Consider the following 57,671-nt stretch of genomic DNA (forward strand, 5'->3'; position numbering starts at 1 on the left):
CTTCAAATAGAACATAAAGCGCTTCGGGTCGAGCGTGCCGTCCCTCATCTCCGTCAGGAACGGGTGCTGGTGGCTCGACTCCCAGATCGGCCTCGCGGCCTCGTACAGGCGCTTGCTAAAGGGGAAGGGGTTACTCGGCATCGGCGCCGCACCTCCCCTCCGGCGATGGCCGCTTCGGCCGATTGCACCAGTCCGCGATAAATCCGATCATCACTTTCGCGTAATCGACCAGTTCGCGAAGCGCCACGCTTTCGTTTACCGCATGCGCGTGTTCCAGCCTTCCCGGACCGTAAATGACGGTCGGGATGCCCGCCCGGCCCAGCCAGCCCGCGTCGGTAACGCTCGGACTCATGCCGGTTTCGGGCGGCGCTCCGAGCGTCTTCGCGTGGCCGGCAACGAGCGCGCGGTAACCGGGATGCGCCGGGTCCGGCTCCAGCGACGGAAAAATTTCGCCGCGCTCCTCGAGCATCGATCTTCCGCCCCAGCGGAAGACCGGGGGGTGCCGGCGAAGCCAAGGGTCCGCCTCGGCCGCGCGGAGCAGAAATTGCTCGACCTCCGCCGCGACCGCCTCATGGTCCTCGCCGGGATAAAAATGGACCGTGATCCAGAGAGCGCACCGGTCCGCGATAAAGGCGGCGTTGCGTCCGCCTTCGATGACCGCCGGATTGATCGTGCTCGCGCCCGCCGGGAATCCGGGATAACGTTTCGTGACGGCCCAGTGGCGCTCCAGTTCCTGAAGCGCGCCGATCAGCTTCGCCATTTTCTCGATCGCGCTCGCTCCGAACTCGCCTCCCCCCGCATGAATAAGCCGTCTTCGCATGCCGTCGTGCCAGGTGACCGGACTTTCCACCGTCACCCAGCCGGTGATGACGCCGCCTTGGCCCTGAACGGCCATGCCGCTCGTATCGGCCACGACCGCAAAATCCGCCCGGCACCCGCGTTCCGCGCAAGCTCGCGTGCCCGCTTCCCCGGCTTCTTCGCCGATTACAGACTGAAACAGCAGGTCGCCCTTGAGCTCGACGCCGGCCTCCGCCAGCAGCCTGACCGCGAACAGCAGCGCGGCCAGCCCTCCCTTCATATCGGCGCATCCCCTGCCGTACGCTCGACCGTCCTCGAGAACGAGCCGGAACGGGTCGTGCCGCCATTCGCGATCGTCCCCGACCTCGGCCACGTCGACGTGGCCGTTCAGCAGCAGGCTCATGTACGCGCCGCTCTCCGTGCCCCGCCTTAGCGCCGTCACGTTCGGGTCGCCGGGATAGACGTCCCACAGCTCCGTTTCGAAGCCGCAAGCCTCGAGCTGCCCCGCGATAAACCGCTGGGCCTCCTCCGTATTGCGCGCCGGAGGGCTGACGGTCGGAAACGCGACCAGCCGCTCGAGCAGCCCGAACAACTCGTCCTGCCGTTTTTCCGCTTCTTGCTGCAGCTTTTCGATGATTTTTTCGAGAGAATTGCGGGCCGGATCCGGGATCGGATGCGGAGTGCTAGCCCGAATAGAATCTTGATTCCGGGTACGAGTCTGGATGGGACCCCGGGTGTTATTCCGGATGGGATTCCGGGCGAAACCCGGGTTCGAATTCCGGACGGAATTCGGAATGGAATGTCGGATGATCACGTTCGATTGCGCTCCCCTTTCGGAGCTGGCCGCAGAGCCGGACAACAAAAAAACCATTCGAGAAATACACGAATGGTTAAGATTCGATACATTCTCTACGCCAGCATTACCTGGTTCAGATTAAACGGTCAGGAACATAACGGTTCCAATCTCAGCCGGACTACATCCAGCCCCCGCAGTCATATGAAATTAAAAACAATATAGCTTAAACGGCGGAATTTGGCAAGCATCGAGAATCTTCCGGATCGCTGCCGAGTATTCCGCGGGCAAATCGGGTAAACTGAAAATGTCGAACAATAATGATTGTTCGACATTTTTCTGCGTCTTTATACCTATTGATCAGCATTATATCCTACTTTGAGCTTCAAGACAATGCTTGCCCTAACATATTCTGCATGCTTTCGGCTACAAAATCCGGGGCGGTTTTTTTCATTAGCTCTACCGTATGTAAATATCTTTGCGTTGTATTGATTTGCGCATGGCCGAGCGTATGCTGAACCTGCTGAAGAGAAGCGCCGTTCAGCAGCGCAAGCGTCGCGTTCGTATGGCGAAGCCAGTGCGGCGTCACCCTCTTCTGAATTCCGCATTCCCGGCACGCTTTCCTTATGATCCGTTCCACTTGCCGGCCGGAGATCGGGAACACGCGCCGACTGTCGGCGGCCGCGTTCCGACAGAATTTCATGCGCTTCCGAACGAACATATCGTTATGCAGCTTCCAAAGCGAATCCGGCACCTTCACCCGCCTGCTTTTCCCTCCTTTCCCGTTGACGACGGTCAACCAGACGTTCGTTTCCGCCGGATCCGTCATAAAATCTTCCCATCGGATCTGGATCAGCTCCGACACGCGCAGTCCCAGAATCACCATATACAGCGTCATGATCCATCCCCTGACGTCCTTTTCCCGCAAATGCTGCAGCAGGCTTGTCAGTTCCCGTCGCGTCAAAAAATGATGGCCGCTCGTCACCTGGACTTTGGGCAAACGGATTCCGGACGCCGGGTTGAAAGCGAACAACGCGATGTTGGGAGAGCTCCCCCATTTGTAGAAAGCGCGAATAGGGGCGAGCAAACTTGCGACGGTCGAAGGCGACAGTTGCTTGCGAACCGCCGTTTCGGGCAGCAGCGACGCTTTATAGCGCTCCAGATCGTACCAGGTGACTTCTCCCAGCCTCTTGTCGCCGATAAAGGACCGGAATCGGGAAAGCGCCCGTCCGTAATTTCGGACGGTATTCGGGCGGTCGTATCTGGCAAGAAAACTTTGAATCACTTGCTCTTCGCTAAGTCCGGGCACTTGTTCCGGAATCTCGTGTCCCTTTGCTTCCACACTCACCGTTAACGGCCTCCTTTCGCCTTCGAACAATCATTATTGTTCGACATCCCCCGCTCGAACTTCGCAAATGCCGATCTGAGAACAGGAAGTGATCGTCTTCGTGAGAAACATGCTTAACACGGGCCTCTTGACGTTGGGCCGACAATTTGATTCCGTCACCTTCTCGCACAGCTTGCGGGTAGGCATGCTGGCGCACGCGATGGCCGAGGAACTGGACATGCCGGCGCAAGACCGGCACCGGTTTACGCTCGCGTGCTGTTTTCACGACGTCGGCAAGCTGCTCGTTCCGCAAGCGATTTTGTCCAAGCCGTTTGCGCTGGACGAGGCAGAGCGCGCGATGCTCCAGGCCCATCCCGTGCTTGGAATCCGGCTCGTCCGCAAACTCGGCTGGCGCGACCGACGGATGATCGACACCGTTCGGTCCCACCACGAACGATGGGACGGCGGCGGTTACCCCGACGGGCTGGCCGGCGAGCGCATTCCCCAGTGGGCGCGAATGTGCGCGGTGGCCGACGCTTTCGACGCGATGGTTCAGCCCCGCTCCTACAACCGGGTCAGATCGATCCGGGAAGCCCGGGAGGAGCTGTATCGGCAGCAAAGCGTGCATTTTGACGGTACCTATGTAGATTTATTCCTGAAAATTCCGGAGCCCGCGATTCATCGCATTCAAAACCTGAACTAAATTCCAGCACAAGGCAGGGTCTCGTCCATGAAACAAACGGCGACACATACCGCTCTTCCCGGCCAAACGTTGGCCAAATCGGTCGTGAACAAAGACGGAATGGTGATCTTGAGCGCGGGAACGGAGCTTACCGAGCAGTACATCCGCCGGCTGAAAAAGCTCGGCATTTCGGACATTTTCGTCCGCCGGGAGGAGGCCGCTCCCCCGGCATCGGGCCGTTCGCCCGAGCCTTACCCGCAACCGTTTGCCCGCAGGCAAAGCATGGAGGCTTCCGGAATGGCCGTGAAAAAAACGATGAACGATCTGAAGGAAAATCAATCGGTTCAAAAGCGGTTGTCCGTCCCGTCGCTTGGTTATCGTTTTTCCGGTCTTTATCGGAAGCTGCTTGACGAGGCAGCAGGGCATCCCTATATCATGAGCCAGCTGGTTCGGCTTCACCAGAAGGATCCGTTCTTGTTCGAGCATACGATGCACGTGTCCGTCTTTGCGACGATCGTCGGATTCGCGAACCGTTATTCCGAGCAGCAACTTTACGATCTGTTCGTTTCTTCCCTGCTGTTCGACATCGGCATGCTGAACGTTCCCGACCGGCTGTACAGGAAAGCCGGACGACTGACTGCGGCGGAAAGGGAGCGAATCGAATACCATACGATCGACGGCCATCAGATGCTGGCCGCCCGTTCCGATCTTCCCCGCGCGGCCGCAGCGTGCGCCCTGCAGCATCACGAACGGTTCGACGGTTCCGGATACCCGTTCCGAATCCGGAAAAACGAACTTCACGAGTTCCCGCAAATTATCGGGATCGCCGATCTTTACGACGCGCTCGTCTCCAAGCGCCACTACCGGAATCCCTTTACCCCGGGCGACGCGATTGAATTTTTGTTGGGGTCGGGAGACCGGCTTTTCGATCTTTCGTTCGTGCAATTGTTTGTGCGCCACGTTTCCATCTATCCGCTCGGAAGCCGGGTGCTGCTCAACAGCGGGCAAATAGCGGTCATCGAAGCGGTCGACCCCTCCTTCGTTCAACGCCCCGTTGTCAAAGTCATTCAGGAGCCCGACGGCAAGCCGGCGAAATATCCATACGAAATCGATTTGAAAAGCCGACTGGAAGTCGTCATCGCCGATGTCCTCCCCTAGCTGTTTTGCATTTTCGTATGTTCCGTCAAATCCGGAAGCCAAAATGAAACTTAAAACATGTCTATATTACCTATATTCTTCCCATATAACAACAAAATTTGAGACTTTCGGCCCAATTGCAACCTCTAAATTCGGAGGGACTCCAGAAGCATGCTTAAGCGGCAGCGGGCTGCCTGAACAACTTCTCGAGCCGTCCCGTCCATGCAGGAGGCCTGCTGCATGGGCAGCCTGTGCTGCCATGCCGCTAACGTAAAAAAAGCCGTCCCACCCGGCAGTGTTGCCTGCCGGTGGAACAGCTCTTTTCCGCAAAGTAAATTCGGCGCCCCTGAAACACCTGAAACACCTGCACTAGCACTGTAACAGCACTATACTAACACCTGCAGCGCCAAAAGCAGCATCTACGCCAGCCCCCCGCAGCAGCGCCTGCAAGGAACACTACAAAAACGCCGCCAGAAGCCGGTCGAGCGCTCGGTCCGCGTCGACATCCACGCAGAAGCGGACATTCCGGCCGACGGACGGGGTCCCCCGGCGGTCGGCGACGACCATCCCCGCGGTGTGCTCCCCGCCGCATTCGATCGCCGCCTTCATCGTGCGCATCGTCACGAGGCTCGGATCGACCGCCACGAGCAGCGCGAGCGGATCGTGGACCGGACACGCGCCGATCCAGCGGTCGACCTGTTGATAGAACGCGAAATAATAGCTGAGCGCCGTTTGCAGGTAATCGATTAGCGCTTTGTTTTCCGGCCGCGCGTACCGGGCCAGCCGATCGAGATGGCCGACCGTCAGCTTCGTCTTCGTCGTGACGTCGAGCCCGACGGCCGTCAGGGCGAAATCCGCCGCGAAGACGCGCGCGGCCGCCTCCGGATCGCCGGCGAAATTCGCTTCGCACGCGGGCGTTACGTTGCCGGGCGCGAACACCGTCCCGCCCATCATGACGACCTCTTTGAATTTGCCGCAAATGGACGGATCCTTCTCCAGCGCCAGCGCCAGATTCGTCAGTCTCCCCAGCGTCACGAGCGTCAGCTCGCCCGGGCATTCATTGGCCTTGCGCACGATGAAATCCGCCGCCGATTCCGCCAGCTCCCGCTGCCCGGAAGCCGGAAGCTCGGCGTCGCCGATGCCGTTGCGCCCGTGCACCTCCACGACCGCTCCGTCCCATTTCCGGCTGAGCGGTCCGGCCGCCCCGGCGGCGACGGGCACTTCATAGCCCGGAGCCGCAAGCCGAATAAGCCGAAGCGTATTGTCCGTCGCCTGCTTCACGTCCGTGTTCCCGAAGCCGGTCGTAATCCCTTCGACGCGAATGTCCTTCGATTTGAGCGCATGCAAAATCGCGATCGAATCGTCGATGCCGGTATCGGCATCGATCAGCAAACGCGTTACATCCCTCATGGCGCAAACGCCTCCTTTTCGCAAATGGTCAACGACGGCGCCGCGAAGGTTTCAATCATAGCCCAAGTTCGGGCGTCCCCTCCGCGATGCGTGCCGTCTCTTCCTTTTCGAGCAGCGCCCCTTGCAGCTTCAGCTGCTCCAACCGGTAAAACGTCTCCAGCACGACCTTGATTTCCTTGTCCCACGCTTCGACGAGCTTGTCGTTCGTCGACTCGTAAATGACCTCGCCGGTCACGAGATTGCCGGATACGCCGCAGATGCACGCCGCGCGCAGCTTGCGCAAATGCGCGATCGTGAACAGCGCGGACGCCTCCATCTCGATGTTTTGCACGCCGAGCTTGCTCAGCTTCTCGATCCATTCCCGCGTTTCGCCGTAGAAGGCGTCGTCCGTCGCGCTGATGCCGACGTGCACCTTGTAGTCGAACTCCGCGCTCAGCTCGCGCGCCGTCCGGATGAGCAGATCGTTCAGCTCGTAATCGGGCACGGCCGGGAAGACGTCGGGCACGTAAAAACGCGACGTGCCTTCGTTTTTCATCGCGCCCGTCGTCACGAGCAGGTCCCCGATCGCGATTCCCGGCTGAACGGCCGCCGAGCTCCCGATGCGCACGAACGTTTTGCCCCCGATGTTGGCGAGCTCCTCCACGGCGATGGCGGTCGACGGACAGCCCATGCCGGTGGATGTTACCGAAATTTTAACCCCTTTATAAAAACCTGTAAACGTGCGGTGCTCGCGGTTATTCGCCACAAGCTCCGCGTCGTCCAAATATTTGGCGACCATGTCGCTGCGGGCCGGATCGCCCGGGAGCATGACGTATTCGCCGATATCGCCGGGCGACAGCTTGATGTGATACTGCTTCCGGCCGAGCGTCGTTTCCGCTTTGTCCAAAATGTTCGACACCTTCGATTCCTCGCTTTCAATGCAGTTTGGTAAAATGCTTCCCGACGGCGGCCGGGGCTTTTGCGTTTTTGTACGTGAAAATGAGGACGATCAGCGTAGCGACGTACGGAATCGATTCGATGACCTGCGACGGAACGCTGAAGCCCTGCATGCTGATTTGCAGCGCCATGACATAGCCGAAAAACAGCGAGGCGAGCAGCGAGCCGATCGGCGACCAGCGCCCGAAGACAAGCACCGCAAGCGCGATATAGCCGCGGCCGGCCGACATGTTTTTGGTAAACACGTTCAGCATGCCGATCGACAAATACGCTCCGGCCAGCCCCACCAGCGCGCAGCCGACGATAACCCCGAGGTATTTGTAACGCATGACCGGAACGCCCAGCGATTCGGCGGCGGCCGGATTTTCCCCGACGGAGCGGAACCGCAGCCCGATTTTCGTATGGCGCAAAAAGAAGTGAACCGCGGCCGCGATGCCGAAACCGATCAGCGTCAGGTAGCTCATATTGTGAAAAACCGGTCCTATAATCGGCACGCCGTCCAACCGATCGCCGAGCGTCCCGATCGACTCGACCGTCGGCGACTGGCCTTTGTTGCCGAAAATCATTTCGAGCAGAAACACGGTCAGGCTCGTGGCCAAAATGTTGATCGCGACGCCGCTGATGACATGGTCGGAACGAAACGCGATGCTGACGACGGCATGCAGCGCTCCGAGCAGCAGCCCCGTGGCGACGGAAGCGAGCACGCCGATCCACGGATTGTGCGTGTAATAGGTCGCCAGCACGGCGACGAACGCGCCGGACAGCATGATGCCCTCAAGCCCGACGTTGACGACGCCGACGCGCTCGTTCAGCAAGCCCCCGATCGCCGCGATAAACAGCGGCGTCGCAATGGACAGCGTGAGCACCAAAATATTCGCCGACAAAAAGCTATCCAAGCGCGCGACCCCCTTTCCTGCGCAGCGCGAGCTTTCCGAGGAATTGCGCCGAGGCGATGACGACGATGATGAGCGCCTGCAAAATCGGGCCGAATTCCCGCGGGACGTCGACCATCAGCGACATGGAGGAGGCCCCGTTTTCCAAAATGCCGAACAGCAGCGCGGCCGGAAGGACGCCGAGCGGATGATTGCGGCCGAGCAGCGCGACGGCGATGACGGTAAAGCCGTAGCCGTTCGAAAAGCTTTGCATGAAACGCTGGTAGACGCCGAGCGTCCGCTCCGCTCCCATCAGGCCCGCCAGCGCCCCGCTGGCCATGATCGAGATCAGCAGCACTTTATTGCTGTCGATGCCGGCAAATCGCGCGGCGATGCCGTTTATGCCGTTTACCCGGAGGCTGTACCCCCACGGCGTCCGGTACAGAAACACGTAGAGGAGCACGGCGCAGGCAACCGCGACGAAAAGGCCCGCGTTCAGCTTCGACGGCGGATTTAAAAAGGCGAGCGCCGCCGATTCGTCGATTTTCGGCGTTTGCGCGACCGCGCCCGGCTCCAGAAACCAGTGTACGGTCAAATAGCCGGTCAACGCATACGCGACGTAGTTCATCATGACCGTGGAAATGACTTCGTTGACGCCGACCCGGACTTTGAGTAGTCCCGGCGCGACCGTCCACAGCATTCCCCCCAGCATCCCCGCCAACACGCACAGCGTCACATGGACAAAAGCCGGCAGGCCGTGAAAGCTGAAGCCGACGATCGCCGCCGCAAGCGCCCCGACGTACATCTGGCCTTCGATGCCGATGTTGAACAGCCCCGCCTTGGAGGCCAGGGCGAAAGCCAGGCCTCCGATGATATAGGGGGTCGCGCGCTCCAGCGTATCCGACATGGCGGACGCGTCGCCGAGCGCCCCTTGGAACAAAGCTTTGTACGCTTCCCAGGGATTGACGCCGATCGCCGCGATGATCGCCGCCCCGAGCAGCAGGGCGATCGCCACGGCGACGACCGACGGAATCGTCTCCCGCAGCAGCTTGCCCGGCCAATGTTTACCCATGGGCGCGTCCCTCCTTTTCGTTGTCTGCGGATATGCCCGCCATCATCAAGCCGATCTGCTCCTTCGTGAAGTCGGAGGGCTTGCCGACGCCGATCAGCCGGCCGCCGCACAGCACGCCGATCCGATCGGACAGGGACAGCACTTCCTCGAGCTCCTGGGAGACGAGCAGCACGGCCGCGCCGCGCTTTCGCTGCCGCAGCAGGTTTTCGTAAATGTACTCGATCGAGCCGATATCGACGCCGCGCGTCGGCTGCACGGCGACGATCAGCTTCGGCTGCGTGACGAGCTCGCGCCCGATGATGAGCTTCTGCTGATTGCCGCCCGACAGGCTCGTCATTCGCGCCTCGTCCGAAGGCGTTTTGACCCGATAGCCCTCGACGATGCCGCGCGTCCATTCCCGAATGCGTCCGGCCGATAAAAACATCCCTTTGCGCAGCAGGCGGCTGCGATGATAGCCCAAATAGGCGTTGTCGCGAACCGAAAATTCGGTGATGAGTCCCTCCTTCAGCCGATCCGACGCGATGAAGCCGATCGACAAGCGCCGGAAATCGGTCGGCAGCCGGTTGGTCCGCTCTACCCCATCCAGCATCAACTGGCCGCCCGTCATTTTCCGAATCCCCAAAATGCCTTCGACCAGCGCTTCCTGCCCGTTGCCCGCAATGCCGATAATGCCGAAAATTTCGCCTTCCCGGATCGTAAGCGAAACCCCGTCGACACCTTGCTCGAACGCCTTCGTCCTTACCGTCATCTCCCGCAGTTCGAGGATCGGCTTGCCCGCATCCGCTTCCGGCTCTTTCGCCGCTTCAAGCAGCACGTCTCTTCCGACCATGCTGGAAGCGAGGCTTCGTTCGTCGACTTCGTCGATATTCCATGTCCCGACGGAGCGGCCGTCGCGGATGACGGTGACCCGGTCCGCGACTTCCAGCACCTCTTTCAGTTTGTGGGAGATAAAGACGACCGAGCAGCCGTCGCGCTTCAAATCGCGCATGATGGCGAATAAACTCTCGGTTTCCTGCGGGGTCAGAACGGCGGTAGGCTCGTCCAGCACGATGATGCGCGCCCGCTTGTACAAAATTTTGACGATTTCGATGCGCTGCTGCACGCCGACGGAAAGCTTCGACACCTCGGCATTCAAATCCAGATCGAGGCGATAGCTGCGGCAGATGTCCCGCACAGCCTCCCGGCCCTGTTTCTTTTTCAAGCGCAGCAAAGCCTGCGGCTCGGCGCCGAGCAAAATGTTTTCCAGCGCGGTAAACGCTTCGACAAGCATGAAATGCTGGTGCAAAATGCCGACGCCTTTGTCGATCGCTTCCTTGGCCGAACCGAATTCGACCTTTTTGCCGTACAGCCGGATTTCTCCCTCGTCGGGCCGGAGCAGCCCGCCGAGCTGCTTCACCAGCGTCGATTTGCCGGCGCCGTTCTCGCCGCAAATCGCATGAATTTCCCCCTGCCCGACGGTTATGTCGATGCCGTCGTTCGCTTTGACGCTGCCGAAATGCTTTTTCAACCCTTGAATCGCCAAGGCGTGGTTCATCGTTCCCCGACTCCTTCAGCTTATTGCGCCGTGATGTCGATGACTTCGATCTCTCCGGTCATGATGTTTTGCTGGATTTCGCTAAGCTTGCCGATGTTCTCGGAGCCGATGATGTTCTTCGTATACTTCATCTCGGTAAGGCCGATGCCGTTGTTGCTCAGACCGTATTCCTGCAGGCCGGCTTCGAAATGGCCGCCGACGAAACGGCTGATCGTGTCGTAAACGGCGGTATCCACGCGCTTGAGCATCGAGGTGAGGACAAGGCCTTGGGCCATGTCGTCCTGGTCGGAGTTGATGCCGAACGCGTATTTGTTCTGCTCTTTCGCCGCTTCGAACAGTCCGGTTCCGGAGCCGCCCGCGACCGGATAAATGATGTCGACGTTTTGCGAGTACATGCTGAGCGCGATGTTTTTCATTTTGCCGGGGTCGTTGAACGCGCTGTTGTCCGAGCCGATCGGCTGGTTCAGCACTTCGATGTCCGGATTGACGTATTTGGCGCCTTGCTCGTACGCGGCCGTAAACCGATTCAGGAACGGAACGTCCATCGCCGGAATCGTGCCGATCTTGTTCGTTTCCGTCATCATGGCGGCGAGCGCGCCGACGAGGAACGAGCCTTCATGCTCTTTGAACATCAGAGAGCGAACATTCGGCAGATCGACCGCCGCGTCGATAACGGCGAATTTTTTGTCCGGATATTCGTTTGCCACCGCCGTCAGCGGCTCGACCATATCGAAGCCGACGGCGAAAATCAGTTCGTTGCCGGCCTTCGCGAGATCGCGCAGCAGCCCTTCCGCCGCCGCCAGATCGCCCGGCTCGACGACCTTCAGGTCGATGCCGAAATCCGTGGCCGCGCTTTGTGCGCCTTCGTTCGCCAAATCGTTGAACGATTTGTCCCCGAGACCGGCCGTGCCCGTCAGCAATCCGACCTTGACGGGCTCGCCGCCGCTGCCCGGGCTCGACGGACTCGCCGAGGCGGACGGGCCGGCGCCGCCGCTCGCTTCGGAAGAAGCGCCCGAGCCGGCGTTGCCGTTCGAACCGCAAGCCGCAAGAGAAAAAGCCATCGCCAAAATCAACAGAGTATTCACAATTTTCAGTTTTAATTTCATGGGGAAAGTCCTCCTTCTGGTCTGCATGTTTTTTTTTAACGGATTAATTTTTGAACGGCTTGTAATAATTCACGCCGGAATGCCTGGCCGCAACCTCCACCATGCGGGCGGCGGCGCTTTGCGCGGCGGCGGCGAGCCGGCGTTCGTCGATGTTGACGAGCTTTCCGTCCTTGACGACGACTTTTCCTCCGACGACGGTCGTGTCGACGTTTTGCCCGATTCCGGTTACGACCGGCAAAGCGGTGTCGTCGAACAGCGCCCCCGCGAAGTCCAGCCGGCCGGAGTCGATCATGAACAAATCCGCGGCCTTGCCGACTTCGAGCGAGCCGATCGCGTCTTCCCAACCCAGCACCCTCGACGATCCCACCGTTCCGAGCCATAGGCTTTGTTCCGCGGTCGGACCGTTATTGCCGGAGTTCAGCTTGTGCAGCAGATAGGCTTGCCGGACCTCGCCCAGCAAATTCGAGGAATCGTTGGAGGCGGAGCCGTCCACTCCGAGCCCGACGTTCACGCCGGCTTTCAGCATGTCCATCAGCGGAAAAACGCCGGACGACAGCTTCATGTTGCTGCTCGGACAATGCGCGACGCCGCAGCCGCACAAGCCCATGCGGTGAATTTCGTCCCGATCGAAATGGATGCCGTGCGCATACCAGACGTCGCTTCCCGTCCAGCCGGTTTTCTCCATGTATTCCAGCGGACGGAGCCCTTTGCTTTGCAGGCAAAATTGTTCTTCGTCCTTCGTCTCGGCCAGATGGGTGTGCAGCCGGACGCCGTAGCTTCGGGCGAGCGCCGCCGATTCCCGCAGCAGATCCTCGGACACCGAAAACGGCGAGCACGGCGCGACCCCGACGCGCAGCATCGAAAACTTCGAGGCGTCGTGATACGTCTCGATCACGCGCTGCGTGTCTTTCAGAATGACGTCCATCTTCTGGGTCACTTCGTCGGGCGGCAGGCCTCCCTGCGATTTTCCCAAATCCATGGAGCCCCTTGTCGGGAAAAACCGGATGCCCAGCTCCCCCGCCGCGCGAATTTCCTCGTCGATCAGTTCGCCGGTTATCGCGTTCGGAAAGCAGTAAAAATGATCGGAAGCGGTCGTGCAACCGGTTTTCAGCAGCTCGCCGAGGCCGACCATGGCGCTCAGGTAGACATCCTCCGGACGCATGTGGCGCCAGATGTCGTACAGCGTGATCAGCCAGTCGAACAGCTCGACGTCCTGCGCCCGCGGGATATTGCGCGTAAACGTCTGGTAGAGGTGATGATGCGTGTTGACGAGGCCCGGGTATACGATTTTCCCCGTCGCGTCGATCACCGTATCCGCATCCTCGTAAGGAATGTCCCGGCCGATCGCCTTGATTTCCTGACCGTCCGCGAACAGGCTTCCTCCCGGGTGGGTGCTGCGTTCCGCATCCATCGTAATGATGTTGCGCGCGTTTTTGATGAGTAGAGTCGCCATTTCCATCTCCTTGTGGATTTCGGTTCCGTTCTGCAAAAAGCCCTTTTTCGCGATACGTTTCCTTACATAAGCACCCCGCTCCTTTGATTCCGTTGCCCGCGAGCGTCGGAGCGAAAACGCCCGAGTCGCCAAAAACGGACAACAAAAAAACCTAGCCGCGAGCGCAACGTCCACATTCCAGGACATTGCGTTCGTAGTTAGGTTTTTACGGATCCTAGTAGAGCCCCCGAACCGATTATCAGGGTTATACGAACTGCTTATTCAATTGTGTTGAATTTAGTTGTAGTATAAGCAACCCGAAAATCAATGTCAACAATGTTCACGCACAAAATGTCGAAGGGAAAGAATTTTCTGAGATTTCCCCTTATTATGTAAGGTTTATGATATGTGTTATTTGTGGTTTTTTTCTAATTTTTCAACCTCTCGATGAGCGCGATGCGGCGGAACCCGAGGGAGCTTGGTGTTGTCCGAAGGGACTTCGGTGTTGTCCGACAGGGCTTCGTTGGATTTTGTCCAATCAAAACCGGCAATTTCGCGAAACGCTCGGTCTTCGTTGGATTTTGTCCAACCGAGCAGGGCCATTTCGTCCGTTTCAGCCGATATGCCCGTTCCTCGTTGGATAAAATCCACTCTAGATCCGCTTTTCCTCGTTTTTCGTTCCGCCCGTTGGATAAAATCCAACATAAGACTCCTCGTGCACAGGCTTCCCTCTGCCCATCGGTCACTGTGCAGGATTTCCCGCCGCCCTTGGCTTCCCGCCGCGAATTTCCCGCCATAATCGCCTGCCCGACGCGAATTCCTCCCGGCGGGAAAAGTTTGCCCGGGCCCGGAAGGATTGACGGTCGGAGAGGCGTCCGCGGGACATGCCGGTTACTCGAACCTCCTCTTCAGCCACCGCATCGCCAGGTCGACCCACGGCTGAACGGCGGGATTGATATGGGCGCTTCCGCCCGCCGAGGTTTCGTCGGCGAGTGCGAGTCCATGCACGCCGCTTTCGAACACGTGCAGCTCGAACGGCACCTTGTGCCGGCTCATCGCCGCGGCGAAATTCAGCGCGTTCGAAACGTACACGAGCCCGTCGTCCGCCGTATGCCAAATGAAAGCGGGCGGCGTCCGCTCCGACACGTGCAGCGCCGGGCTCCAGCGATCCAGCAATCGTTCGTCCGGCACGGACGTTCCGAACGAGGCGAGGCCGGCGAGCTCCCACACGCTTTTCGTCGTCTCGTCCGCCTCGTTCATCCCGGAGAGCAGCGCCGGGTAATCCGTTAGCGGGTAGCCGAGAACGAGCACGTTCGGCCGCCAGCGCGAGGCGTCCCCGCCGAATTTTTCCCGCAAAAAGGACTCGTGCCAGTAGACGCCGAGGCTCGCCGCCAAATGGCCTCCCGCCGAAAATCCGCAGACGGCGATCCGGTCCGCGTCGACGAGCCATTCGTCGGCCCGTTCCTTGATCGTCAGGATGGCCTTGACGAGATCGAACAACGGCTGCGGCAGCGCCGAACGGGGATTGCCCTGCGGCAGCTCGGCGAAATCGCTTATCCTTTTGTTGAAATAAGTCGTATAGCGAAGGACGAACGCATGGTAGCCCTGGGCGGCGAACCGCAGCGCGACCGGCTCCGCTTCGCGGTCGGACGTGCGCAAGTAGGCGCCCCCGGGACAGATGACAACGGCCGGCCGCTTTCGGTCCGCCTGGAATTCCGGCGAGTTGTTCAGGACATAAGCATGCAATTGCACGTAGTCCGCGTCGTCCCATAGCGATATTTTTTCGATGATCATGCGGCGCACCTCCGGTTTGTTCCCGCCGTTTCGGCGTTTTTGCCCCTATCTATTGTAATCCTCTCGGACGGCTTGCGCCAACGGCGCGGACGGGCATCCGCGAACGATGCGAACGTCTCGGCCTTGAACGGAGGTGCGGTCCCGACCTTCCCGGATCGCGGTCGAAAGGCTGAAAACGGCGTTTCCGGGGGATCGGATTCTTATCCGCCGCGAAGGCTTCGAGCCTTGACGGCTTTTTGCTTCATCGCCCGGACGATGCGCTTCGATTCCGCGTCGACCCGGTTGGACTCGACGATTTTTTGCAGCGCCTTGTTGTAGGTGAAGTCGTCCAGCTCCCCGGCTTCCAGGCAGCTCATCGTCAACTCGGGAAACTTCGCATAGCATTCCGCCAGCGCCCAGGCCACCGCCATTCTCGCGTAGTAGCCCTCGTGGCGGATATGGGCGAGCCGCTGCAGCACGTCGCCGATATGGCGTTCGTCAACGAAGTAATCGAGCAGCATCACGACGCCGAAGCGGATTTCGAATTCCCGATCGGACCGCAAATACGGCTGCAAAAACTCCCATACGCGAGGCTTGTTCGCGCCCGCGAACTTTAACCCGACGCAAAAGCTGTCGCATATGGACCAGTTGTCGATTTTCGGAACAAAATCGGCCACCAGCCGAAGCCGCTCCTCGACGCCGGTTTTCGCATAGCCGATGACCATGCCTTGCAGCATCGTTTCCTCGAAATAGTCGTTGTCCGCGGAGGCGAGATACGACCGCCAATCCCCTTTGGCGATCGCCTTGGCCAGCTTGCGCAGCTCGGGCAGCCGCACGCCCAGCACGTTCCCGATATTCGGGATGAGCGACGCCGAAAAGGTTCGGTAGTTTTCGTCCGCCAGCTCCAGCAGCCGCTCCCGGATCGTCGTTTTCACAGCTTCAGCTCCTCGACCGGTCTTTTCGACTACTATACCTTATTTTTCCGAAAAAAATAAGGACATCCCGCTTTGCGGCGCAAGATGTCCCGGATTGCCTGCCTGCATCGTCCCCCGTTCCCGGCTTCCGCCCTCAAACGAGCGAATACACCCAATAATAAAACTCGTTCCAGGCCCGCGTCTCGCCGGCCTGAACATATTCCAGGCGAACGGCGATTTCGCTTTTCCCCTGCGTATAGGCGCCGGGAATTTCGAACTCGTCCTCCAGCCAGCGCTTGTACGGGTTGCGGTCGGCGTAATACCAGCTTCTCTCCTTGACGAGAACGCCGTCTATGTAAACGTTGGCTTTCTGCCTGCCCGTGATTTGGTCGGACCTTCGGCGCAGCCGGACCCCCTTGTTCTCCGGCGCGATCGAAGCGACGAATTCGCTCCAGCCTTCGACCTCGTGCCCCGTGTCCGAGACAAGCCGATCGTCGTCGTCCCCCTCGTAGCTCGATTCCAGCACGTAGTAGCCGCGGCTTCCCGCCGAGCGGTAGCCGTGGATTCCCTCGGACGCTTTGTTGCCGATGTCGACCTCGTCCGTGAGCGCCATGCCGGGCTCGTCGACCCCGTAATAAAACAGCGCGCCGGAATGCCGGATGTATTGATTGTTGAATTCCCCCGATTCGATTCCGAATCTCAGGCCGGTCCGGAACGGGTACCAGTCCCCGCTGCACAGCCTGACCATCGACCACGGATTGTCCGGAAGCCCGTCATACCCGCTCGACGGATTCATCTCCGGAGGCGTCGGAAACCCCCACCCGTAACAAATCCAGCTTTCCGAGCCGTCGCTCTCGACCTGCGGCGTCGCGATTCCGTCGATATGGACGCGCACGTCGCCCTCGCAGCTGATCTGGCCCGGCCGCCGGGCAAAGGCGGTAATTTGACCCGCGACAAGATGGCCCCTTCCGGCGATGTCGCCGATGATGCTGTCGGACCCGGAGGTCGCCCGCGAAGCATAATAAGGAGTCGAACGAAAATAACCGGCGCTGCCTTCGGGGTAGAGTCCGCCTTGTTCCGAAGCGACCGTCGTTTCCCAACCGGCGAACGAGGCGGAAGTCTCCCCTTTGTTGACCAGCTCGATGCGGGCGCTTCTCCAGTACGGCATCGGGAAAATGTTGTAATACCCGCCGTCCGGCTTCCGGCCGTGCGACAACAGACCGATCGCGTGCATCCCGAGCTCGTTCCCGAAAAAAACGCCGAGCGGACATTCGATATCGGGCGTCGGATGGCCGTCCCAGGTCGCCCGGATCCACACGTTTTGCGGGTCGAACGGCTGCCCCGCATCCGGCTCCGCAAGGACGGAAACGACGCTGCCCGCCCCCAGCTCGTCCAGTACGGTTGCGGATTGCCCGGGCGCAACAACCAGCTCCCGGCGGACGATCGCCTTCGACTCGACGGGCGGCTTCGGATCCGAGCCTACGCGGTTCCACATCCCGAGCAAGCGCTCGTAGCTTTCCCGGCCGGTAAACGTCGCGATTCCGTCGGGCGTGCTGTAACTATGATAGACGACATGCCCCCAGCCGCCGTCGCCTTTGGCCGCCCCTTTCAACCGTAAATCGGACGTAATCTTGCACGATTTCCGGAACGGCATCGGGACGAAGCTGCGCACGACGCGGATCGGTCCTCTGCCGTTGTCGTCCGGCCCGAGGTAAGCGTCGGCGAGGGGCCTGACGAACGGAAACTTTTCGCCGAATTCCGAATGCCGGATTTGAAACCGGGGGGTCTCCTCGTCGTCGAAGTAGAAGCGGAACGTCGGCTCCTCGCTTTCCGGATATCGATGCTGTACGAAATTGTAAATGCAGCCCGGCCCGTCGACGTCGAAAATGACCCATTCGTCGCGGTCCCGGTACAGCCACCAGTCCCAGTCCGCGTTAAATCCCTGCTTGTCGATGCTTCCTTCGTACCGGACCTGAACGCCGTCGCGCAGCAGCGGCAGCAAATCGAAGCGCTCCATGTTCGCCAGCCCTTTGGGCGGATACTCCGGATTGGAAATCGGATTGGATACGGACACCCGGCAACCCTCCAGCTTCACGTTTTATCGTAGATTTGTTTTTCTTTTTTATCGTTTATTATTATATATTATCGATTTGGAGGGGTGTCAATCCATTTATAAAAACAATTAATCAAGAAATGACTAAGCCTATTTGCCGTTCCGGCAAAATTCGAAGCATAAGAAACCTTTTTCGATCAAACAAATCGTGTTGCCGCCTTTGCCGTTCAGGAAATCGATCGCTTTCGTCACGCTGGGCACGGCAGGGTTCCCATAGTCATGCCAGCAGATGATGCCGCCTTTCCGGATTGCCTTGCGGGCCAGCTCCGTGTCCTGAAGGACGCCGGTTTTCGAATGGTCGCCGTCGATATAAATCAAATCGGCGACCGGCAGCTCCGCCGGCGTCACGTCCCGCGATCCGTTGGGCTTTACGATCAGGCGGACGCGAGGGTCGTTTTTGACCAGCTCGCCGGGCTGCTTCGGAACCTCGCTCTGCTGGACCGGCAGCGCGGTGCGGTGGCTCGGCGCGACGTCGATGCCGACATAGTTTTGGATCCACGGGCTGTTGTCGAGAAGGCATTTTGCCGTCTCTCCCCGCTGGATGCCGATCTCGATGACGGTTTTCGGAAAGAAGGTTCGCGAAAAAGCCAGCAGCGGCTCGACGTCCGTTCCCGTATACAGCGGGGGTTTTCCGGAAAAAGCGCCGCTCCCGAACATGCCGAAAAAGGTTTTTCTATGAATAACGTTCAATCGGACTCCTCCTCGATAGCTAGGATAGGACTTCCGATAGTTTATGCGCGCCGCCGCCTCAACGACTAAACTTGTCCCCGCATGGCCGTCCAAATAATTAAAAAAGGCCCGAAGCGCGAAGCGGCTGCAGACCCCGTTGCCCCGTCAATGCCGCCTTCGCGTTTCAAACCTATTTTTGCTGCAGCGCCCTGAATGCGGCGGGAGAAACGCCCTCGATTCGCCGAAACTGCCGGCTGAAATATTTCGGATCCGCATATCCGCAGGCGAACGCGATGTCCTGCACGCAGTCCCGGCTTTCTGCGAGCAGACGACGGGCTTTGTTCATGCACAAAAGCGTCAAATACATATTCGGCGTATACCCGTATTGCCTTTTGAACTGCCGCCGAATTTGCGGCTCGCTTAGCGGTATTTCCCGCATGGCTTCGAGCAGCACGTCTCTCCTGACGTCCGACTCTTCGACAGATTTCATCAGCAGATTCGCGAGCTCCGCCATTTCCCCGTTCTCCTCCGGAACGGCCTCCGCCCGCGCAAACCGGCCATCCGTCGCCTCGGCATAAGCGGTCCGGCCCTCCTCGACGTCCCGGATGAGGCGCAGCAGCAATTGGCAAAGCGCGACTTGGAGCTGCAATTGCCGGTATTTTTCCCGCGATTGAAAGAGCTTAACGATGTCGTCGACCAGCTCGGCGATTTCCTCGCTTACCGAACGAAAGACGACCGCACGCGGAAGCCAGATCGACCCCCGCCTGTAAAGCGCCGCGCTTCCGCTTTGCAGCTCGCCGGCCGGCCGATCGAGCGAAGCCGGCTCCAGCAGATCGTGCTCCCAATCGAAATGAATCGCCTTGTGGGCTTCGAACGGACCGGACAGCTTATGAACGGTGCCGGGAGGAATGAGCAGAAGGTCTCCCGCCCGGTAGGGAACCGAAGACGAACCGATCGCGAGCGAACCGGCGCCCTGCTCGATCCAGACGAATTCATGGTCGAATATGATGCGCGGTACCATGTTGACTGCCTGCACCATGTGATGGGCGTAACGGATATAGGGCCGGATCGTATTTCGCTGCAGAAGCTGCATAAACCGAAGCATGCCCTTTCCTCCGATGCGTTGGTTCCTTATCCATTATCCATTCGCGCAACCGATGCCGAACTCCTCCATCAGCCCGTAAGGGATGAAATCGTAGGCATCCGAATCGGGCTCGCGGCGCATCGGCGCTTTTTTCCAAAAGCCGGGCCATGCCGTGTTTCTCGGCCGGCTCGGATCCAGATGCGGACTGAGCAGGTTTTTAAAGCTGCCGCAGACGCGGATGGCGATTTCGTTCTCCCCGGGCAGGGTGTGCCCGGTAACGTCCGGATCGGCGTCATGGCCGGCTCCGAGCAGGCCGACCACGGAACCGTTCACCCATACGGACGCCGCCGTTCCCGCCCATTCGGGCACTTCGAGCAAAATCCGCTTCGATGGATCGTCGCGGACGAACGTTTTCGAATACCGGAACGCCCCCCCGTAGAACGGGTACCCTTGATCCGTCCACGCCCCGGGGAGAAGCTTCGCGGCCGGCCGGCCGATCGTCCAGACGCCGTTCCGCGGATAAACGCCGAACGTTCCACGCAAATAGACGGCTTCGACTTCAAGAAGAACGGAGAAAACGTCGGCCGTCAGCGTCACGCGGTTGTCGCCCTCCCGCACGAAAGACGAAATATCGGCTTCTCCGAGATGATGGTCGAGCCAGGAAGAGCCACCGCGCTTCCACGGGACGGGCCGGCCGTTGACAACCAACCGGTAGCGCTCGGCGCGCTCCGCGAACAGGGAAAGGCTTGCCGGGACGGCGCCTTCCTCGATCCGGAACGAGTAGCTCGCCTCGAATCCGCTGTCCGGACCGAAATCGTCTCTGTCCAACACTCTCCGCTTGTATTGAACCGCATTGTCCCAAGGGTTGCCGCCGAACCCACGATGCTCATAAACGCATCGTCCCGCCAAAAGCGTATGAATCCCCTTGTACTCGCGGGTGCCGACGGAAAGGTCGCAATAAAACAGCGGCAGCACGTTGTCCTCCTCGGGAACGACCTTGAGCCCGGAGGCTGCGAGGGCCGCGTTTGCCGCAACCGCGGAGGTTGCCGGTTGCGCGGAGTCCCGGCCAACCCGCGCGAAACCCGTTCCCGCGTCGCAGCCGGCGTTCGCGATCGCGCCGGAAGTGCCGATGCCGGCGGCGGCTCGGTCCGCCGCCGCGTTCCCGCTGCTCCTCTCCTCCGGTTTCCGTTCGAAAACCCGGTACAGAACCGAACCGAAAGCCGGCAGCTCGACTTCGATCCGGATCATGCCGTCTCGGACCGTACCCTCGACCGGGTGCACGCTGCCGTCCCAAACCTTCCAGAGCTCGACGCTTTCTCCGGCCAGCAGCAGGCCGGAAGCGACCCGCTCGTCACGGGGATTGGCGATGAAGTAAAGCGACGACCCGTCTTCAAGTATCCTTCGCAAATGAACGACGCCGGAAGGAACGCGGTCCGGATCGGTCCAGACGAACCGGAAGCCGATCCGCTTGCGGATTTCGGACGTCAGCTCCTCGCGGTTCACGCCGATCCAGTTCGGATGCCGCGAGAGGCGGAAAGCCTCCCGGTCCGGCAGTCCGTCCGCGCACGACGGACCTTGCGGACGAAGGGACAAGACGATGCCGCCGCTGTCCATATACCGGCGCACGAGGGAGACGGTCGAGCCCAGCATATGATCCATTTCTTCCGGTACGACGACAAGCGCGTAGTCTCTCTCGGCTACCGTCAGCTTGCCGTCCGCGGCGCTTCCGTGACGCTCCAGGATGAACTCGTCCCCGAAGTCGCAATCGATTCCCCTGTCGCACATCCATTCGACTAATCGTTGATAGCCTGCCGGATCCAGCGGCTGCGGTTCGTCGGGTTTTCCCTGTTTCCCCAAAAACGCGGTCGTCGTCGGATGCAGGAGAAGCACGCGATTGCGCGTTTCTCCTGCCGACAAGGCCAGGGACAAGCGCGCCTGGTAGTCCGCCATGGCCGCGTATTCGTCCCACCAAGGCTGCCGCCAGTCGAACGACAGGGGATGATCGCGTTTCCGGGCACCGACGATCGTCGAGCAGGTCATATGCGGGTTGATAAAATTGATGCCGTGCGCCATCAACCAATCGCCGATCCGCTTGAAGTCTCCGAAATCGGCCTCCCAGCCGCCGGCCCCGTAAGCCTCGCACAGCACGCGCGCCCTGCCGAACTGGTTGGCGGCGCTGTGCGCTTCCCGAATGGTCAACGTCAGCAGCCGTTCCTTGTCGGTTCGCTCGCCGGACGGCGAGGCCCCGTTTTTCAACAGCATCGTCGTCAGCATGTCGATCGCGGGCCAGTGCATGTATTCGTACATCGACATGACGGCGGGGGAAGCCATCGACCCCCACGGATACGGCCATTGATGCTCCATGTAATGGCCCGTAAAAGCGATGCCGCGCGCCTCGCACCATTCGGACAGGGGCTTTGCGAAATTTTCAGCCCAAAGCTCGCGCATCGTCCGGTAGTAGTCGAACCTCGCCTTGCAGGCCGGGCGCTCCAGCAGATCGCCTTCGATATCGTAAAAAAGCGCGGGCAAATAGGGACGCGGGTCGTAGCCGTTGCGCCGTTCGAATTGGCTGGAGAACCAGTACGAGAACGGGAGCGACAGCTCGCCCGCGCCATAAACGGCGCCCGTGCAAACGGCGGGTTCGTCGGTGAAAACAGCCGGGATCGTCGTGCCGAAACGGTCTCCGAAGCGGCGGAAGTAGGGCTCGTAGGTCGTCTCCAGAAACATTTGCGTCGTTTCGGGCCGCATGAGATCGGGATAAGCGTACCCTCCCATCCAGGAGGACGTTTCCGGCGATTTCAACTCGAAAAGAAGAAAACGCTCGCCAAATTGCTCCCATCGCTCCAGTTCGACATGCGTGACATCGTGCAGCAAACGCTTTTTCTCTCCTGCGTCCTCGTAGGCGTAAGCCTGGATCGGGCGTCCGGGACGGAGCATAAAAACCGAATCGGTTTCGAGCGCGTCCAGGACGTGATCAAGCCCGACGTCTTTGGCCGTCACGGCTTGGGCGAGGCAATCGGGCAATTCCTTCGATACGTGCCCCCCGCAAAACCGGAGGGATAGGAATTCTCGTCGTAAATGTAGAGCTTCATGCCGAGCTCTTCTGCGATGCCCATCGCTTCTCCCCAGAGCCGAAACCAGTCCTCCGACAAATATTCGGTGACGAGCCCCGGACGCGGGTGCACGAAAGCGCCGCCGAATCCGTGCGTTTTCAGCTCCGTCAAATGCTCGCGCATCCGCTCTGCGTCCATGTCGTCATTCCACGCCCATAAGGGCGCCGTTCGGTATTCGGAAGGCGGATTGCGAAACGTTTCTGCGGTCAGCTTCATTTCCTGGCCTCCATGCGACTGGGATTTAATTACCCTTCCAGTATAGATGCAGCCGCGCGCCGACCGGGAGAAGGAAACCGCCACCGAAGGTGGACATTTTGGACTTTTGAAATCGGGGGTGGACAGCTTTGCCTGCAGCAAGCCGATGTTGTTCGGAAGATCCTCGATCGTTCCTTCCCTCGGACCAGGCGGCCTGAAGACCGCCCGAACCGCATCTCGGCCGGAAAAATATGCAAACGCCCGGCGGCGGAACCGGTTTTCGCCGGGAACCCGCAGGCAAAACTAAACGGCCTCCGTCCCTTAAAAATCCGGGACGAAGGCCGCTCGTTGTTTGTATTCGTTTCGCGTCAGCGCTTCGGCTCGACGACCGGGAACCAGCCCGGACTGTTGACGATGGCTTGCCAGAGCGGATCCGGTACGACGAGCTCGGCCTGGTCGTCCTTCGTCAGCGTCGTCCGAATGTCGTCCTCCCGGCCTTCCTCGACTTTCGTCACCCAGTCGGGCTCCACGATCAGCTCCCGGCCGAGGGCGACGAATTCGACGCCCGACCGCAGCGCTTTTGCCGCTTCATCCGGCGTGCGGATCGAACCGACGCCGATGACGGGCACGCGCCCGGCCGCGCGTTCGACGATCCATTCGATGCGCGGCTTGCTTGCGTCCGCTCCGCGGCGCGGCGCGGACCAGAATTCCTGCAGCGAGACGTGGAGGTAATCGAGCGACTGTTCGGCCAGCGCGTCGATGAGCCGGAACGTCTCGGCCATCGTCAGTCCCGGCTCCTCGGGTTCTTCCGGGGAAAACCGGTAGCCGACGGCGAACGGCCGCTTCGCATGCTCCCGCACCGCAGCTTTCACCGCGTCGACGACGGCGAGCGGAAACGCCAGGCGCTTTTCCGCGTCTCCGCCCCACCGGTCGTTGCGGCGGTTCGTATGCGGCGAGTAGAACTGCTGGATCAAGTAGCCGTTCGCGCCGTGAATTTCGACGCCGTCGAAGCCGGCTTCGATCGCCCGTCGCGCGGCGGCGCCGAAATCCCGGACGATCGCTTCGGCTTCGTCTTCCGTCAGCTCGCGCGGCACCGCCCCGTTTTCGGCCGGCACGGTGCCGGCGCTGACGACGTCGCCGTTCGGGACGAGATTCGGCGGGCAAGCGCGGCCGCCGTGGAAAATCTGGAGCACCGCCTTGGCCCCCTGCTCCCGAATGGCGGACGCCAGCCGCCGCAAGCTCGGGATCATGTCGTCTCGGTCGGCCCCGAACTCGCCGGGAAAGCCTTTCCCGTTTGGCGTCACGTACGCGCAGGCGGTAACGACCATGCCGACCCCTTTCGAGCGGCGGGCGTAATAGGCGATTTCCGCATCCGTGACGGTCCCGTCCTCGTTTGAAGAAAAATTCGTCATCGGCGCCATGACGATCCGATTTTGGACGGCGATGCCGCTCCGAAGCGCGATGGGGCTCATCAAAGAACTAAATTTGGCATTCATGGCAGACGGTGTCCTCCCTGTGGTCTTTCTCAAGGTAATGTAAATATAGTTGTTTCAAACCGGCTTACTCATGCGCAAACGTGATGGAGGGAACGAACCTTTAGTTTGTCATGAGAAGGCGAAAACGACTCGGTCATCGCCATCCAATCGAGGGCAACAAACTGTTTCATTCATTCCTACAGTTTCCGTACTGTAATTATATGAGTAACAGATAGAGAATGTCAATCTGCCCGTCAATCGGACGAACCCCTCGCCTCGATCCGATGCCGGCAATCCCGCGCCGCTTACTTCCCTCTCGGCCATCGGAACGAAGGAACCTTGGCGACCATCGTTTGAAACAGTTTTGCCCATTGGGCTTCCCGCAATGCCATCGCCGGATCGCCGCGGTCCGCCGTCGCTTCCTTGTGCGCGATTTTGAGCTGCGGAGCGGTAAAGATGCCCTTCAGCGCCTCCGCCAACGGCAGCCGCGGATCCCGCAGCGCATAGGATGCGAACGCATGAAATGCCCGGTGCTGCCCGGGCCCGAGCAGCGGGCGCTCCTTGCGGACGATACGCAGGATCGCGCCGTCCACCTGCGGAGGCGGCGCGAAATGGGCGCGCGGCACCTCTTTGATCAGCTTCAGCTCGAAGTTCATCCGCCAGGCCAGCACCCGCGGGTCGGCCGTCCGTTCGGCCGTAAAACGCCGGGCGGCGCCGTATTCGATCAGGAGCGCGCCTCCCCGAAACGAAACGCCATCGGATCCCATCAACTTCTCCATTACCGCCGTCGTGATCGAAAACGGAATGTTGGATACGACGCAAAAGGGGCGATTCGGCAGCTTCATCTCCCGGAAGTCCTTTTCCGCCACCGCGATCTTGGCCGATAGCTCCGCCTTTTTCCGCAGCGCTCCGGCGAAAGCCGGATCGTTTTCCACGGCGATCACTCTTCCCGCTTTCCCGGCGAGCGGAAACGTCAAAGCCCCTTGCCGGCGCCAATATCCAGCACCAGGTCCTCCTGGCGGGGCGAAACGATCCCGATCATGTCTCCGATCGTTTTCGGGTTATGCAGCAGATGCTGGCCGGAGAAGTTCGGCCCGGACTTGCATTTTCTCGCCTTCCGGCGGCGTTTGTTTCCATGTTGCATCTCGTTTTCCTCCCGTTTTTCCTTTTTTTTGAAATGAAAAAAAACCGCAGGCTCGGGGCCTGCGGCGGAAAAACGGAAGGGACGCGCCCTTTTTCTAAATGCCCAAGTAAAAACGATTTCGTCATCCTGTAAACAGGGCTTATCGTTTTTGTCGGCAACGATTCGGAGGAGGGTTCCGCATGAAACCGATCCTTTCCGAATCGCAAACAAACCTTGCCCGAACGGCAAGATTCGCCCGGAAGGCGTGACGGGTCCGGGAACGTTCCCGTGCGAACGCCGCATATCCGGCGATTCGAAGGGGATGCCGCTCCTTCCATATACGGATGAATGAAAACGCAAAGAAGAGAGGGACGCACCGCCCCCTCTTGATCGCGCAAAATGGGTATCCTACAATGGGCAGACCGATTCCGTTTGCTCCGCGCGCAGGCAGAGCCTTTGAACGCTATTAAATTAATAGGTCAAAGCGTCGAAACGAAATCTTCCGTAATTAATAACACCCACTGTAGAACAACCCTCCGTTCCTAGAAGTTCTTTTTAGTATAGCATAAACGAGCGCATTGCGAAAGCGGCGTTGCCGCCCTTACCCTTTGACCGCCCCGGCCGCAAGGCCTTCGACGATCCGGTCGCTCAGGAACAGAAACGCGAGCAAAATCGGCAGCATGCTGATCACGAGCGTCGCGCCGATCGCCCCCCAGTCGGTCGTATATTGGCCGATAAAGTTCTGCACTCCGACCGTCAGCGTCTTGAAAGCGTCGGAGCTGATGAACGTATTGACGAAAATAAATTCGTTCCAGTTGTAAATCATGTTGATGATCCCGGTCGTCGCGACGACCGAGCCGGTCATCGGCAGCACGATGCGGAAAAACATCCGGTTCACGGAGCAGCCGTCGATGACCGCCGCTTCCTCCACTTCCTTCGGCAGCGCGTAGTAAAAACCGAGCAGGATCATGATCGTGATCGGCAGGTTGAACGCCACGTAGGCCAGAATAAGCGACAGCGGATGGTCGATCAGATGCGCCCGGTTGAACATGCCGAACAGCGGAATGAGCGTCGAGTGAACGGGAATCATCATCGCCGTCATGAACAGCCCCAGCGCGAACGAGCTGCCCTTCCACCTCATCCTCGCGATCGCATAGGTGACGAAGCTTCCGAGCAGAATCGTCGCCGCCGTCGAAACGAGCGTAATCCAGACGCTGTTGAAAAAATAAACGTCGAGGTTGCCCGCGCTCCATACTTTGGCGTAATTTTCCCATTTCGGATCGGCCGGAAGCGCAAGCGGAGGAAGGCCGAACGCTTCCTGGTTGTTTTTGAGCGAAAACAGCAGCAGCCAGACGAGCGGAAACAGCTGAAAAACGGCGACGGCGGTCAGCGCGGCATACAGGAAGGCATACCCGAGCTTGCCGGCCGTCCCCGCTCCGGCCCTCCGATGCAAGGGCTCCGTTTTCGCCGCGATTTCGGACATCGGAACCACCCTCCTACGAATATTCGATTTTATCTTTCGAGGCCGTCAGCTTGCGGATGCCCCAGGTGACGACAAGGCAGATGACGAGCAGGAAAAAGCCGATCGCGCTGCCGTAGCCGAAGTCGTACGATTTGAACGCCTGGCGGTACATGTAGGACGCCATCACTTCGCTCGCGCCGTTCGGTCCCCCGTCCGTCATCACGTAGATGAGGTCGAAATATTTCAGCGAGCCGACGACCGCGAGGACGACCGTCACTTTAACGACCTCCATGGCGAGCGGAAGCTTGATTTTGCGGGCGATCTGGAAGGCGTTCGCTCCGTCGATTTTCGCCGCTTCGACGAGGGATGACGGAATCTGGACAAGCGCCGCGTAGTAAATGAGAATATAAAAGCCCGCGTACTGCCACAAAATCGGAACGAACAAGGCGTACAGGACGAGCGAGGGCTCGGCCAGCCAGGCGGGAGGATTCGCGACGCCGACGGATTCAAGCAGCCGGTTCAGGATCCCGCTGCTCGGATGAAACACTTTCAGCCACAGCTGCGCGATCGCGACGGAGGACAGCAGCATCGGGATCAAATATATTTTGCGAAACAGGTTGACGCCCCGAAGCTTCGCCGACAGCAGCAGCGCGACGATAAAATAGAGGACGAGGCTCGCGGTCGAAAATACGGCGAGCAGCAGCGAGTGTCCGGCGCTGTCCCAGAACGTGCGGTCCTGAAGCAAAGCCCGGTAATGATCCAGGCCGATAAACGTCATCGCCCCGATCCCGTTCCATTCGTTCAGCCCGTAGTAGCCGGTCAGCGCGATCGGAACGTACACGACGGCGAGAATCAGCAGCAGCGACGGCAGCACATACAGCGCGATGACCCTCTTGTCCGATAAAACTTTGTCCAACGGGGCCGACTCCTTTCTTGACGGCGAGCGCTTGCGCGGCGATACGCCTTCCGCGGCAAGCGCCCGATCCCGCATTCGTCACTTCGCTTCGGATACGGCCGCGTCGTGCTCCTCGGAAAATTGCTCCGGCGTTACCGCTTTGCCGAACAGCGACTGAATCGCGTTCAGATGCGTTTCCGCGGCGGCGGCCGGCATTTGCACGTCGGCGAACAGCGTGATGCTGCTGGCCCGGTTCATCTCGTTGAACAGGTCGACGTAAAGCTGCGGCAGTTGCAGCGCGGACGTATCCACCTTCGTCGCCGGAATGACGCCGGCTCCGGTTACGGACAGCTCGCCCCATTTTTGCACGAAATATTCCACGAACGCTTTCGCTTCGTCCTTCACCTTCGAGTTCTCCGCCACGAACAGTCCGACGCCCGGCCCGCCGACCCAGCTGTCGATATTCCCCTTGCCTCCGTCCGCCGTCGGGAACTTGAAGAAGCCGACGCTGTCGCGGAATTCCTTCGGGATGTCTTCGTTCGTCGTAAAATTCGGAAGCTCCCACGTGCCCATCATGTACATCGCGGCGTTGCCGTTCAAAAACTCGGCTTTGCCTTCCTCGTTCGACAAGCCGTTGAAGCCCTTCACGAACGCCCCGGCGTCGACGAGCGCCTGCACCTCCGCGGCCGCCTTGACCAGGCTTTCGTCGCCGAACGAGCCGGAGCCGCCGATCGCGTTCGACAGCGCCTCTTGCCCCGCGAACCGGTCCGCCAAATACATGTACCAAAGCGAGCCGGTCCACCGGTCCTTGTTCCCGAGCGCGATCGGCGCGACGCCGTTGTCCGCGAGCGCGGCCACGACTTGTTTGAACTGCTCGTACGTTTCCGGTACTGCGAGGCTGTATTTTTCGAAAATCGCCTTGTTGTAGTAAACCGGCGTTATGTTGAATTCAAGCGGCAGGCCGTACGTTTTGCCATCGATGGCATACGCCTCGGTCGTGCCGTTGACGAACTTGCCGCTCAATTCTCCGCCCAGCAAATCGTCCAGCGGCGTAAACAGTCCGCCTTCCACGTAAGGCTGAAGGAAGCCCGCCGCCCAGGTAACGCCGACGTCCGGCAGCTGGTTGGAAGCCGAAAGCACTTTCAATTTGTTTTTGTACTGCTCGTTTTCCAGCACTTCCGGTTTGATCGTCACGTTCGGAAACTCGGTTTCGTATTGTTCGATGATCTGGTTGACGATTTTGTTTTGTCCGGCGGAGATGCCTTCCGGCCACAGGTGCATGAAGCTGATCTCCACTTTGTCGGAACCGCTTTCATTTCCGCCGCTTGCCGTCGCCTCGGCGCTTCCTCCGCTGCCGCTCCCGGAGGCGTTCCCGGCGGCATCGCCGGCCGTGCCGTTGCCGCCGCCGCAGCCGGCCAGGGCAAGGGCCAGGGACAAGGTCAGCAACAGGATGTTCCCGCTTTTTTTGAACACGTTTACAACCCCTTTTCCGCAAACGATAAATTTGGTTTCCACTTCCTCATTCTAGCAACGGCGGGGCTGCGGGATAAGGTCACGGCGGTTAGGAAAAATACTACTTTTATTGGATCGTTTTTTCGGACTCCGCGACGCTCCTCCGGTATTGGCCGGGGCTTGCGCCCTCCAGCGAGCGGAACACCTTGACGAAGTATTTGGCGGTTTGATAGCCCGTCCGCTCCGCGATTTCGTTCACGGAGAGGCGCGTGCCGGCCAGCAGCTCCTTCGCCCTCTGCATTCGCCGCCGCGTCAAATATTCGCTGAACGTAAGTCCCGTCTGCTCCTTGAACAGCACGCTGAAATAGCTCGCGTTTACGTGCAGCAGCTCGGCAAGGTCCCGCAGCGTAATCGGCTCGTGCATATGCTCGCGGATATACCGCACCGCCTCCTGCACTTGCGGCCCGTACGCCCGTTCCTCGCCGGAGACGACGAGCAGCTTCGGATCGACCAGCTTCTCCATCCATTCGATCCGGTGATGGTCTTCCTCCCGCTTCAGTGCCGTCTCGACCGCCTGGACGAGCCTCTTCTTGTCCAGCGGCTTCAGCAAGTAGTCGACGACCCCGTATTGCAGCGCGCGCCGGGCGTAATCGAATTCCGGATGGCCCGAAATGATCAGGACGACGGGCGGATGCGGAAGCCTGGCCACCCGTTCGACCAGCTCGAGGCCGCCGATTTGCGGCATCCGGACGTCGGTAATGAGCAAATTGGCCTCCTGACGTTCCAGCCATTCGAGCGCCTCCGCGCCGCTTGCCGCGGCGGCGACGCGGCAGCGTCCCGCTCCCCACGCCTCCAGCGCCTTGCGCACGCCTTCCCTCGTTCTCGGTTCGTCGTCGACAACCAGTATCGTTTTCATCCCGTTTTTTCCCTCCCGCGGTGGTCCGGTATTTCAAAAGAAACTTTCGTGCCGACGCCTGGCGCGCTTTCGACGATCAGGCCCTCTCCGGCCGACGCGTAATATAGGCGCAGCCTTTTTTCCACGTTGGCAAGACCGACGCCGCTGCCTTTGGACGAGCGGCCGCCCGCGCCTTGCGCAAGCGACTCCCGCAGCTCGCGGATTCGCTCCGCGTCGATGCCCGGACCGTTGTCCGCCACTTCGACGCGGATAAAGCCCGGCCGGTCCGACGGCTCGGCGCGAACGCCGACCTCTCCGCGGCCGAGCCGCTGCTCGACGCCGTGGAGAATCGCGTTCTCCACGAGCGGCTGAACGAGCAGCTTCGGAATCGGCGCGCGCCGGCTTTCCTCGTCCGCCTCGATGCGCCAGGCCAGCCGGTCCACCATCCGCATGTCCATAATTTTCAAATAGCGCTCCGCGTGGTCCAGCTCGTCTCCGACCGTCACCCATTCCTCCTCGTCCGCCCGCGAAATGACGTACCGGAACAACCCGGACATGGCGACGACGATCTCCGCGAGCTCCTCTTCTCCCTTTTCCTCCAGCGCCCAATAGAACGCTTCCAGCGTATTGAAAAGAAAATGCGGATTGATTTGCGCCTGCAGCGCCTTCAGCTCCGTCCGGCTTTGCACGATTTCCTTCTCGTAAACGACCTCGATCAGCTCGTTCAGCGAGCCGACCATCTGGTTGTACGTATTGTTCAGTTCGTTGATTTCCATCGCGGAAAACGTGACGGAAATCGGCCTGAGCGTCCCGAGCTTGGCGTTGCGCATCGCCTTGATCAGGTTCAGGATCGGACGGGTAATCATCGTGGACAAAATGAACGTCAGCACCAGAAACAAAACCCCGCCGATCACGACGGCGACGAGCACGACCGTGCGGAGGACGGAAATGCCCTCGGTCGCGTAATCGACGGGCGTCAAAATGACGATCCGCCAGCCCGCCGCTTCGGACCGCCTCTCAATCGCCATGTAGTCCTCGCCGCCCACCCGGACGCTTTCTTCCTCGCCGGACCGTAAAATCCGCTCCGCGTCGGCGCCTTCCGGAAAATCGGAGGCGACGACCTGCCCCGCCCCGTCGAACAGGCCCATCCGTTCCCGATCGGGGCTGTCAACGCTTTCATTTTCGTCCGTCAGCTCGAAATAGCTTTTCTCGACGCGCACCAGCAAATAGCCCGCATACGCGAACGACCGGTCGACCAGCCGCACGTTGCGGATCGCCACGACGGCGTCCGGGTCGCGGGGGTCGACGCCGAGCCAGGCGAGCCGTCCCTTGCCGGCATCCGCCGCTCGAATCCATGCCTCCGGCACGCGGCCGTTCAGGCTCCCTTCCGTAAGCGGAAAGAGCATCCGGTAATCGGTCGTATACAGCTCGAGCGACCGGATGCCGGTGGCGTACGCCTCGTTTTTCCGGATTTCCTGCTGCATCGACTGCCGCTCCGCAAAGCTCGTTTTGCGGCCGTCGAGCTCCTGCGCCATCCGCTCCTGGATCGTCGCGCTCGTCGCCACCTGCGCCGTGAACGTATCGACCTGCCGCAGCAGCACGTCCAGCTTCCCCGCGGCCTGAACCGCCGTCTGCCGGATGTGCTTTTCCGCGTTATCGCGCAGCAAGGCGGATACCTGTCCGTAGGTGAAAAAACCGACCGCCCCGAGCACGATCAGCATGACCGCCATAAAGCCGAGAAAAATCTGGTTGCGCAGCGTATTCAACCGCCCGAGCCTGTTCATTGAATCAATCTCCCATTTTCCGTCTTTCGAGACTACTATACACAAGAAGGTCAAAAAAATGAAAGACCTTGACGCGCGAACGGGCCGAAAACCGGACGATAAACAATAAAAAAGGAACGAACTCGATTTCTCGGTTCATCCCTTTGCTTGCCATCCGTGACGTCAAGCCGCCGCGACGGCTTTCCGTTTTCCGACTCTCAGCGAAAAGACGAAGCAGAGCAGCAAAACCGCGCAGGCGAGCGCGTACGGGTAGTTGACGTTCAAGTCGAACAAGAATCCCGCCACGATCGGCCCCGCGATATTGCCGAGACTCGTAAAGGCCGAGTTAAGGCCGGCAACGTAGCCCTGCTGATCCTCGGCAAGCCTCGACATCTGGGTCCCGATGGCCGGGCGCAAAATATCGATCGCCAGAAATACGATGAACGTAACGGCAAAAATCAACCAGAATTTGTGAACGAACAGCGTCATCAGAATAAACGCGCCGGCAAAGAAAAGACAAACCGAAATGACGCGCTTTTCGCCGAAACGGTTCAAAATCCAGCTGAACGCCGTCAGCTGGACCACGGCGCCGGCGATCGAGCCGAACGTGATGATGAAGGCGATATCTTTGGGCTCGAACCCGAACTTGTGATCGACAAACAGACCGAAAACCGTTTCGAAATTGGCCAAGCCGAAGGACATGACAAAGACGATGATCAAGCTCAAAAAATAAGGCTCCCGGTAAGAACGCGCAAGCTGGGAAAGGAGGCTTTCCCGCGGTTTCGCCGCAGAAGGAGCATCGAACTTCTCTTCTCTCGAAGGCAGCGATTCCCGGAGAACGACCAGCGTGACGAATGCCGCGATCAACCCCGCGACCGCCGCGGCGTAAAAGGGGGCGCGGATGCCGAATTCCGCGATATAGCCGCCGATGCCGGGCCCGATAATAAAGCCCGTCGTAATCGCTGCGTTAATGTACCCCATCCCTGCCGCGCGCTGTTCGTTCGTCGTGATGTCCGCCGCGTACGCCATGACGGCCGGCATAATCATGGCGGCGCTAATGCCGCCGAGCATTCGGGAGACGAACAACAGAACCGGCGAGCTGGCCATGCCGAAAAGCGCTTCGGAGAAGGCGAACACGAGCATGCCGATCACGATCATCCGTTTTCTTCCGAACGAATCGGCCATTCGGCCCGCCAACGGGGAAAAGAGAAACTGCGTCAACGAAAACGTGGCGACGAGCAGGCCCATGAGGCTGCCGCCGATCCCCAATTCGTTCATGAACTTCGGCATGATCGGAATAATAAGTCCGATTCCGGTAAAAACCAGAAACAGATTCAACATCAGGATCAGCAGGGCTCCGCGATTTTTCAACAATAATGTCATTATTTATTCCTCCATGCTTAAACCAAAATACTGAACGATTATTCTAGATGTTGCGAAAAAAAAAGCTATGCCGACGGTTGGGCAACGCCATGCAAAAACACGTCGATCGCCAACCGGTAAGCCTCCAGCGCCTCTTCCCGCTCCATGCTCCTGGTGTGCTGGCTTAACCCGTACAACAGGCTGTCCAGCATGACGGCCATTCCGGTCACGTTCATCGGTTTGAATTCGCCGTTGTCGATCCCCTGCTGCAGCAACTGTTCATTAAACTCGACATAACCCTTGATCAGTTGCTTGATCCGTTCCTCCACCTCCGGGTCTTTCACCGAGTTGTTGAAAAACTCGTCGACGGCTTTGGTCATCGGATGATTCAGCTGTTCGTGCGCCAGATGCTCAGCCATTCCGTACAGCTTGTCGGTGGCGTTCGAAAAGAGCGGCTCCTTGGTCAGCCATTTCTCCTCCCACTCCCGATCCGACTCCTCGATCAAGTGCAGGAACAGCCCTTCCTTGCTCTTGAAATGGTAATAGATGTTCCCCGCGCTGCAGCCGGTCGCCTTCACGATATCCTCAATGGAAGACGCGTTGTAGCCTTTATGGATAAACAGCGCCCTGGAGGCGTCGGCTATTTTTTTCTTCGTTTGCTCGCTTTGCAATTGCTTCTTGTTCAAGAAGCTTCCCCCTTTCCGCCATATTACTGAACGTTAATTCAGTATTATAGCTAATAAAATCGGCCCTGACAAATGCTTGGGCGCCTTATTACGATTTTTTTCGGAACGCTCTGCCCTCCTTGCTGCGGGTTCCATGGCCTTATCGCAAAAAAAGCTCCCCTCCCGAAGGAGAGGAACTTCAAGTGTAATTGGCGCCGGCGCGAACCGGTCAACGGCCGGCGCTTGTTTCGTACTCGCCGAACAACAGCTCTCCGAAACATTCGCTTCGGTGGAAGTCGGGCCGTTCGGAGTCGACCGGCTGCCAGCTTAAATAATGCGGATTCGGGGTCCGGTCGCCGCATTTGTAGAAATTTCCCCGCATGAGGACGCCCGGAGCGGGCCGGAAATCGGGGAACGATCGGCGCAGGAACGCGAACGGGATCCGGAAGGCAAGCTCCCATCGGACGCGTCCGGCGGCGGAATCGGACAGGCCGACCGCCGAGCGAATGCCGAACACGCTTCGGTCGATTTCGACCGGCCGCCGTTCTTCCCCGTTCGCTCCGAGTTGAAGCAGCAGCGCTCCCGCCGCGTTCAGCTCGAAGTTTAAGTAACGCGGATCTTGCCCGGGCAGCGGCTGCAGGAAAAACTCGACGCAGCTGTCCTCGTAGACGGGGGAGCCGTCCGCCATATGCCGAACGGTGGGAGACGCCTCGAATACGCGGAAGTTCACGTTCAGCGCCTCCTCGTCATAAAAGGCGCGAGCCTGCGTCTCGGGCGGATTCTCCGTGCGCAGCCATAGCCGGCGGCCGACGTCGATCGGCGGCAGCCGCTCCCATTCTTCCCCGCTCAAGGGTGCGGCGCCCGCACGAAAAGGCAGCGTATACCGATTGGTCATGAAAGATCCGTTACGGAACCGGAACCCATTCGCCGCGCCGGTCCGCCGATGCTCTTTCCGCCGTCACGATTTCGATGCTGGCCCTCGTGCTCTCCGGCGTTGCCGTATCGAGCGGCAAATCCCGGGCGATCGCTTCGGCGAACGCCTTCAGCTGGTAATAATAGCCTTGGTCGGCCGGAAGCTCGGCGTAATAGCCTGCCCCGTCGTTCGGGTTCACCTTGACGCGGCTGCCGTCGAACTGCGCGTTCCCGCGCTCGAAGTTGACTTTGTAGCCCATCTCGAAGCCGAAATCCCCATTTAACGTCCAATCGACGTGGGAGGAAACGATTTTGTCGTCGCCATAGCGGTAGTGAGTCGAAACAATGTCGTAGCCGCTGCCCGGAATGACGTTCCGCCCGTAGCAGGAGACCGCCTCCGGCTTGCCGAACAGCCAGTTGACCATGTCGGTATCGTGCACGTGCATATCGAGAAGAGCGCCTCCTCCCTGCTCATTCCTCAGCACCCAGGGCCCCCAGGACGGCGTGCCCCCGCCGCGGTAAAAGTAAGCGCTCGTCACGCGGCCGAACTTTTCGCTCGTGACAAGATCCTGCAGATACACATAAGCCGGCCAGAAGCGCAGGCATTGGCCGATCATAAGCCGCTTGCCGTTTGCTTCCGCCGCCGCGATCATCTCGTCGCATTCGGCGGCGTTCATCGCCATCGGCTTTTCGCACAGCACGTGAACGCCGCCGTTCAGGCATTGAACCGTCACATCGCGGTGGAGGAACGTCGGAAGCGTGATGTCGACGAGCGCCAACTCCTCGCGGTCCAGCATCTCCTGCACCGACGTATACTTGCGGAAACGGCCGTAATCGATTTCGTGCTCCGACGCCGTGTCGATATTTCCGCCGCTGCCTCCGCCGTTTAGCTTGGCCTCGTCGACGTCGCACAGCGCCACGACGCGAATGGGCGCGCCTTCCCGCTCCAGCCGCAAATAGTTCTCCAGGTGCGTCCTCCCCATAAATCCGAGCCCGATCAGTCCGATGTTCAGCATCAGCGTACCGTCCTTCCCAAAATCGCGTCCATCGACGCGGACGTATTGTAAACGATTTGCTGCGTATGGTGCGTATAAGGCGGAATCATTTCGGCGATGACGTAGCCGTCGTACCCGATCGCCTCCAGCGCGCGAACGACCTCCGGATAGTCGACGTCGCCCGCCAGCAGGTCGACGAAGCCGTGAAGGCCGCCCGCTTGCCGGCGATAATCCTTGAAATGAACCTTCTTGATCCGCTTGTTCAAAATCGAGATCCAGTGTTCGGGATAACCGGCGTACACGACGTTGCCGACATCGAAGTAAGACCCGACATAGTCGGAGCCGATCGTATCGATAAATCCGCGCATTTCGAGCGGGGAGAGCAGGAATTTGTTCCACACGTTTTCGATGCCGACCGAAACTTTCACCGCTTCCGCTTCCTTCGCCAGAGCCGAGAAAAAGTTCAGGGCGTTCTCATACGCCCGTTCGTAAGGCACGACGGGCGCATTCGGAAGAAAATCGACGCCCACGGCGCCGGGAACGATCAGAACGGTGTCGACGCCGAGCACGGCGGCAAACTCCAGCTGCTTTTTTGCGATATCAAGCGCTTTCTCGCGCACCTGCTTGCTCTCGCTCGTCGGCGGGTAATCCCAATACAGTCCGCTCGCAAGACTGGACAGCTCGATTCCGGCATTGTCGGCGAAACGGCGCAGGGCGAACACGTCTTTGGCCGAGCTTTCCAGTCCGAGCGGTCCCGTCTCGTTCAACGACAGTTCGATCCCGTCGAAACCGGCTTTATTGGCGAGCGCGATGCACTCCTCGATGCCCATCCCTTCCGGAAAAGACCAAATGTTGATTCCCTTTTTCATCGTGGCGGCAGCCTCCTTTAATCGGTTGTCACCGCTTATTATAGAGCCGCCGCCGCCGCCCGCCTTTAGCAAATCGGCCGGACCTTTTGCACAATCGGAATTGGAAATATGATAGAATGCAAATGGAACGAGGGTGCACGTTAGCGAGGGTTTGCGAGGAAAGGAAGGGACCGGCCGATGGAATTCGTTCGCCATACGCTCAAGGAAATGATCGCGGTGCGGAAGCTGATTTCGTTCCATTACTTCGAATTCGCCAAAGGCTACGTGTTCGAGGGCGAACAGCACGACTTCTGGGAGCTGCTGTACGTGGACAAGGGTTCCGTCGAGGTCCGGGCGGACGACCGCACGCACCAGCTCGAACAGGGAACGATCATTTTCCATAAGCCGGGAGAATTTCATACGGTGCGGGTCGGCCAGCAGCATAAGCCGCCCAATTTGTTCGTGCTTTCCTTCGAATGCTCCTCCCCGCATATGGCCCGATTCGAAAACCGGGTCGTTCGGCTCGGCACCCGGGAACGGAACTTGGTGTCGCTCCTGCTTCAGGAAGGCTTCCACTCCTTCGAGCCGCCGTACGACAATTCGCACGTTCACGAGCTGGTCAGCCGCACGGACGCTCCGTTCGCCAGCGAACAGGCGATGCGCAACAGCCTCGAGACGCTGCTGATCGCGCTGGTCCGGCAGCTGGACGACGCCAAACGGCAGGAGGCCCCGTCCTCGCGCAAGCCCGCCTCCTTCCAGACCGAGAAGGCGGAGCAGCAGACGGCCGAACGGATCGTCTCGTTCATGCGGTCGCGCCTCTCCGAGCCGCTTACGCTCGACCGGCTGTGCAAGGAGCATCATCTCGGCAAGAGCCGGTTGAAGGAGATTTTTCACGCGCAGGTCGGGACCGGTCCGATGGATTATTTCAAGCAGCTGAAAATCGAGGAAGCCAAGACGCTGATCCGCGAGCAGCAGTACAACTTCACGGAAATCGCCGCGATGCTCGGCTACAGCAGCATTCATTATTTCTCGCGGGACTTCAAGAAGGCAACCGGCATGCCGCCTTCCGAGTATGCCCGCTCGGCGAGGGCTCGGGTGAAATTATAGGCTTCGTTCCAACCGGCGCAGCTCCTCGATGCGGGCTTCGATCCGCTGCGGAATCTCCGCTTTCAATTGTTCCCAAGTTGCGAACAGGCCCGGATCCATGCGGTATTCCCGGAACTCCATGGAAGGCGCGAAGGCGCGCCTGGTCAATTCCGCGTTGACCAAACGGTCGATTTCTTCGTTCGATTCGTAAATTCCGTCAAAAGGTCCGGTGACGATGAGCCCTCTTTTGGGAGCTTCCGCTTTCGTGCATTCCAGCAAATCCGGAATCAGATAGACACAAGAAACCGGCTCTCAGATCGTTCTGATGAGCCGGTTTTTTTCTTCTATGCAACCTTGGTTAATTCGTTATATTAGTTAAATACCATGCCGCCATCGGTCAAAATGTTCTGGCCGGTAATGTAATCGGAGTTGGACGACGCCAGGAAGGAGACAAGGTTGGCGACATCCTCCGGAGTTTGCGTGCGGCCGAGAGCGATTCCCTCTGCGTACTTCTGGAAGGCTTCTCCCTTTTTGGTGCCCATAAATTTCGTCATTTCTTCGTCGATACGCTCCCACATGGAGGTTCCGACGATACCGGGGCAGTAAGAGTTTACGTTGATCTTAAATTTAGCCAGTTCTTTGGCGGCGGCTTGCGTCAGGCCTTTGACCGCGAACTTGGTGGCGGAGTACGGGCTCAACATTTCGAAGCCTTCCTGGCCGGCGATACTGCATGCGTTAATGATCTTGCCGCCCGTTCCTTGCTTGATCATTTGATTGGCGGCTGCGCGAATGCCGTAAATAACGCCTTTCACATTGATATCCAAGATGCGGTCGACAAGCTTCGGTTCCACTTGGGTAATCGGACCGAGTTGACCTTCGATCCCGGCATTATTAATAAACACGTCCACGCTGCCGAAAGTATCGACCGCTTTCTGAACCAGTGCCTCTTGATCCTCCAACTTGGCGACGTTTCCGACCATGGACGTCACGTTTATGCCTTTGTCCTGGAACTCTTTGACCGCTGCGTTCAGTGTCGCTTCGTTAATGTCGCTAAGTACGATCGCGAAACCGTCTTTGGCCAGACGCTCTGCCAAGCCTTTGCCTATTCCTTGAGCCGATCCCGTAATGACTGCGACTTTTTGTTTGCTCACGATGTAACCTCCGAAATGTATATTTCTTTCTGATAATATAGGAAACGTTTCCGGAAATAATTATTCCACAGCTCAGACACACTGTCAAGGTCGCATGCGAACAGGCCTGGCCATTCTGATCGATTCTGACGATTTGGCGATAATTATGTCCAAAATGGGCGTTAATCCATAGGGATTGGTGACGGAATCGTCTTCCTCTCCCGCTCGATGGTATAATAAATGAAAAATCAATCGAAAATGTGTGAAGGAAACGATTCCGAAAAGAGGGAAACGTACATGTCGAATAAGAAAAAAGTAACCATCGAGGACGTTGCCAAGCAGGCGGGAGTCGGAATTGCAACCGTCTCGCGCGCGCTTAATAATAGCGAAGGAATCAGCGAAAGCACCAAAGCCAAAATCATGCAAATCATCAAAGAGATGGGCTTTATTCCGAACACCTCTGCCCAGAGTTTAAAAGTCCGTCAGACCCATCAGATTGCCCTGGCGGTGCCGGACATTCGCAATGCCATTATCCCGGATATTGCCTGGGCCGTCGAACAAGCGGTAAAGCAGCACGGCTATAGGGTCGTCCAGATCAATACGCTAGGCAACGCTCAAACCGAAATCGAAATACTTCGAGAAATCAAGAAACTGCATGTCGACGGGCTCATTATTCTTCCTCTCGCCTACCCCAAGCAGCTCGAGGACCTCATCAACCATACTGGCGTGCCCGTTTCCGTGATCAACTACGGCAAGAAGATGAGCCCGGACCTCAAGGCGGATATCGTCGGCCTCGCTTATTCTGAAGGCAAGCTCGTCATGGAGCATCTGCAGCAGATCGGCCGGACTCGAATCGCTTATGCCGGCGCGCCGAAGAACAAGCTTGAAGAACGTTATTTGGCCTATGAGCAGTCGCTTCAAAGCGTCGATACTTCGCTTGTCTACTTCGGCGAAGATTTCAACTTCGAGACCGGACGGCAAGCTGCGAATTACTTCTATAGCCTGAAGCGAATGCCGGACGCGATTTATGCGGTGAACGACATGGTTGCGATCGGCATCGTCAACCGATTTAAGGAGCTGGGCGTGCGCGTGCCCGAAGACGTGGCCATCGTCGGCATCGACAACAATCTTTGGACGACGGTTACGTCGCCCCAGATCAGCTCCGTGTCCATTATGGGGACCGAAGTCGGGCGTCTTGCCGCCGAGCTTTTGCTGAAGCGCATAGAGGCGCAAGACGCTTCCGAATACGAACGCATCGAATTTGAACCCCGGCTCATCGTTCGCGAGTCCAGCGTCGTCATGAAGAAGTCCACCTGAATCTTTTTTCAATCAACGAAAAAACCGGCCCCAGATCTTCTGGGTATCCGGTTTTTGATTCGGGGGTTGTTTCTTGCGGTCAGATCGGAAATGCCTCTTCTTTCGAAACGCGAATCCTTTCACTGGGGAAAAATTTTTTGAAATAGTTCTCCACCTTGATATGCAAATCTTCGCTGTACCACTTCGATACATCATGCTCTTCGAACAGCCGGGGCATTCCTAGCCGCGCGGAACGCTTTCCCCTCGAGCCGTCTCCGATCTGAAGCGTATCGATCCAAATCCGATCGGCGATTCCATCCAACAGCTTCGGGAATTCGGGGGTGAACGGCAAAACGGGAGAAATCGCAGCCTGAGTGAAAATTCCCGCATCGTGCACTTCTTTCAACGCTTGGATCCGCAATCCGATGCCGGGGGCAACGGGAGCAAAAATTCGCTTCATATCTTCCCGGTCGGTTTCGACCGTCATCGAGACGAGCAATTCGCATCTTTCCTTCAACTTCGCGAGCAGATCGATATCCCTTGCGACGAGCGGACCCCGAGTCTGGATTTGCAGCAAATCCGGCGGGCGTTCGATCATCTCCTCCAAAATCCCGCGGGTAAGCTTGACATCCCGTTCAACCGGTTGATAAGGGTCTGTCGCAGAGGACATAAAGATACGAACGGGTTTGTTGTTCCGTCTAAGCTTCATGATTTCTTTACGGTAATTTTCAACCGCGTTTGTTTTTACGTCCAACCATTCTCCCCACGAAGTTTCCTTGAACCTCTGAATCGGCATTTCCCTAACGTAACAATACTTGCAGGCAAACGCGCAGCCGCCGAACGGGTTCAAGGAATGCGTGAAGCCGATATCCAGGTAACCCTTCGCTTCGGTAAGAATGTTCCTGGAAAGGATTTCGTTCCTTACAGGGGGCTTGCTCATCGGTCTTCCCTTCTTTGCACGGGACTAAAAACCTGTCGATCCTTATTGTAATCTATTTTCGTCGAAAACATTAAAGACGATTCCGGGCTCGACTCACTCCTCCAACGAACGGACTGTTTTTCTTAGGAAGGTCGCAAGCGCCCCAATCAAAATGAAGCAACCGGACGCTGCAAGAACAAGAACCATCCCCGCTCCCGAACCGTACCTGTCTTGTAAACCGGGCTCCAGCCAACGATCCACCAATGGTCCCGTAACGATAAAAGAAAGCGGCGCTGTCAAAGCGTATAGTTGCCCGACAGCGGCAAAGACCCTCCCGTGCAAATGGCCGGGAACGTTGACTTGAATGAAGGAACTGAACAGTGCCCCCGTCATCGGCAGCGGCACCATAAGCAACAAAATGGAGACTCCCAGCAGCCAGTCATTCGCCGCGAAACCGAATATAACGAACATGACGGCGGTCAGAAGCGAACCGACGAACATCGGGATCAGGCGCTTGCGGAACGTAAGCCCGCTGATGACGAGCAGCGCGCCGCAAAGCGCCCCCGCATTCATGGCGCCAAGGAGCAAGGAAGTCAACCGGTCGCTGCCGGTTCGGGCGAGCAAATGAGGGATCGCCAGTTCCAGCGGACCGTTAAGCTGCAAATTCCACCATGCCATATATATAACGAGCGCGAGAAGCCCTTTTTGCCGGAAGATGTATGCAAACCCTTGAAACGCTTGCGCCCACAGCCCTTTCGCGTCCGAAGCCCCATCCGCCTCCCGCCTGCGCGTCTCTACGGAAATCGGCAGCAAAAGCGTCCCCGCAACAGCGGCCGCGAACGTCAAAAGATCAATCAGAATGATACCGGGAAGACCAACTGGCGCATAAAGCATGCCCGCCAAAAATGGGGCAAGGACGCTGGCGATCGGAAACATAAGCTCCTTCAGCCCATTGGCCTTATCCAACTCGCCCTCGGCTGCCTGCTCATACGTGACGGCAGCGATCGCCGGGACTTGCACGGCCGCAAACATCCCTTGAAGCGTAACGATCGTGTACAATTGCGAAAGCGGCAAATCCCCATCCGCAATGGCAAACAGCAACCAAAGCGTCCCCGCAGCCTGCCCGCAATCCGCGAAAATAATGAGCTTTTTCCGGTTGAACCGGTCAACCGCGAGCCCCAGCCATACACCTAACAATAACGCCGGCAATTCTTGAAACAGCGGGATGAGCAGCAGCGTCGTAACCGTGTCATATTCCTTTGCGAGCCAAATTCCAACCGCAATGCCGGACAGTCTGCTGCCTAACAAGGAACCGCCCTGCAATAAAAATAACGCGTATAGCGGCCTTTTTCGCCCAAGCACCGTTCAGCTTCTCCCCTTTAGCGCAAACAAAAAAAGCCTTCATAACGACATGAAAGCTTCCGACGGGATCCTCAGGATGCGCGCCTGTTTGCGTTACGTTAGCTTCGTTATGACGAATGTCGAACGACCGCGCAACCAAATAAGCCTCTGCCTTGGCTTACGATTCGACGCGTCGTTCTTATATTAGATTTGTTCAAATCCCGTCATAACGAAAGGTGAGGAGCATTTCGTATCGATTCCCCTTTGCAGTGCAGAACTTATTTACAATTAAATATACTACTCGTTTTGCCAACAGGCAATGCTTTCGGCCGCCGATCCTGGACTGTATTTGACGCAAGAACTTCCTTTGTGTTACATTGTGCATACACAAGATACACAATTTTAAAAACGGAGGGAACGAAATGCTGGCTTTGGATATCCGAAATTTGAATAAAAAATACGTGCATTTTCAGCTAAAAGACGTCTCTTTCCAACTGGAAAAGGGATATATCATGGGATTTATCGGAGCCAACGGAGCCGGAAAAACCACCACCATCAAATCCATATTGAATTTGATTCAAGCGGATAGCGGCGAGATCCGCATTCTGGGCAAAAGCATGGCCGAGCACGAACTCGAGTTGAAACAGGAAATCGGCTCCGCTTTCGGAAACATCGATTTTTACACCCGCAGCAAAATCAAAACGTTAACGAATGTGGTCAAAACGTTCTATCGCAATTGGGATGATGAAACCTACTACAAGTATCTGAAAAAATTCAACCTGATCGAAGACAAAAAAATAGCCGAATTATCGACCGGAATGAAAGTCAAGTACAGTCTGGCGCTTGCTTTGTCCCACGGCGCAAAACTGCTTGTTCTGGATGAACCGACCAGCGGACTCGATCCGGTTGCCCGAGACGACCTGCTGGACACTTTCCAGGAGCTGGTGCAGGACGGTGAAATCAGCATCCTTTTTTCAACTCATATCACCTCCGACTTGGAAAAGTGCGCCGATTATATTACCTATATCCATAACGGACGAATTATCAACAGTTCCGAAAAAGAAGCATTCAGCGAAGCGTACCGTTTGTTGAATGGCAGCATGGAACAACTGGACTTGGTTAAAAGCCGACTCATTGCCTACAAAACCAATTCTTTCGGCTTTACCGGCTTGATTCATGCGAAAGACTTCGACCCGTCTTCAGGCATAAAATCGACCCTCCCGAATCTGGAAGAAATCATGATCTACTATTCGAAAATGGAGGGTACCTATGTATAACTTATTGATGAAGGAACTGAAACTCGGCGTCAATCCTTTCTTTTATGTACTGCCCCTTTTGACAGGCGCCTTGATGTTAATCCCGGGATGGCTTTACTTCCTGGTCATCCTGTACTTTTGTTTTATCACCGTGCCGAATATGCTGGGAGGCTATAAAAGCCAGAACGATCTCATGTTCACCAGCATGCTGCCCGTATCGAAAAAAGACATCGTCAAGGCAAGGGTATCCTTTATTGTGATCTTGGAATTGCTGCACTTGGTAATCGCCGCCATCTATGGCATGATCAGCGTTCGTTTATATCCGAATCTGACCTACCTTTTCTTTTCGCCGTCGTTCGGCTTTTGGGGATTATGTTTCGTCATGCTAGCTATATTCAATATCATCTTGATCCCCATGTATTTCAAGACGGCGTATAAATACGGGGCGCCAACGATTGCCTCCACCCTGGCTGCCCTCCTGTTTGCCGGGAGCGCGGAATGGATCGGCATTCAAAACTCGTACGTGTTTGAACTTTTCAAGGGGACGGGCGCCGATCGCATCGCAATACATGCACTGATCCTGGCTGCGGGTATCGCGATATTTGCAATCGCTACGATAATTGCTTATCATATTGCCTACAAACGGTTCTTGAAAGTGGAATTGTAATGAACGTTGCCATTTCGAACACGTCCGAGAAACCTATCTACCAACAGCTCTACGAACAAATCGGCGCGCAAATTCTTAAGGGCGAGTTGGAAAGCGGGTATCCTCTCCCCCCTATCCGACAAGCGGCCACCGAGCTTCGAGTCAGTATTATTACCGTCAAAAAAGCCTGGGAAGAGCTCGAGCGGCTTGGTTTGATCTACACCGTGACCGGCAAAGGATGCTTTGTCAACGATCTCTCGCCCGGCGACAAGCTCCAAAAGCGCAATGAAATCATCTTGCAGCAGATGCTTATCGACGCTTCGTATTACAAATCCTTTGGTCTTACTTTAGAGGAGGTTGTCGAGCTGCTGAAGGAAATTTATTGATGCGATGAATCGCTGGCCAACGGTTGGTGCAGCCGAATAGCCTCTTTCCTGGCGATCCGGATTAATTGCGGCACGAAGCAGCAGAGCCCATAACCCGGCGGCTCCGCTTTTTCTGCTTCATATATTACTTACCCGCGCTCACCCGTTCTGCTTCCAAAACGTACACGATACACGATCCATATTCCCAAAACGGCTAACGTTAAAACGAAGTAAATGTTGCCGTACACATAGGAGTTCTTTTCTTCTACGAATGGATTCAAACTGAACGAAGCACCGTGGTCGACGATTTTGCTGTAAATGCCGGTGGCAATTGCCCCGGACAGAAAATTCAACATCGATAGCAGCCCCATACCGATACCGGTCTGTTCGTTCGGCAGCGTTCTGGAGATCGTATTGGACAATGCGATTTGGAAAAACATCAGCCCGACATTCCCGAATATAAGGAAAACGGCTACTAAGACGGGGGAACCTCCCAACGAAAAAAGATACATCAACGAGAAGCAAACAAAAAGCAGCACGCTCGCAATCGCGAGCAGTGTCGAATTTCCTTTGGCATCAGCAAGTTTCCCTGCTTTACGCCCCAATAACGCCGAGACGGCGGCTCCAGGCACCATGATGAAACCGATCAGCCCGGGGGATAGGTCATGGACGTCTGCCAACAGCTGCGGGGTAAGAAGCAGCAGACAATATCCGACAGAAACGCCCATTACTGCGATCGCGAGTCCTAGGGAATAATCGACGTTCCGAAACAGGGAAGGATTGACGAATGGCGACGTCGCTTTATGAATACGGACAACGAACAGAAGCAACGCTGCCGCGCTCATTGCAGCCGACAGCCCGTTCTCGAACGTAAGGGTTAGCAGTAAACCGGCCACCGTGCACGCAAGAAGTCCTCCGCCGATCCAATCGAGTTTTCCTCCTTTTCCCTGCTCGTCGTTGAGATATTTACGGTAGAAAGGCAGAGTGACGACAAGCAGCAGCGGCAGACAAAACAACCATCGCCAATGAGCGAAGCTGACAAGCGTTGCGGATACGACAGGCCCGATCGTCCCCCCGATCGCAAGCCCGGTTGCCGTAATGCCGAGCGCCCATCCCCGCCTCTCGGCAAAAAAACGTATCGGCACGATCATCGCCATCGCAGGAATGACTGCCGCACCGCATGCCTGCAATATTCTGCCCAGAAGAACCATCCAAAAAGCTCCGGAAACCAGTCCAATTAACGATCCGATACAGAAGAAGAGGATTCCGAACGTGACCAGGCTTTTTAATTTGATTAGATCGGCTAATTTGCTATAAATAGCCGAACCGATCGCATAGATAAGAGAATAGATGGCGGATACCCAGCTTACCTGCGCGTAGGTGAGCTGAAACTCCGCGGCCATCTTCGGCAACACGATATTAAACATGGTCGCACTCATGGAAGACAGAATCATGGTGAATGCGAGGGTATAGATCAACTGTTACTGCCAACGCATAATGCCCGCCAGTTGACGGTGTAAGTTGTCCTGCTGGTGATGGTCAATCTGTCCCCTGATGTTTAAGGAAAAGGGAGAATCACGATAATTCTCCCTGGATGACACGCTTGACCATATGATCGTCAATGATCCGATGTTTGTTCTGTGAGCCGTAGATGAGTGCATGTGTACATACTTTGTTGATCAGCCTTGCGGCGCCGCTCGAGAATCGGTAGATGTCGTCGATCGCGCTGTCGGTAAAGATGTCATGCTCCGCGCCAGCGAACGTCATGTGACGCCTAATGTAATCGCCGGTCTGGGCACGATCATAGTGCGGCAGCTTGCACTGCAGGTCGATCCGCTGGCGGATCGCCGCATACGCTTGCATATTCAGGCGATCCCACAGCTCGCTTTGACCGACCAGGATGAGCGCCATAGGGCTCTGTGCATCCATCTTGAAATTGAGCAGGAAACGCACTTCCTCCAGCATTTCGCGATCCAGCAGATGGGCCTCGTCGACGACGACAACCGGCTGCAATCGATGAATACCGCGCATAAGCTCAATCTCGCGGTGCAGCTGGCGCTTGGCATCGCCGCGGTAGAACTTCGATTCGCAGCCGAGTTGTTCGAGCAACCCCTTGTAAAAATGCCGCGGCGTCAGCTTAGAGTCCGATAGGTAGAGCACCTTGTACTTTGCCGGATCCAGCACTTCGGTGAACCGCCGAATCGTCGTCGTCTTCCCCGTGCCGCAATCGCCGGTAACAACCGCAAACCACTGCCGCTGGGCAGCGTACTCCAGACGCCCGAGCGTTTCCTCGAGCGTGACCGATTCGTACAACTCGCTGGTCGAGATGTCCCGGGAGAATGGTGAGCGGGTAAGGCCGTAGAAGGACTCAAACATGACCGTCCTCCTTGGTCATCCGGCGATAAGCCACGGCCGGCGCCTGCTCCGCTTTGCGACTCCTGCTGCGATCCTCCGCTGCCGCGAGCAGCCTTGACGCATCTGCCGGCAGCGGACCGATATGCTCCGGAAGCTGCGGCCGCTTGCCTGCGCGTTCGCCGATGATGAGTTCCCGCACGCGCCAAGGTATATGGCCTTCGTACTCGATCGTAAGCTCGGTGATGTCCGCAGGGTCGAACACCACATCCACCGTGCAGCCGATGAACGGCAGGCCGACCTCGTACTTCCGGTCCATGAAGCTGATGCAGCCGGATTTGTCGACCTTGCGTGTCTCGCAGTGCAGGAATGCATTCGCGAGCTCGTCCGGATCCACGAACCGAAGCGCTTGCTTGTCGCTACGGTACGCCGTTTCCGGACTACGCTTGTTCTCCAGCGCCGAATGCGGCTTGTTCTGATAGCACTCCGACAGCCATACGGCAAACAGTTCGTTGAGCCGCTCGAGCGTTTTCGGTTTCTCAAGCGCGGACTCGCTCAGGAACGCATCCACCACGCGATTAAACCGTTCGACCTTGCCGGTCGCCTCCGGCGAGTAGGGCCTCGCGAATAGCAGCCGGATCCCGAGCTTGGAGCATGCCCTCGTCATCCATTTGGTCCGGTACTGCTTGCCGTTGTCGAAATAGACCGCCTCGGGAGCGCCGAACTTCTGAATGGCTTGGCGGAAGCAGTGCTCCACGATGGTCTTGTCCATGACCGGGTAGAATTCGCCATGAAGCACAAACCGCGTCGCGTCGTCGATAAACGTCACCAGAAATACCTGCTTCATGGTACCTCCGGGGCCGATGGGCAAGTACGGGCCATACTTGATATCCGAGTGCCACAAGCGATTACGATGGCGCTTTTGGAACCGCCGTGCGGCGACGCCCGATTCGGCGTACATGCGCATATGGCGCGTGCTGTAACCGCGCTCTGCTAATCTTTCCTGCAGCGTGCTGCGCTTGATCTGCCCGGGTTTTATACGGCCTTCCCATTCCAGGATCTGAATGAGCTGGGCAACGCTTCGGCCGGGCACCTCCCGGCGCAGCAAAATGGCCTGCTCCACAATTTCTGGTGGAATGATCTCCTCTGACGGCTGGCGTCCCTTGCCTCGTGGCTTCAGGCCGCCGAAGCCGTCTTGGCGATACTTGGCCAGATACCGGCGCAGCGTCCGCTCGGAGAGTCCAGTTTGCTCACATATCTGTCGCTTGATCTGGCTGGCTTTGGCGGTGTCCAGCCCTTCCGCCAGCAGCGGCGACAGGAGCTGCATGCGTTCCGACGCGACGGCCTCTGCTTTCTTCTGATCTTTCATCTGTTCTGCACCTCGCTTGGTAGACTTCCAGATGAGTCTACCGCAGCATCTTGCCGGACAAGAATGCAGAACGGGTATGTAACCACAAATTTGAATTTGCGACCGGGCGGACAATTCGCGCCAGCCAGCCGGGGGCGTCCCCGACGTAGTGTCCGAAAGGGTGATGTGCAGTCTGCGTAGAGACGGACGGCTTCTTCGCAGGGTCCTGATGAAAGCGAATGGCGATAGATCTTAGAGCTCCGAGCAGGTATGTGGTCTGTTCGCGAAACCAGTTCTTCCAGCGAAGCAAAGTCGCGTCATCTGCCGCTACCGTAGATGGAGCCGCATGTTCCGATACGACTTGTTCCACGCATGCCGATTCGTACCGTTTGTACGGCACCACACAATCCGGGAGCTCATGGTGGATCTTCCGGCATTGTGTACAACGCAGCCGGCGAATGACGAGCAAGCGGCGATCTCCGTCCTCGCTGGTGAGCTTCCGCTTCCGACTGCCAATGACACTAAGCGCTTCTCCACAGCAGGGAGAGGGAACCAATTCTGCACATCGAACAAAAAACGCCGGGTGACTTCTCATCCAGCTCATACTTTGATACAATGACCATGTTGTTTGGGGGATGCATCCCGTGAGCCTGTTCCCGCAGGCCCACATACATGGGAGGCATCCTTTTCCTTTTCTGTGATACGGTCATTATATTCAGCAACTCTCGGACAGGCAATCCCGCCAGCAATTGGACGTTATCTTTCGGCGGCAACAATCAACTTATCGGATTTCATCGAAATTCCCCTTTCTTTTAGATACACGTTATTTTACAATCAAAAATAGATAATAAATAATACATGTTAATTTATGTTTCGATAACTTCGGGTATATGGATCAGGAGGGACAGCTTTGGAACTGCTGCAGTTACACTATTTTCGAACCGTTGCCGCATTGGAACATATGACCAAAGCAGCTGAACAGCTCCATGTTGCGCAGCCGGCACTTAGCAAAACAATCTCAAGGCTGGAGGAAGATCTTGGCGTTCCGTTGTTCGATCGCGCCAATCGGCAGATTCGGCTGAATCCTTTCGGCAAAGCCTACCTCGCGAAAGTCGAAGCAGCTTTATCTTTGTTGGAAGAGGGAAAAAAAGAAGTGAAGGATATGGCGGGGTTGGAGCGAGGGACAATCAGAATCGCCACGAATGCGCTAAACCGTCTCACGCCTGCGATTTCGGCTTTCCGCGAACGTTATCCGGACATCCGCTTCCGCATCAATCAGATTGCGCCTGCCGAGTCTTACCGCATTGAGATGCTCTTGGAGCAAGGCGACGCGGACCTCGGGTTCGGACCGTTATCGTCCCATAAACCGACCATTCGCGAATGCCCCGTACTGCATACAGAGGTCTATCTTGCCGTGCCCCATGGCCACCGGTTTGAGCGTCTGAGCGACATTGCCTTGGTGCAGGCCGCCGACGAGCCGTTCATCGAATATAAGCCCGGGCATCCGTTTCGTGAGGTTAATGACGCAATCAGCCGTCGAGCGGGAATTCAGCGGACAATCGTCTGTGAAGTAGAGGAGCCTGCCGCACTCGGCAGCCTCGTGCAAGCGGGCCTGGGGGTCGCATTCGTTCCGGGATGCAGAGGCGACGAAGTAACGCAGTACACTTTGCTGCCTATTCAAGGGACGGATAACAGGCGCGCCTTCTCCGTATTGTGGAATGAAGCTCGCTATTTACCTAAAGCCGTGCGTGAATTTCAACGGTTCCTTATCGAGTTCTTTTCTGATCAATAATGGAGAAAGTAAATGAATAGGCCAACCAGAAATTTCTGGTTGACCTAATAATAAAGCCCAGGGTTCAACCCCTGGGCTCATTCACCGGTTCGCTTATCAACTGCACTTGCTGTACCCGCAGTTCGAGCACGTCTTGCACCCCTCGACGTACAGCAGCGAGGCCGAGCCGCAGGACGGGCACAGGTCGGTAGACGTGTAAGCGACCGGCAGCGACCGGCCGGCGTAGCTTGCGACCGGCCCGCTTTCCGCCGCGGCCGCAAGCGGAGGCTCGCTCATGGCCGAGCCTTCGTGCCCCTCCTGCGCCGAGCCGGAGTGCAGCTCCAGCGCCTGGGCGACGGCGTCGGCGATCGATTCGACTCGGTTCGGGCCGAAGCCGACGGCTCCGGTCCCGCCGATGCCCTTCAGGTGCTTGATGAGCAGCTGCACCTTGTTGCCGTGGTCGCCGTACCGCAGGAACAGCGAGCAGACCCGGCCAAGCGCCTCGGCCATTGCGAATACGTCGGAGCCGGCTTTGCCGACGTTGAGGAAAATTTCGCCCGGCGTGCCGTCGATGTCGTTCACCGTAATGTAGGCCATGCCGAACGGCGTGTTGAACTTGTAGGTCGCGCCGCGCAGCACCTTCGGCCGGCTCTTGTACTGCTTGTCGAACACCTTCGCCTGCTGCGGAGTGACGGAGGCGTTCAGCGTCCGATCGATTTCGCCGATCGCGGCCTCATCCGACTCAGCCGTCGCGGAAGCTTCCGCGACCGTGCCGCCCGCCGCGCCATGCGCGGTTTCGCTCGCCGAACCGGCAGCAGCGGCAATCGCTCCGCCGCCCTCCGGCGCCTCGGATTTCGGCGCGTCCTTTTCCCCGTCCTTCGTCGTGCTCAGCACCTGCACGTCCCGGCTGCCGTCGCGGTAGATGGTCACGCCCTTGCAGCCGAGCTCGAACGCCAGCTCATACAGCTTGGCGGTTTCTTCCACCGTGAAGTCGGCCGGACAGTTCGCCGTTTTCGAAATCGAGCTGTCGACCCAGCGCTGGATGGCCGCCTGCACGCGGATATGATCCTCGGCCGACAAATCCATCGCGGTCGCGAACCACGGCGGCAGGTCCTCGCCCGGATGCTCGTCCTTCCATTCCTGCGCGATCGGCACGTACTGCTTGTCGAAGCCGAGCCGGCTTTGCCGGAAATATTCGAACGCGAAATACGGCTCGATGCCGGTGGACGTGCCGACCATCGTCCCCGTGGAACCCGTCGGCGCCTGGGTGATGACGGTCACGTTCCGCATGCCTTTCGCCCGCACCGCTTCGGCGACTTCCGGGAACGTGCCGGCCATATTTTTCATGAAGCCGCTTTGCAGGTACTTTTCGGCGTCGAACTCGGGGAACGAGCCCTTCTCCGCCGCGATTTCCGCCGAAGCCAAATACGCTTCCCGCGCGATAAAGCCGTACAGCTTGTCGAGAAAGCCAAGGCTTTCCGGACTGCCGTAACGGATGCGCAGGCGGATCATCAGTTCCGCGAGCCCCATCGTCCCCAGGCCGACGCGGCGCTCCTTCTTCTGGTTCGCTTCATTTTCCGGGAAATGATACGGCGTTTTGTCGATGACGTTGTCCAGGAAGCGGGTCGAGTAGCGAACGACCTCCGCCAGCTCGTCCCAGGCGACGTCGTGCTTGTCGGCGTCGTAAAATTTGGACAGGTTGATCGCCGACAGGTTGCAGACGCCCCACGCGGGAAGGCCCTGTTCCCCGCAGTTGTGCGCGACGAAGCCGTTGGCTAAAAGCGAATGCGTAGCCGGCTCCGTGATATCGTACACGGTCACGGTTTCCCCCGGCGTTACGCTTTCCACCCGCGACACGAACTTTTCCGATTTGCGCGATTTGCGGGCGATCGACTCCAGCGCCTCTTGTTTGCGCCCGAGCATGCGGAACCCGATTTGTTCATGAAACTCGGCAATATTGTTGCCGCTCAGAATCAATTCGTAAAACGTTCCGCTCTCGTAAATCCGATGCTCGCCGGCCTTCGTCGTATATTCGAACCGAGCCTGGGACCGCTTCGTCCGCTCGTAAATCAAGCCGTGAATGCCATAGTTGAGCAGCAGCAGCTGGACGCCTTGGAGCAGCTTTTTCGAAGCGGAAGCGAGGCGTACGGTGCGGTGCATCTCATCTCGCGTATACACCGTTCCGTCCGCGCTGAACAGCGCTTGGAGAAAAGCGGTGACGGTCGGCTTGGCCGCCGTGAACAACGCTTCGGGAACTTCTTTGCCGGCCGCTTTCTCTTGCTTCACCCCGAGCGACAGCAGGCGGTCCCGCAATTCTTTTCGCCACCAGTACACTTGCTTTGTTCCATTGTCCCGCTCGTACACTTTGGCCTTGACGCCCGCAATCGCTTCGCCAGCCTCCACAAGCCGGCGGACGGCTTCCTCGTCTTCCCCTCCGAACACCATGCCGACGTCGCCTCGCTTCGAAATCCAGCCGTCGCCGGTCAGCCAGCCGAGAAAGTGCCCCCACTCCTCGCCAAGGTCGTCGCTTTCGGCGAACATGCCTTCCCCGGATTGAATGTAGACGTAATCGTCGGGTGTCAACTCCCGCGCTTCCTTCCAACCGTTATCCGTGTAAATGCGGTGATCCGGGGTCACTTTCAGCTCCATGCCGTTTCGAAGCGCGACGTTTACCGTCTCCTTCTCGCCGGTCGGAAATACGACGGCCGAACGCATCCGGACGCCCGGAATTTCGTACGACCGCCCGTTGACGACTTTAACCTGCTCCATGAGCCGGACGTCCGTTCCGACCCGGAAGGCTTCGCCGCCCATTTTCCGGTACAGATCTTCGATGCGCATAAGGCCGAATTCCGTCGTGATTCTCGTGTCCGGATGGAAACACGGATTCGTCGCGATGATCGGATTAAAATACCAGCTGTTCGACATCTCGTTGTAATATTCCATGAACACGACGCCCGGCTCGGCCGACTTCCAGGCGGATTCGATGATTTTGTTCCAGACGTCGCGCGCGCGGACGGTCCGGTACGGAACGACCGGCTTGCCGAGCTTTTTCCACTTGTTCAGGTCGCCGTCCCACAGCTTGTCGTACTCGGGATCGGTCGTATCCGGAAAAACGAGCTCCCACTCGAGATCTTCCTTGACCGCCCGCATGAAGGCGTTGCTGACGCAAACGGACAGATTCGCGTTCGTCACCATGCCCGGCGTCTGCTTGACCGTAATAAACTCCTCGACGTCCGGATGCCAGTCGTTGATCATCAGCATGAGCGCGCCCCGCCGGCTTCCGCCCTGCTCGATCAGCCCCGTCGCGTAGCTGAACAAGCCGCCCCACGACACCGAACCGCTGGACGAGCCGTTCACGCCCTGCACGACCGCGCGGCGCGGACGCAGCGAGGACAGGTTAATGCCGACGCCGCCGCCCCGGGCCATGATTTCGGTCATTTCGGTCAGCGTGTGCATGATGCCGCCGCGGCTGTCGTGCGGGGACGGGATGACGTAGCAGTTGAAAAGCGTCAGCTCCTCGCTCGCGCCCGCTCCGGCCGCGATCCGGCCGCCGGGAACGAGCTTCCAGTCGTCCAGCAGCCAGCGGAATTTCCCGTTCCATTCCTTCCGTTTTTCCTCGGTCGCCTCGACCGAAGCCATCGCGCCGGCCAGACGGTCCCACATTTCCTCCGGGGTTTTCTCCACGGTCAGCGTCAGCTTGTCGACGTCGGATTCGACGAGTTCCCCGCTGCGCGTGCGAACCGTCGCTTTCCGGCCGTTGCGGCTTACGACTTCGCCGACTTCCTTCGCGGGAAATTTCGGATCGTCCTTGGTGAGAACGAGCACGACATCGCCCGGCTTCGTTTCGTCGGTATTGGCGTTTTTCCAGGCGTAACGGTCCAAAAAAATTTTTTCGCTGAGTCCCGTAAGGCGCTGCGCGTTCACCGTCGTTTTCATCCGTTGCATCCTCTCCCCGGCGTCCTTCCCAGCTTGCTTCGGGATCCGCTTCCCTGCGGCAGCGGTTTCCCGGGACGCTCCATATTCAATATATTGTGCGTGAAAAACATTGTACCATACCATATCTTGTATTTCTATCGACCGATCGGAGCATTCGTCCGTCCTGTTCCCGGAAGAAAACAAGCAGGGTCCCGAATGCTCCTATTTTCTCCCTTTTCCTTCCGAAGCGGGTTTGAAACGGTTCCGTTTGCTCATACTAAAATCAAAAGAGAAGAAGAGAAAGCCGCATCGCGCGAGAAGAGGAGGACAGCACCTTGCCTATCCAACCTGCCGAAGGGCCCGCCGGATCTCCGGCCCTTTCCGACGTTCCGATCCCCCAGCCGATCGCGGAAAACCGCGGGGTTGCCGTTTCGGTTTCGGTCCCCGTCTCCGGTTCCGCTGCCGATCACGCCGGCTTCCCGGACAAAACGGCGCCGGCCCAGCCGCCGCGCAAACTGCACCCGCTTGTCGAACTTCACGTCGACCGTAGCTCGTTCGAGGAATTGGAGCGCCGGATCGAACGCAACGGCCCTTGGGACGACTGGTCGCTGTACCGGATGGCATGGGAGGCCGAGGAAGCGCGCCGCGTGTCCGATTTCCGCGAGCTGCAGTGCATGCGGCTGCTGCCCGGCTTCACCCCGCTCCCCCACCAGACCGAAACGGCGCGCCGCGTCCTGCACGAGATGAGAGGCAGGGCGATATTGGCGGACGAGGTCGGACTCGGCAAAACGATTGAAGCAGGGCTCGTGCTCAAGGAATATCTCGTTCGCGGTCTCGTTCGCCGCGTCCTGATCCTCGTTCCCGCCTCCCTCGTGCTTCAGTGGGTACGGGAGCTGAACGGCAAATTCGGCATTCCGGCGATCGCTCACAAGAAGCTTTATCATTGGAACAACGACATCGTCGTCGCTTCAATGGATACGGCCAAGCGCGACCCGCACCGCGCCTATTTGCGCGACAGCGAATACGACATGCTGATCATCGACGAGGCGCACAAGCTGAAAAACAAAAACACGGGCAACTATCAGTTCGTCAGCGAGCTCCGCAAAAAATATTGCCTGCTGCTGACTGCCACCCCCGTTCAGAACGATTTGTCGGAGCTGTACAACCTGATTACGCTGCTCAAGCCCGGCCAGCTCGGCGGCGAGGGCGAATTCGCCGCCAACTTCGTCGAAGGCCGCCGCCAGGCCAAAAACGAGGACAAGCTGCAAGCCGCGCTTGGCCAGGTCATGATCCGCAACCGCCGCAGCGACGGCGGCGTTGAATTTACGAAGCGCTCGGTCGCGAACGTCCCCCTTCGCCTGTCGGCGGACGAGCAGGCGCTGTACGACGGGGTGACGCAGTACGTCCGCGAGTACGCCAGGTCCGAACGCGGGGATCTGGCCAGCATGCTCTCGCTCGTCACGCTGCAGCGCGAGGTTTGCTCGAGCCGCGACGCCGTCTTTTTGACGCTGATCAATCTGTCCAAAAAAACGCCGCCCGACTCCCCGCTGCACAACCGGATCTGGGAGCTGGTCGAGCTTATCCGCAACATCAAGTCGAATACGAAAGCTGAAGCGACGATGCAGCTCGTCGAAAGCATCGGGGAAAAGGTGATCGTCTTCACCGAATACCGGGCGACGCAGGATTATCTCATCCGCTACTTCCAGGAGCGCGGACTGTCCGCCGTGCCTTACCGCGGAGGCATGAACCGGGGCAAAAAAGACTGGATGATGGACCTGTTCCGCCGCAGGGCGCAGGTGCTGGTCGCCACCGAAGCGGGAGGCGAAGGAATCAACCTGCAGTTTTGCCACCATATCGTCAACTTCGATTTGCCGTGGAATCCGATGCGGGTGGAGCAGCGGATCGGTCGGGTTCACCGGCTCGGCCAGACCGAGGACGTCAAAATTTTCAACCTGTGCACCGTCGGAACGATCGAAGAGCATATCGTGCACCTGCTCCACGAGAAAATCAACATGTTCCAGATGGTCATCGGCGAGCTCGACGAAATCGTGGAACGGATGGAACGCGAGGAATCGCTGGAGCGCAGATTGGCCAAAATGGTGCTCGAATCCGCCGACGAGCGGGACCTTCGCCTGCGGATCGACGGGCTGGGCGATTCGCTGCTCGCGCAGCGCAAATCCTAGAAACGGGAGCCATCGACACATGAACGCAAAGCAAGTGCAGCGCTTTGTAATGTCTTACCTGGAAGCAACGGGCAGCGACATTCTGGAAAAAAGCCCGGCGCACGTCGTCGTCCGGCTTTCGCCCGAAGCGGACCGGGCGCTGACGAACCGGCCGTACTACTGGAGCTTCGTCGACCGCACCGGCGCCGCGCCGGAAACGATGACGTATCGCTGGAGCTTCGGCCACCCCGCCGAAAAGGAAGCCGGCTCCTCGCCCGCGGACCCGCCCGGAAGCCAGCCCCCGGCGGGCGCCGCCATGCCGGCAATGCCGGCTTCCGGCCCGCGCGCGATCCCGGAGGACGTCTACTTCGGCTCGCGGCGGCTCGATCAATTTTTCGAATCCGTGCAAAAGGCCGGCCGCTGCGTCACGATGTTTGAGGAGCCTTCGAAGCGCGCCGCCGTCGGCCCGCTCGGATCGGTCCCTTATACCGCTTGGCTCGGGGCGAATTTCAAGGTCGGCTTCGAATGCGACATGAAGCGCGAGGAGCTGTTCGGCTGGGGCATCTCGCTTGCGACGGGCGTCATCGACGAAACGTTTCTCGATCGGCTTAGCGAAAAGCGCATGACCCCGCGGCTGCCGGCCAACGTGCATTTGCTGCCCAACGGGCTTTCGCTGCGCAAAGCGATGTCCCAATTGGAGCACGCGCTGGAACGCAAGCTGAAAACGTACGATTTCGCCTGGGCGGTCGAAGCCGAGGAACGGAGGGTCGACGAGCTCGACAGGCTCGAATCGTATTACCGGCCGATGATCGAACGCGCGGAGGGCGAGCAGAAGGAAGCGCTCCAGGCTAGACTCAGGCAGCGGGCCGAAGAAATCGACTGGCAGTATCGCCCGCGCGTAAGTATGTCCGTCATCAATTGCGGCATTTTTCATCTTCCCGGAATCGGGTAAAAGGGAAAAACGAGCAGCAATCGACATAACCGTCCCCATTCGGCGAAAAAACGCGGACACCGTTCAACAGCATCGGCGGGGCTTGTCCGCTAACATGGAAAGTAGGGCTTCGGGGCGCAGCCAGCCCCGCAGGCTTGGGGACATGACGTGGCCAGCATGACTCTGAACCCGGTTGATTCGGGCTTTCCCCTGCGATTTGGATAGCGGTCGCATTCATAAGGCGGTTCCGATCTGCGCGGTTCGATTGGCGCTTCGGTTGACGGTTCGATCGGTGGTTCCGATTGACTTTTCGGCGGCAGTTCGGTTAGCGGTTCGATTGGCGGTT

General features: G+C 58.2%; 50 protein-coding genes and 2 riboswitches (1 of these 52 running past the window's edge). Of the genes, 10 read left to right on the forward strand and 40 right to left on the reverse strand.

Translation table 11 applies throughout. The annotated features are described in order from the left end of the window. The 3 genes from tenA to JW799_RS25915 all read right to left on the reverse strand — a co-directional run. A protein-coding gene (gene tenA, locus JW799_RS25905; RefSeq protein WP_080838018.1) for a thiaminase II crosses the window boundary here: on the reverse strand, window positions 1-141 show its beginning. 543 nt of this gene lie to the left of the window's left edge; the window shows 141 of its 684 coding nt (coding positions 1-141); it begins with the start codon at window positions 139-141; its stop codon lies beyond the left edge, outside the window. After that, window positions 131-1,435 (reverse strand): acetylornithine deacetylase, encoded by a 1,305-nt coding sequence (locus JW799_RS25910; RefSeq protein ID WP_176220948.1) that lies wholly within the window; start codon window positions 1,433-1,435, stop codon window positions 131-133. Before JW799_RS25910 ends, tenA begins: the two co-directional genes overlap by 11 nt. Before the next feature lie 252 nt (window positions 1,436-1,687). Next, window positions 1,688-1,799: riboswitch (TPP riboswitch) on the reverse strand. A gap of 177 nt (window positions 1,800-1,976) precedes the next feature. Continuing rightward, window positions 1,977-2,939, reverse strand: a complete 963-nt coding sequence (locus tag JW799_RS25915) for a tyrosine-type recombinase/integrase (RefSeq protein ID WP_338026329.1) — start codon at window positions 2,937-2,939, stop codon at window positions 1,977-1,979. 109 nt (window positions 2,940-3,048) lie between these two features. Between JW799_RS25915 and JW799_RS25920 the strand changes: the two genes are divergently transcribed. Together JW799_RS25920 and JW799_RS25925 are read left to right on the forward strand one after the other, a co-directional pair. Beyond that, the gene (locus JW799_RS25920) at window positions 3,049-3,621 is read left to right on the forward strand and encodes an HD-GYP domain-containing protein (protein WP_240353856.1); all 573 of its coding nucleotides are present in this window, start codon (window positions 3,049-3,051) and stop codon (window positions 3,619-3,621) included. Window positions 3,622-3,648: 27 nt separating this feature from the next. Beyond that, window positions 3,649-4,758: an HD-GYP domain-containing protein gene (locus JW799_RS25925; RefSeq protein ID WP_205432374.1), complete on the forward strand. Its 1,110-nt coding sequence runs from the start codon at window positions 3,649-3,651 to the stop codon at window positions 4,756-4,758. Between the two features lie 435 nt (window positions 4,759-5,193). Here the strand turns inward: JW799_RS25925 and JW799_RS25930 are convergent, their stop codons facing one another. The 28 genes from JW799_RS25930 to JW799_RS26065 form a co-directional block, all read right to left on the reverse strand. Further along, window positions 5,194-6,147 (reverse strand): nucleoside hydrolase, encoded by a 954-nt coding sequence (locus JW799_RS25930; protein ID WP_080838009.1) that lies wholly within the window; start codon window positions 6,145-6,147, stop codon window positions 5,194-5,196. 55 nt (window positions 6,148-6,202) lie between these two features. Continuing rightward, window positions 6,203-7,045: a phosphorylase family protein gene (locus tag JW799_RS25935; RefSeq protein WP_205432376.1), complete on the reverse strand. Its 843-nt coding sequence runs from the start codon at window positions 7,043-7,045 to the stop codon at window positions 6,203-6,205. A gap of 16 nt (window positions 7,046-7,061) precedes the next feature. After that, the gene (locus JW799_RS25940; protein WP_205432378.1) at window positions 7,062-7,979 is read right to left on the reverse strand and encodes an ABC transporter permease; all 918 of its coding nucleotides are present in this window, start codon (window positions 7,977-7,979) and stop codon (window positions 7,062-7,064) included. Continuing rightward, complete coding sequence (locus JW799_RS25945; RefSeq protein WP_205432380.1) at window positions 7,972-9,027, reverse strand: ABC transporter permease; 1,056 nt, start codon at window positions 9,025-9,027, stop codon at window positions 7,972-7,974. The genes JW799_RS25940 and JW799_RS25945 overlap by 8 nt, the downstream gene beginning before the upstream one ends. Beyond that, the gene (locus tag JW799_RS25950) at window positions 9,020-10,561 is read right to left on the reverse strand and encodes an ABC transporter ATP-binding protein (protein WP_205432383.1); all 1,542 of its coding nucleotides are present in this window, start codon (window positions 10,559-10,561) and stop codon (window positions 9,020-9,022) included. Before JW799_RS25950 ends, JW799_RS25945 begins: the two co-directional genes overlap by 8 nt. Before the next feature lie 20 nt (window positions 10,562-10,581). Next, on the reverse strand, window positions 10,582-11,667 hold the full coding sequence (locus JW799_RS25955; RefSeq protein WP_205432385.1) for a BMP family lipoprotein: 1,086 nt from the start codon (window positions 11,665-11,667) through the stop codon (window positions 10,582-10,584). 43 nt (window positions 11,668-11,710) lie between these two features. Beyond that, window positions 11,711-13,120, reverse strand: coding sequence for an 8-oxoguanine deaminase (locus tag JW799_RS25960; protein ID WP_205432387.1), 1,410 nt, complete (start codon window positions 13,118-13,120; stop codon window positions 11,711-11,713). Window positions 13,121-13,294: 174 nt separating this feature from the next. Then, window positions 13,295-13,392: riboswitch (purine riboswitch) on the reverse strand. Window positions 13,393-13,510: 118 nt separating this feature from the next. Continuing rightward, the gene (locus JW799_RS25965) at window positions 13,511-13,804 is read right to left on the reverse strand and encodes a hypothetical protein (protein WP_205432389.1); all 294 of its coding nucleotides are present in this window, start codon (window positions 13,802-13,804) and stop codon (window positions 13,511-13,513) included. Between the two features lie 186 nt (window positions 13,805-13,990). After that, entirely contained in the window at window positions 13,991-14,893 is a 903-nt protein-coding gene (locus JW799_RS25970; protein ID WP_205432391.1) for an alpha/beta hydrolase, read from the reverse strand. 200 nt (window positions 14,894-15,093) lie between these two features. Further along, window positions 15,094-15,807, reverse strand: a complete 714-nt coding sequence (locus JW799_RS25975) for a DNA alkylation repair protein (protein WP_205432393.1) — start codon at window positions 15,805-15,807, stop codon at window positions 15,094-15,096. A 133-nt stretch (window positions 15,808-15,940) separates the two neighbouring features. Beyond that, window positions 15,941-17,860, reverse strand: a complete 1,920-nt coding sequence (locus JW799_RS25980) for a DUF2961 domain-containing protein (protein WP_205432395.1) — start codon at window positions 17,858-17,860, stop codon at window positions 15,941-15,943. A 129-nt stretch (window positions 17,861-17,989) separates the two neighbouring features. Further along, on the reverse strand, window positions 17,990-18,589 hold the full coding sequence (locus JW799_RS25985; RefSeq protein WP_205432398.1) for a class I SAM-dependent methyltransferase: 600 nt from the start codon (window positions 18,587-18,589) through the stop codon (window positions 17,990-17,992). Window positions 18,590-18,758: 169 nt separating this feature from the next. Further along, on the reverse strand, window positions 18,759-19,673 hold the full coding sequence (locus JW799_RS25990; RefSeq protein WP_205432400.1) for a helix-turn-helix domain-containing protein: 915 nt from the start codon (window positions 19,671-19,673) through the stop codon (window positions 18,759-18,761). Window positions 19,674-19,706: 33 nt separating this feature from the next. Next, complete coding sequence (locus JW799_RS25995) at window positions 19,707-22,676, reverse strand: glycosyl hydrolase (protein ID WP_205432401.1); 2,970 nt, start codon at window positions 22,674-22,676, stop codon at window positions 19,707-19,709. Further along, on the reverse strand, window positions 22,649-22,981 hold the full coding sequence (locus JW799_RS26000) for a hypothetical protein (RefSeq protein ID WP_205432402.1): 333 nt from the start codon (window positions 22,979-22,981) through the stop codon (window positions 22,649-22,651). The genes JW799_RS25995 and JW799_RS26000 overlap by 28 nt, the downstream gene beginning before the upstream one ends. 347 nt (window positions 22,982-23,328) lie before the next feature. Next, window positions 23,329-24,456 (reverse strand): NADH-dependent flavin oxidoreductase, encoded by a 1,128-nt coding sequence (locus tag JW799_RS26005; RefSeq protein ID WP_205432403.1) that lies wholly within the window; start codon window positions 24,454-24,456, stop codon window positions 23,329-23,331. 284 nt (window positions 24,457-24,740) lie between these two features. After that, on the reverse strand, window positions 24,741-25,379 hold the full coding sequence (locus JW799_RS26010; protein WP_205432404.1) for an rRNA adenine N-6-methyltransferase family protein: 639 nt from the start codon (window positions 25,377-25,379) through the stop codon (window positions 24,741-24,743). A 29-nt stretch (window positions 25,380-25,408) separates the two neighbouring features. Then, window positions 25,409-25,579 carry a hypothetical protein gene (locus JW799_RS26015; protein ID WP_205432410.1) on the reverse strand — a complete coding sequence of 57 codons (171 nt, stop codon included), beginning with the start codon at window positions 25,577-25,579 and terminating at the stop codon, window positions 25,409-25,411. Window positions 25,580-26,159: 580 nt separating this feature from the next. Further along, on the reverse strand, window positions 26,160-27,041 hold the full coding sequence (locus JW799_RS26020) for a carbohydrate ABC transporter permease (RefSeq protein ID WP_080837974.1): 882 nt from the start codon (window positions 27,039-27,041) through the stop codon (window positions 26,160-26,162). Window positions 27,042-27,054: 13 nt separating this feature from the next. After that, complete coding sequence (locus JW799_RS26025; RefSeq protein ID WP_205432412.1) at window positions 27,055-27,936, reverse strand: carbohydrate ABC transporter permease; 882 nt, start codon at window positions 27,934-27,936, stop codon at window positions 27,055-27,057. A 78-nt stretch (window positions 27,937-28,014) separates the two neighbouring features. Continuing rightward, window positions 28,015-29,388: an extracellular solute-binding protein gene (locus tag JW799_RS26030; RefSeq protein ID WP_080840906.1), complete on the reverse strand. Its 1,374-nt coding sequence runs from the start codon at window positions 29,386-29,388 to the stop codon at window positions 28,015-28,017. 106 nt (window positions 29,389-29,494) lie between these two features. Then, window positions 29,495-30,283, reverse strand: coding sequence for a response regulator transcription factor (locus JW799_RS26035; RefSeq protein ID WP_205432414.1), 789 nt, complete (start codon window positions 30,281-30,283; stop codon window positions 29,495-29,497). Next, on the reverse strand, window positions 30,280-32,046 hold the full coding sequence (locus JW799_RS26040; protein ID WP_205432416.1) for a cache domain-containing sensor histidine kinase: 1,767 nt from the start codon (window positions 32,044-32,046) through the stop codon (window positions 30,280-30,282). Before JW799_RS26040 ends, JW799_RS26035 begins: the two co-directional genes overlap by 4 nt. Window positions 32,047-32,208: 162 nt before the next feature. Beyond that, on the reverse strand, window positions 32,209-33,408 hold the full coding sequence (locus tag JW799_RS26045) for an MFS transporter (protein WP_205432418.1): 1,200 nt from the start codon (window positions 33,406-33,408) through the stop codon (window positions 32,209-32,211). A 65-nt stretch (window positions 33,409-33,473) separates the two neighbouring features. Continuing rightward, window positions 33,474-34,073 (reverse strand): TetR/AcrR family transcriptional regulator, encoded by a 600-nt coding sequence (locus tag JW799_RS26050; protein WP_205432421.1) that lies wholly within the window; start codon window positions 34,071-34,073, stop codon window positions 33,474-33,476. Between the two features lie 208 nt (window positions 34,074-34,281). After that, window positions 34,282-34,902 (reverse strand): carbohydrate-binding family 9-like protein, encoded by a 621-nt coding sequence (locus tag JW799_RS26055; RefSeq protein WP_176220831.1) that lies wholly within the window; start codon window positions 34,900-34,902, stop codon window positions 34,282-34,284. A 55-nt stretch (window positions 34,903-34,957) separates the two neighbouring features. Continuing rightward, the gene (locus JW799_RS26060) at window positions 34,958-35,980 is read right to left on the reverse strand and encodes a Gfo/Idh/MocA family protein (RefSeq protein WP_080837959.1); all 1,023 of its coding nucleotides are present in this window, start codon (window positions 35,978-35,980) and stop codon (window positions 34,958-34,960) included. Then, a complete protein-coding gene (locus JW799_RS26065; RefSeq protein ID WP_080837958.1) occupies window positions 35,980-36,828 on the reverse strand; it encodes a sugar phosphate isomerase/epimerase family protein in 849 nt (282 codons plus the stop codon). The genes JW799_RS26060 and JW799_RS26065 overlap by 1 nt, the downstream gene beginning before the upstream one ends. Window positions 36,829-37,005: 177 nt before the next feature. Here JW799_RS26065 and JW799_RS26070 point away from each other — a divergent pair, with 177 nt between their 5' ends. After that, complete coding sequence (locus JW799_RS26070) at window positions 37,006-37,914, forward strand: AraC family transcriptional regulator (RefSeq protein WP_080837955.1); 909 nt, start codon at window positions 37,006-37,008, stop codon at window positions 37,912-37,914. Here the strand turns inward: JW799_RS26070 and JW799_RS26075 are convergent. Further along, window positions 37,909-38,172 (reverse strand): hypothetical protein, encoded by a 264-nt coding sequence (locus tag JW799_RS26075; RefSeq protein ID WP_080837951.1) that lies wholly within the window; start codon window positions 38,170-38,172, stop codon window positions 37,909-37,911. The two genes, JW799_RS26070 and JW799_RS26075, sit on opposite strands and share 6 nt — an antisense overlap. Window positions 38,173-38,264: 92 nt before the next feature. Further along, window positions 38,265-39,044, reverse strand: a complete 780-nt coding sequence (locus tag JW799_RS26080; protein WP_205432430.1) for an acetoin reductase — start codon at window positions 39,042-39,044, stop codon at window positions 38,265-38,267. Between the two features lie 276 nt (window positions 39,045-39,320). On the opposite strand from JW799_RS26080, the gene JW799_RS26085 reads away from it, so the two are divergent. Next, on the forward strand, window positions 39,321-40,340 hold the full coding sequence (locus JW799_RS26085; RefSeq protein WP_080840905.1) for a LacI family DNA-binding transcriptional regulator: 1,020 nt from the start codon (window positions 39,321-39,323) through the stop codon (window positions 40,338-40,340). A 79-nt stretch (window positions 40,341-40,419) separates the two neighbouring features. Here JW799_RS26085 and JW799_RS26090 read toward each other — a convergent pair whose 3' ends face one another. Beyond that, on the reverse strand, window positions 40,420-41,259 hold the full coding sequence (locus JW799_RS26090; protein ID WP_080837944.1) for an SPL family radical SAM protein: 840 nt from the start codon (window positions 41,257-41,259) through the stop codon (window positions 40,420-40,422). Window positions 41,260-41,352: 93 nt separating this feature from the next. Continuing rightward, entirely contained in the window at window positions 41,353-42,600 is a 1,248-nt protein-coding gene (locus JW799_RS26095) for an MFS transporter (RefSeq protein ID WP_338026330.1), read from the reverse strand. Between the two features lie 401 nt (window positions 42,601-43,001). Between JW799_RS26095 and JW799_RS26100 the strand changes: the two genes are divergently transcribed. From JW799_RS26100 to JW799_RS26110, 3 genes are read left to right on the forward strand one after another with little or no spacing between them, the layout of a single operon-like run. Beyond that, window positions 43,002-43,856 (forward strand): ABC transporter ATP-binding protein, encoded by an 855-nt coding sequence (locus JW799_RS26100; RefSeq protein ID WP_205432432.1) that lies wholly within the window; start codon window positions 43,002-43,004, stop codon window positions 43,854-43,856. Further along, window positions 43,849-44,502: an ABC-2 transporter permease gene (locus JW799_RS26105; protein ID WP_205432433.1), complete on the forward strand. Its 654-nt coding sequence runs from the start codon at window positions 43,849-43,851 to the stop codon at window positions 44,500-44,502. Before JW799_RS26100 ends, JW799_RS26105 begins: the two co-directional genes overlap by 8 nt. Next, a complete protein-coding gene (locus JW799_RS26110; RefSeq protein ID WP_080837933.1) occupies window positions 44,502-44,867 on the forward strand; it encodes a GntR family transcriptional regulator in 366 nt (121 codons plus the stop codon). Before JW799_RS26105 ends, JW799_RS26110 begins: the two co-directional genes overlap by 1 nt. Before the next feature lie 128 nt (window positions 44,868-44,995). Here the strand turns inward: JW799_RS26110 and JW799_RS26115 are convergent, their stop codons facing one another. From JW799_RS26115 to JW799_RS29025, 4 genes are all read right to left on the reverse strand, one after another. Beyond that, window positions 44,996-46,324, reverse strand: coding sequence for an MFS transporter (locus JW799_RS26115; protein ID WP_275901489.1), 1,329 nt, complete (start codon window positions 46,322-46,324; stop codon window positions 44,996-44,998). 97 nt (window positions 46,325-46,421) lie between these two features. After that, window positions 46,422-47,222: an ExeA family protein gene (locus JW799_RS26120; RefSeq protein WP_080832321.1), complete on the reverse strand. Its 801-nt coding sequence runs from the start codon at window positions 47,220-47,222 to the stop codon at window positions 46,422-46,424. After that, window positions 47,215-48,567 (reverse strand): DDE-type integrase/transposase/recombinase, encoded by a 1,353-nt coding sequence (locus tag JW799_RS26125; protein ID WP_080832320.1) that lies wholly within the window; start codon window positions 48,565-48,567, stop codon window positions 47,215-47,217. The genes JW799_RS26120 and JW799_RS26125 overlap by 8 nt, the downstream gene beginning before the upstream one ends. Before the next feature lie 37 nt (window positions 48,568-48,604). Continuing rightward, entirely contained in the window at window positions 48,605-49,216 is a 612-nt protein-coding gene (locus JW799_RS29025; RefSeq protein ID WP_338026234.1) for a DUF6431 domain-containing protein, read from the reverse strand. Window positions 49,217-49,456: 240 nt separating this feature from the next. Between JW799_RS29025 and JW799_RS26130 the strand changes: the two genes are divergently transcribed. Beyond that, window positions 49,457-50,338 carry a LysR family transcriptional regulator gene (locus JW799_RS26130; protein ID WP_080837926.1) on the forward strand — a complete coding sequence of 294 codons (882 nt, stop codon included), beginning with the start codon at window positions 49,457-49,459 and terminating at the stop codon, window positions 50,336-50,338. A gap of 96 nt (window positions 50,339-50,434) precedes the next feature. On the opposite strand, the gene JW799_RS26135 is transcribed toward JW799_RS26130, so the two are convergent. Continuing rightward, window positions 50,435-54,253 (reverse strand): LAGLIDADG family homing endonuclease, encoded by a 3,819-nt coding sequence (locus JW799_RS26135; RefSeq protein WP_205432434.1) that lies wholly within the window; start codon window positions 54,251-54,253, stop codon window positions 50,435-50,437. Window positions 54,254-54,567: 314 nt separating this feature from the next. On the opposite strand from JW799_RS26135, the gene JW799_RS26140 reads away from it, so the two are divergent. Continuing rightward, window positions 54,568-56,415 carry a DEAD/DEAH box helicase gene (locus JW799_RS26140; protein ID WP_420830661.1) on the forward strand — a complete coding sequence of 616 codons (1,848 nt, stop codon included), beginning with the start codon at window positions 54,568-54,570 and terminating at the stop codon, window positions 56,413-56,415. 19 nt (window positions 56,416-56,434) lie between these two features. Next, window positions 56,435-57,346: a YqhG family protein gene (locus tag JW799_RS26145; protein WP_205432435.1), complete on the forward strand. Its 912-nt coding sequence runs from the start codon at window positions 56,435-56,437 to the stop codon at window positions 57,344-57,346. Window positions 57,347-57,671: the final 325 nt, after the last annotated feature.

This window comes from Cohnella algarum (genome assembly GCF_016937515.1).
In the GTDB taxonomy this organism is placed as follows: domain Bacteria; phylum Bacillota; class Bacilli; order Paenibacillales; family Paenibacillaceae; genus Cohnella; species Cohnella algarum.

What these genes read in the sequence shown, in the direction of transcription:
- JW799_RS26120 (WP_080832321.1), bottom strand. Translation starts at nt 47,222, where the DNA reads ATGTTTGAGTCCTTCTACGGCCTTACCCGCTCACCATTCTCCCGGGAC.
- JW799_RS26040 (WP_205432416.1), bottom strand. Translation starts at nt 32,046, where the DNA reads ATGAACAGGCTCGGGCGGTTGAATACGCTGCGCAACCAGATTTTTCTC.
- JW799_RS25925 (WP_205432374.1), top strand. Translation starts at nt 3,649, where the DNA reads ATGAAACAAACGGCGACACATACCGCTCTTCCCGGCCAAACGTTGGCC.
- JW799_RS25965 (WP_205432389.1), bottom strand. Translation starts at nt 13,804, where the DNA reads ATGTTGGATTTTATCCAACGGGCGGAACGAAAAACGAGGAAAAGCGGA.
- JW799_RS26015 (WP_205432410.1), bottom strand. Translation starts at nt 25,579, where the DNA reads ATGCAACATGGAAACAAACGCCGCCGGAAGGCGAGAAAATGCAAGTCC.
- JW799_RS26090 (WP_080837944.1), bottom strand. Translation starts at nt 41,259, where the DNA reads ATGAGCAAGCCCCCTGTAAGGAACGAAATCCTTTCCAGGAACATTCTT.
- JW799_RS26135 (WP_205432434.1), bottom strand. Translation starts at nt 54,253, where the DNA reads ATGAAAACGACGGTGAACGCGCAGCGCCTTACGGGACTCAGCGAAAAA.
- JW799_RS26005 (WP_205432403.1), bottom strand. Translation starts at nt 24,456, where the DNA reads ATGAATGCCAAATTTAGTTCTTTGATGAGCCCCATCGCGCTTCGGAGC.
- JW799_RS26070 (WP_080837955.1), top strand. Translation starts at nt 37,006, where the DNA reads ATGGAATTCGTTCGCCATACGCTCAAGGAAATGATCGCGGTGCGGAAG.
- JW799_RS26145 (WP_205432435.1), top strand. Translation starts at nt 56,435, where the DNA reads ATGAACGCAAAGCAAGTGCAGCGCTTTGTAATGTCTTACCTGGAAGCA.
- JW799_RS25945 (WP_205432380.1), bottom strand. Translation starts at nt 9,027, where the DNA reads ATGGGTAAACATTGGCCGGGCAAGCTGCTGCGGGAGACGATTCCGTCG.
- JW799_RS25955 (WP_205432385.1), bottom strand. Translation starts at nt 11,667, where the DNA reads ATGAAATTAAAACTGAAAATTGTGAATACTCTGTTGATTTTGGCGATG.
- JW799_RS26065 (WP_080837958.1), bottom strand. Translation starts at nt 36,828, where the DNA reads ATGAAAAAGGGAATCAACATTTGGTCTTTTCCGGAAGGGATGGGCATC.
- JW799_RS25960 (WP_205432387.1), bottom strand. Translation starts at nt 13,120, where the DNA reads ATGGCGACTCTACTCATCAAAAACGCGCGCAACATCATTACGATGGAT.
- JW799_RS25950 (WP_205432383.1), bottom strand. Translation starts at nt 10,561, where the DNA reads ATGAACCACGCCTTGGCGATTCAAGGGTTGAAAAAGCATTTCGGCAGC.
- JW799_RS25990 (WP_205432400.1), bottom strand. Translation starts at nt 19,673, where the DNA reads ATGCTTCGGTTTATGCAGCTTCTGCAGCGAAATACGATCCGGCCCTAT.
- JW799_RS29025 (WP_338026234.1), bottom strand. Translation starts at nt 49,216, where the DNA reads ATGTGGGCCTGCGGGAACAGGCTCACGGGATGCATCCCCCAAACAACA.
- JW799_RS25970 (WP_205432391.1), bottom strand. Translation starts at nt 14,893, where the DNA reads ATGATCATCGAAAAAATATCGCTATGGGACGACGCGGACTACGTGCAA.
- JW799_RS26125 (WP_080832320.1), bottom strand. Translation starts at nt 48,567, where the DNA reads ATGAAAGATCAGAAGAAAGCAGAGGCCGTCGCGTCGGAACGCATGCAG.
- JW799_RS26000 (WP_205432402.1), bottom strand. Translation starts at nt 22,981, where the DNA reads ATGAAGCTGACCGCAGAAACGTTTCGCAATCCGCCTTCCGAATACCGA.
- JW799_RS26060 (WP_080837959.1), bottom strand. Translation starts at nt 35,980, where the DNA reads ATGCTGAACATCGGACTGATCGGGCTCGGATTTATGGGGAGGACGCAC.
- JW799_RS26100 (WP_205432432.1), top strand. Translation starts at nt 43,002, where the DNA reads ATGCTGGCTTTGGATATCCGAAATTTGAATAAAAAATACGTGCATTTT.
- JW799_RS26035 (WP_205432414.1), bottom strand. Translation starts at nt 30,283, where the DNA reads ATGAAAACGATACTGGTTGTCGACGACGAACCGAGAACGAGGGAAGGC.
- JW799_RS25920 (WP_240353856.1), top strand. Translation starts at nt 3,049, where the DNA reads ATGCTTAACACGGGCCTCTTGACGTTGGGCCGACAATTTGATTCCGTC.
- JW799_RS26045 (WP_205432418.1), bottom strand. Translation starts at nt 33,408, where the DNA reads ATGACATTATTGTTGAAAAATCGCGGAGCCCTGCTGATCCTGATGTTG.
- JW799_RS26085 (WP_080840905.1), top strand. Translation starts at nt 39,321, where the DNA reads ATGTCGAATAAGAAAAAAGTAACCATCGAGGACGTTGCCAAGCAGGCG.
- JW799_RS26020 (WP_080837974.1), bottom strand. Translation starts at nt 27,041, where the DNA reads ATGTCCGAAATCGCGGCGAAAACGGAGCCCTTGCATCGGAGGGCCGGA.
- JW799_RS26105 (WP_205432433.1), top strand. Translation starts at nt 43,849, where the DNA reads ATGTATAACTTATTGATGAAGGAACTGAAACTCGGCGTCAATCCTTTC.
- JW799_RS25930 (WP_080838009.1), bottom strand. Translation starts at nt 6,147, where the DNA reads ATGAGGGATGTAACGCGTTTGCTGATCGATGCCGATACCGGCATCGAC.
- JW799_RS26110 (WP_080837933.1), top strand. Translation starts at nt 44,502, where the DNA reads ATGAACGTTGCCATTTCGAACACGTCCGAGAAACCTATCTACCAACAG.